A 57,671-nucleotide genomic window follows, 5' to 3' on the forward strand; every position below is an offset into this window, starting at 1 on the left:
CATTCGTCAAAATGACGGTGGATAAGGAGATTAAAATCCGTCCGAAAAAAGTAGACCATCCACAAAAACACCGGTTTATGATGCATAAAAAGAAAAAAAGTACTGTGAAATAGCGAGAATTATCCACAACTGTATTTTTATGACTGCATTCATAAAATGAGAATTCAGATATCCACAGATGCCGTATGAAAAGTCAGCTGAAATTTCGGCATCTTTTTTTGCAGAGGGTGGGGGTCAAAGAATTAAGCCTAATGAAATCGTTGATGGGGTGGGCAAAAAAAGTGCCGACCAAGGAATTTATAATCCAGGGTCGGCTGAACTGTTACCCACACCAAGCGTCATCCAGGTCCACACCAAACGCCCTTCAGGTTTCATTATCTTCTGGCCAGTGCCAGCAAAACTTCTTTTTCATTTCTCGACGGCACCTTCAGCACCTCGTCCAGGAGCATGTTGAGGATCATGCCAACCTCAGGTCCCTTGGGGATTCCCATTTCCATGAGGTCTGTGCCTGTGACCTTCAGATCCGAGAGGCTAATGCAGTCGCCCGCATCTCTGACGGCTTCCACGTGGTTTCTCGTAACCCTGATCCTTTCGAGACGCTTTGCCGACTCTTCTCCTGTTATCTGGAGGTTCAGACACTCGTCTGCATCCAAAAAGGCGAGATAAGTTTCAAAGCCTATAACCGACAAAGTCTTCCTCACTTCGTAAATGCTTTCCGGAAGATCCTCATCGAAAAGTCCTGCTATGATACGGGCTTTGTCAATGGTGTCATTGTCCATCTTCAGTTCCTTAAGGATGATCTTTGCCTCCTCCGGAACCGCTCTCAGGAAGGTGCCCCATCTCACATACTTTTCGGTAGGGATACCGTCGGGGATCCACTGGCGGATGTCGGGATAAGGCGCACCCTGCTCATTGGTAACATCAAAAGCATCATCAAAATGATCGGAAATATATCCGGAAAGTCCGCTCTCCGACACAAGAGCTATATGGTTCGGATGATCTGACATGAGAAGCTTTGTGAGCTCAACATTAATCCTCTCCTTTGACACGTTAATGAGGTTCGGGGCCAGCTCCTTTATGGCCTCGTAGGTCTCCGGATCTATCTCAAACCCGAGCTGGGCCGAAAATCTCAGGGCTCTCAGCATCCTGAGGGCATCCTCTGTGAATCTCTGCTTCGCATCACCAACGGCTCTTATAACGTGCGCCTCCATGTCCTTCATACCGCCGAAGTCATCAACCAGGCCGGAGTCAGCATTAACCGCCATGGCATTGATGGTGAAATCTCTTCTTGCGAGATCCTCGTGGAGTGAGGGTGTAAATGTCACTGTGCTGGGGTGGCGGCCATCCAGATACTCGCCGTCGATGCGGTAGGTGGTTACCTCATAGCCGATGAAGCCCTTGCCTGTACGAACGCTGGACTGCATATCGGCAGCGCCGGGAGCATAATCCACTCCCTCCTGAGCCTCCGCTTCCTTTGACTCATCCTCTCCTTTGTGAGCCTTCAGGAGAACCGTGACCGTACCGTGCTGAATGCCTGTGTCGATGGTTCTTTTGAAGACCTTCTTGATCTCCTCAGGCTTTGCGCTGGTGGTTATATCCCAGTCCTCCGGGAGACGCCCCAGAAGGCAGTCTCTCACGCAGCCCCCCACCGCATAGGCCTCGTACCCTGCGTCCTCAAGCTTCTTTATTATATGTTTTACGTTTTCCGGTAATGTTATCTTTTCCATCTGTCGTCCTTCCGGTTCATACAAATCTCATGTTTAGCAATATACTAACTTATTATAACACAAATTCTAAGGGGTTCATTCCCCTTTGCGATAATCTTACAGAGGTGTGGACCAGGGGGACGGGGTTCGTGGGCCATTTTGAAAAAATGGCCCACGAACCCCGTCCCCCTGGTCCACATGCCCCCCTTCAACACACAGGAGCTGTCTCTTCTGTTATGATAAAACCTGCTTTTATATGTCTGTTATTATTGTAACAAACACTTGATATGTGTTAGAATATGGAGAAGTTTAAACATTATTCCAAAGGAGAGTCACGCCCGGAGAGTTCGGACGTTGTGAGAGGCAGATCATGAAAGACAAATACATGGCGTACATCGGTTCATACAGCTATACCGGAAACGCAAAGGGAATCACCATATGCGACGTTGATGTGGAGAAAGGTGTCCTCATCAAGAGAACAGAGATCGAGGTCAACAATTCTTCATATCTTGTAGCGTCAAGAAACCAGAAAACCTTATATTCCATTTCTGACGAGGGTATCGTTTCCTTCCGTATCATGGAGAACGGATCCCTCAGCAAGCTCAATACAAGAAACATCCGTGGTATGCGTGGATGCCACCTTGCCGTTGACCAGTATGATGAGTACATCATGGTTTCAGGCTATCATGACGGAAAGGCAACACTTCTTAAGCTTGAGAAGGACGGCTCTGTAGGACCTATCGTCGACGGTGTTTATGACAAAGGCATCGGCTCCGTTGCGGAAAGAACCTTCCGCCCGCATGTATCCTGCGCGAGAATGACAGACGACCAGAAGTACATCATGGTTGCCGATCTCGGAATCGATCAGGTGCGTGTTTTCAGATTTGACAAGGAAGACGGAAAGATGCGTCAGATCGATACCATTAGATGTGAGCTTAAGTCAGCCCCACGTCATTTCCGTTTCTCTCCTGACAGAAAATACCTTTATCTTATGTATGAGATCAAGAATGTTATCGGCGTTTACCGCATGGAAGAGGGCGCGGGCTATAACGACGTTAATTTCGAAAAGATCCAGGAAATTCCGACTCATACCGAAAAGGGCGACACCAATCTTATTGCGGCGGCACAGATGAGATTCTCTCCTGACAAGGAAGCAAAGCATGTTTTCTGTTCCAATGCAGGAAACGATACAGTTTCCATATACGATCGTGACGTGGAGACCGGTCTCCTTACCATGAAGGGAAGCCTTCCTATCGCAGGCGTTTATCCTAAGGATTTCTGCATCTTCCCTGATGAGAAGCATATCGCAGTGGCTAACCACGAGTCAGGTACAGTGACATTCTTCAGCATTGACTATGACAACGGCCTGCTGGTAATGAGCGCAAGAGAAATCAGAGTGGATGAGCCGAACTGCATCTGCATGGTGAAGCTTCCGCAGAAGAATAAGTGATTAATAAGCCAAGTTTTCAAGTTAATGTTCAAAGGAGAACTTATCGTAAAATAACTGATGATATAAACTAAGTCTCAGTAATTATTTGGAATATCAGATATTACAGGTCGAGTAGAAGGGGATGCCTTTCTACTCGATTTTATGTTATTATCACAACGAAGAGGGGTAGGGATTTCAGGGCTAATGTCTAACCCCCGGGCAGAGAGGCATCTCTGCTGTATATTGAAAAAATGTTTGCTTGAAAGGATATAGATATATATGGCCGGTAATACTTTTGGAAAACTTTTCAGGATAACAACTTTCGGCGAGTCCCACGGACCTGCACTTGGTGTAGTCATTGACGGATGTCCCGCGGGGCTGGAGCTATCGGAAGATGACATTCAGCCATACATGGACAGGAGGAAGCCGGGTCAGAACCTGAAGACCACTGCCAGAAAGGAAGACGACAAGATCGAGATTCTGTCGGGAGTTTTTGAGGGTGTGACCACCGGAACTCCTATCGCGATCATTGTGAGAAATACCAATCAGCACAGTAAGGATTACTCGGATATCGCCCATGTTTTCCGCCCGGGACATGCGGATTACGGCTTCTTCCAGAAGTACGGGATCAGGGACTATCGCGGAGGCGGAAGGTCCAGCGGCCGTGAGACTCTGGCGCGGGTTGCCGGCGGCGCGGTGGCAGCCAAGGTCCTTGCTGATATCGGAATCACGGTGGATGCCGAGGTTACAGAGCTTGCGGGAATTGATGTGACAACACCTCAGGGCAGAGAAGCGGCGGACGCAAAAATCCTGGAGCTTAAGAGCGAGATGGATAGCGCCGGCGGAGTGGTAACCTGCTTTGTCAACAACATGCCCACCGGAATCGGAGAGCCTGTTTTCGACAAGCTGGACGCAAACCTCGCCAAGGCCATCATGTCCATAGGCGCCGTCAAGGCCGTGGAGATCGGCGACGGCACAAAGGTTGCCCGCATGCGGGGCTCTGAAAACAATGACGGTTTTGAGGCGGTTTCCGTCCCCATCGCCCCCCTAGAGGATATGGAGGACAATGACGACATCGAGCACGAGCCTTCACTTGATGAGATAAACCACTTCCGTATGTCTCACGGTCAGGAGCCTCTTTCTTCTGAAGAATATGAGGAGATGGTGGAGAACGGCGAGTTCAGCGGGATGGAGGAGATCTTCCAGGTCACCAGCAACCACGCAGGAGGCATTCTCGGAGGCATGTCAGACGGTGCCGAGATCGTCATCAGGGCCTACTTCAAGCCCACCCCTTCCATCGGTCAGCCTCAGCACACCGCCAACGAAGATGGCGAGAACGTCACCATCGAGATCAAGGGCCGTCATGACCCCACCGTTGTCGAGCGTGCCAATGTTGTCGTCGAGTGCATGGTGGCTGCCACCATACTTGACCTGCTCCTTGAAAACATGGGGTGCAAGATGGATAACCTAAGAGATATTTACCCGGAAGATTGAGCCTCATATTCATATTCTTCATGATGAGTCAATAATCCATAAGTGCCTATATGACTCATATTGATTATTATTCAGAATTGAGTCAATTATTGCAGGATGCTTCTATGACTTAAAATCTATTATCTTGAAATTGGGTCATGTATATAGATGTAATATATTGACTTCAAATCCGTTATTGTTCCATTTGAGTCATTTCTCAAGCTCGGTATTGTTGACTTCAATTCCAGAAATACCTGATTTGAGTCATTTCCCAGGCTTGCTACTGTTGACTTCAATCCCAGTAATACATGATTTAAGTCACTCCACAGGCTTGCTACTGTTGACTTCATATCTAATTTAAGTCATTTCACGGGCTGTTATTGACTATCCATCATGTAAAGGAGCAGAGCTCTTGCAAAAGCTCCCCCTCGTTGTTACAATTAACGGGCAAACACCCTCGCGGCTTCAATCGTCGCGGGAAAACCTGCAGCGGCAAGGCACAACGGAAGTGCGCTGATGCCCCTGCAAATATATTTTAAGAAAGGCTATTATCATGGCAGACAAGAAACTTGTTGAGCAGATAACTCCTATGGAGGAGGATTTTGCCCAGTGGTACACAGACGTTGTTAAGAAGGCAGAGCTTTGCGATTACAGCTCAGTAAAGGGCTTCATGGTCATCCGCCCGGCGGGCTACGCTCTTTGGGAGAACTACATGAACGTTCTCGATAAGATGTTCAAGGACACAGGCGTTCAGAACGTGGCTATGCCGATGCTTATCCCGGAGTCACTTCTTCAGAAGGAAAAGGATCACGTCGAAGGATTTGCTCCCGAGGTTGCATGGGTTACAGAAGGCGGACAGAAGAAGCTTGAAGAAAGGATGTGTGTACGTCCTACGTCAGAGACACTATTCTGCGACTACTTTGCAAAGGTAGTTAAGTCCTACAGAGACCTTCCACAGGTTCTTAACCAGTGGGTATCTGTTGTACGTTGGGAGAAGACCACCAGACCGTTCCTGAGAACCAGAGAGTTCTTATGGCAGGAGGGTCACACTGTTCACGCTACCGCTGAAGAGGCTGAGGAGCGTACAGTACAGATGCTTAACATTTACGCCGACTTCACCGAGCAGTATCTCGCTATCCCGGTTGTTAAGGGAAAGAAGACTGACAAGGAGAAGTTCGCAGGTGCCGTAGCTACATATACAATCGAGGCTCTCATGCATGACGGCCAGGCACTTCAATGCGGAACTTCACACAATTTCGGCTCAGATTTTGCCAAGGCATATAATGTTCAGTTCCTCGACAAGGACAACCAGCTTAAGCCTGTTCACGAGACCTCATGGGGTTATACAACACGTATGATCGGAGCTCTCATCATGGTTCACGGTGATGACTCCGGACTTAAGATCCCGCCTCGTATCGCTCCTATCCAGATCTGCGTGGTTCCTATCCAGCAGAAAAAGGAAGGCGTTCTTGACAAGGCTTACGCTCTCAAGGATCAGCTTATCAATGCCGGCTTCAGAGTAAAGGTTGATGACAGTGACAAGTCTCCGGGATTCAAGTTCGCCGATTGCGAAGTAAGAGGAATTCCGTTAAGAGTTGAGATCGGACCTAAGGATATCGAGGCAGGACATGCTGTTCTCGTTCGCCGTGACACCCGTGAGAAAATCCAGGTGGCATTCGAGAATCTTGAGGAAGAGGTTGCAAAGGTTCTTGAGCAGATCCAGAAGGATATGTTCGAGGCTGCAAAGAAGTTCCTTGAGGATCACACCTCCAGTGCGACCAACATGGATGAGCTTGTTGAAATCGTTAACACAAAGAAGGGCTTTGTAAAGGCTATGTGGTGCGGATGCCGTGAGTGTGAGGACAAACTCAAGGATATGTCCGGTATCACTTCAAGATGTATTCCATTCGAGCAGGAGAAGATCAGCGACAACTGCGTTGTCTGTGGAAAGCCTGCAACAAAGATGCTTTACTGGGGCAGAGCATATTAATTAATAAGAAAAAAATCAGGAGCATCACCGTCCTTTCAGAGGTGATGCTCCTTTTTTCCTTTCTTTCCTTTCTCTGTGGTTGATGATTGTGAGAGTTACAGAAGTTGCTTCTCCGTCTGCCTTGATGTTCTGAGTTGCCCCGGAAGCATCCTTAAGCTGGAATTCCTGATTAGCGTTTGCGCCTGTACCTGCCTTAGGTCTGATAGAGATCTTGAATGTAAATTCCTTTGCAAGTTCTCCGGCATTTCCGGTAACTGACTTTGTGATTGTAAGATCGTGTGTTGAATCAATGTTTCTATCTGCGCCAAAGTCATTAGTAATGTCAGCTATCTTTGTGCCGTCGTCCTTTGCAAGAACTACATTGTCAACCTTTACTCCGCCTTCCTTGTTTATAACACTTACATACATGTAGTAGGTTGTGTCATCATAGGTGATTCCGCTGTAGCCGTCGTTCTTCTCGTTTACTGTGTAGGAGTAAACTCCGGGAACTGAATAAATGCTGTCGGGAACCGTGATTCTGAAGTTTGCCTGATATACTCCATCTGCCGGATATTCGGTGATGTCTGCGAATGCTGCACCGGTGATGGTCATCTGGGCGATCTGCGCTGCTGTACCGGGTGTAAGTTGGTAAGTATGAGTCTCATCATAACTTGCCGGAGCGGTTGTACCATCATCATTCACCTTATAAAGATACAATTCAAATGCTGTTGTATGTGGTTCAGCCATGTTACCGGTATGATTGTGCCATATTCGTTGTAGGTTTCGTAATTATTATTCAGAATTACAGGATTTCCACTCTCATCCACATAATGAACTCTGACATTTGCCTTTAATTAGGTGTAATTACTTTTTGTCCAGGTTATTGCGAAAAGTGAAAAGCTCTCAACCTCAAACTCAGCAACTGCGCTTGCGACTTCGACTTCAGCATCCATGCCTGATGCTATTGCTTCTGCATGAGCCTCAAGATCCGAATCACTGATCTGTACGTCGTTTCCGTCAAGTATCTTTACCTCTTCCTTTTCTGCTACCTTTTCTGTTGTTAATGTGCTGTTTTTGTCTTTGATGTGATGAACCTCCAGTGAAGATGCATTTATCTTCTTCATAAGCTCTTCGTCATTTAAGGTTATTCTTACATTTACGTTTCCGTTTGGTTCCACTTCCTCACCGATGTCATTCTTAAAGCTGATGTCAAGTAAGAGTGAGTTGTCGTAAATTCCGTTAGCCTTAAGCTCTGCGATCTGTGCGTCTGTAGGAGCTTCTCCATTTCCTTCAGCCTCTTCCGGCTTGTAAAGTCTCTTAACTTCAAGTGTCGGTTTGAAACCTCCGAATGCGTCCTGTGCTGCGAAAACTTCTACTGTATATCCATCTATCTCTGTTAAGTAATGTATCTTTCCGAGTGAACCGATGGAGTGCTGTACTATCTTCGCTACTTTAATCTGTTCCTTTGCTGCATCCTTATCTTCCAGAACGGCCTGCTTAACTTCCTCTATGAGGCTCTTAGCAAATTCATCATACTCACCATTTGTCTCCTCGACCTCAGATGGTGAAGCAACCGGCATTTTAACTGTTGTTTCCGGTTTCTGAATCTCTGCCGCTGCTGTGGTTTCAGGTTCAGCCATCATTCCTGTAAGATCCTGTCCTTCAGGAATCGTTCCCTCGATGGCTGTTTCCGGTACATCCCCTGTGGATATTTCTGTTGAAGTAGTATCGTTCTGAACCCCTTCTTGCTGATCATCTTCCGTTGAAATATTTACTATGGATACTTCTGATGGAAGTCCGGTTCCGCCTTCATTCTGACCGGTTATTTCCGCTCCGGTTCCCGCTTCACCCTGTCCTGCTATCTCCGCTCCGGTTCCCGCTTCACCCTGTCCTGCTATCTCCGCTCCGGTTCCCGCTTCATCCTGTCCTGCTATCTCCGCTCCGGTTCCCGCTTCATCCTGTCCTGCTGATGTTGATTCAAATCCGTCTTCCTGCTGGCCTTCTTCCTGTCCGTATTCCTGTCCGCCCTGCTGTCCTCCTTCCGCTGCTCCATTGTTGTCGTCTAAGTCAGCCTGTATTTCCTGTTTGTCTGCTGCATCGTTGTCATTTCCTTCTGTGTTTCCCGCTTCTGCAGCTATATCTTCATTTTTTTCCTCTTCTTCTGTTTCGGGATCCTGCTTCTCATCTTCGAAAACGTAACCCTCGCCTGTGATCTCATCCGCGTAAGCAACCATTCTTCCGAGTATTGCATCGCCTGCATTTTCGATTGCTTCCTGAACTGCTTCTGCTATCTGGTCTCCGATGGAAGCATTATCTTCTGTGTCATCCTTCTCTGCCGGTGCTCCATCTTCATTTCCGATGTTGGCATTATCTTCTGTATCGTTGTTCCCTGCTGTATCGTTATCTGTCAGCTCTGCTGCGTTATCGTTTGCTTGTTCACCTGCGTCTTTGTTTGTCTGCTCTGCTGTGCCGTTATCTGTCACCAATGCTGCGTCATCGTTTGTCTGCACTGTTGTATCGTTATCTGTCAGCCCCTGCTGTGATGTGTTTGTGTCGCCTGCAATGTAACCCTGGTTGTTGTCTCCTGTATCAGCACCGCTCTCTATTTCTGCAGCTCCCTGTTCAGCTGTAACAGGATTTGCCACTTCAGTGCTGTCATTTTCATTATCTGCCGGTGCCATAGGTTCGGGCTCTGCAGCTTCCTGACCTTCCGGTACCATCGTTCCGATCATTTCTGAAGGATCATTAGCTGTGCCTTCAGGGATAATGTTTTCGCCGTTCTGTATTACTTCCTCTGTTCCTAATGCTGCTCCTATGTTTGTTAACTGCGCCGGTACTGTAGCTTCAACCGGTGCTGCTGTAGTTTCAACTGCCGCTGCTGTGGTCTCTTCTGTCTTCTTGATGCCTGCCTGTGAAAGTACATGCTTGAGAGCTGCTGTCCTTCCGCAAACCTCTACAGAATCATACTTGACACCGTCAACCTTCAGTGTGTATCTGACCGCTCCGTCGCAAGCATTGACAAACATGAAGGTGATCTTTTCTTTTCCGGTAAGCTGGTAATCGGAATTGTCTGCTGTGTCCTGTTCCGGATCCCTGTAGTAAGCATCCTCTCCGCCGTTTACCAGAGTGTCGATCTGAGATGAGGGCTCGTAAAGGATGATGTCATCTTCTGTTCCGTAACGGAAGGTTACGTTTCTTGAAAAAACCGATTCATCATTTACTGCTTCTTCCAGATCAACCTTGGCTTTCTTTTCGTCCTTCTGTACGAAAATCCTAAACTCTGAATCTGCTTCGCTTGAAAGGATATCTCTGATGGAATCTGGAACCTCTACTACGTACAGTCCCGGATTCCTGTTGAAGAATGCCTCATATTCTTTTATTGCCTTAGCGCTGTCTGAAGTCGCCCCCAGATAGTACTCTGCCTCAAACAGCCGGTTCTCACGGATTGCTGTGAGTGCTGCTTCCCTCAGATCGTCACTTAAAAGATCAAGTACAACCTTTTTATTAACGAGACCTGATACTGTTGCAGTGGACTCTGTCGGGATTGAGGCTTCTGCTGCATATACAGGTGTCTGTACTCCTGATACTATGAGACATACCGATAAGAGTGTTGATAACCCCTTTTTTATTAAATTCTTGATGGAATATTTAACTCGTTTCATAATCTCTATCCTCTGTAAAATCCAACCGCTAACCTAACTGCTTTGTAGCCTTAACATAGCAAGGTGAGTGTTACAAAAAAGATTAATTTTTAAGTATTTTTTGCACGATACTTCTTTTTTATCATATTTTTAGAAAGTAATTTCTTTTCTTTATAAAGTTATACAGAAAATTTAGAAACCAAAGATGATTGATAAATTTAAGCCAATGGTTTGCTTTTTATTATAGAAGAAATAAGTTTTGGGAGGGGCTGTTGAGAAAGGGTGAGAGAGAGGGTATGAATAATTATTCATGCAGTGTAGAAAGATAAAATGAGGCTTTGTAAGACAAAAAACAGTTATGTTTGCATGTCCAAAAGTTGTGTGATAAACTCAAATTAAATAGAGTATATATTGTCGGAGGAAAGGAGTTGGATATTAATGACTACACGAAATAAGGTATTAGTTGATTCTTTTGTTCAGTCAATGACAGAAAGTATTCGTTTATATTCCAACGGAAATCTTTCTGAATCAGAGATAAAATTTCTTGCAGAATATGAAGTTAATCGACTAGATTTTGAAAACGAATGGCAAATGCATAAAGGTTTAGGGTATTTTGCTAAAAAAGCTGTTGAAAGCTATTTACAAAAACAAAGTGCTTGATATACATCATATCCAATATCAAAAAATCTCCGGAAGGTACCGGAGATTTTTTATATTTATGCATCATTTTGTCAGTCGTCCGATGACCAGGGCGCGGCCGTTGGTGGCGGCGTCGACGCAGGTCGACAGAGCGATGAGGAAAAAGCGTATAAAGAAACAAATCCTTGAAGATATAATTCCATTTTCAATAGCAAAAGAGATTAAAGATTTCTAGAGTTTAATTAACTTGTAGCAAACCACGGGGTGCCTTGCCGGCGATGAACAGCCCACCGTGGATATTAATTACCACAACTCCTGCTCTTCCACATCGTTTTCATAATATCCCGGATAATCATTGTTGCTGGTGATCAATGCTTCCATCTCCTTCCAAGCATCATACCAGGCATCCGGAACTGCATCATCAAGTCTGATCTCGCCTACAGATTCACAGATTACCCCTTCATTCTTGAAATATTGTTTAAGCAAAATATTGGCTTTCTGCTTCTTGCCATCCTTAAGCAGATTCAATATCTCATCTGCCTCATCTGCCGTCAGGGCAGACTTATACAAGGAATACCATTCATCATACTCTTCATCAGGATCGTCTTCCCATTCCCGAAGAAATACCAACGGATAACTTTCTGTACCTAACCTGGCAATAATAAATCGGCAATGCTTATTGTTTGTCACAATTATTCCATAGCGAACAGTATTTTTTTCTTTTTTGCGATTCTTCTTCATTGATTTTTCTCCACCTCCTTTGTGGCTAAATTATAATCCAAATACATACAAATGATAATATCTTTTATCATTCATTAATTTATTGTTGACTTTTGCTTTTTTGCCCAGTATTATAAGCAAGTCGATAAAGTACATGTATAATATTTCGATATTTCTATTCAGATAGAATCCTCCTTCTCCGGTTCCGGAGATATGAAATCCAATATTTTATCAAATTCATTGTCGATCATTAGCAACGGGCAAGCTGTCTTTAATTTTCTCTTTTTTTAGTAATTCATTACCGGCTTCGATGTTATAATGAGATTGACAGCAAAGGAAAGACTAATCTATGAGTAAAGAATTTAAAAAGAAACCTTTTGACGAGTTATCCATAACAGACAAATCCATTTGAAACTTTATGCAGTTGGGATGGTAGCATCCGGATGAATGACTCAGCAAAAAGAATTGTTTTAAATACCAAGGGATTCCTTGATAAAAAAGGAAATGAAGTAAACGAAGATCTAAAAGAAATGCTGTCCTATATGGATGGCAAACCTCCTAAATCCGAGTATTCCAGGATGATAGATGAAGCAGTTAAAAAGGTAAAACAAAATGAGGAAAGGAGAACTGAGTACATGAGTATAAACACATTTGAAATGGATGCGCAAGAGATAGGCGAATATAAGAAAACTGTAAACTTGATTCGTATAAATGACGGAAAATTTACAGATACTGACATTTTATCAATTTTTAACATCACACCTACTGTACTTTACTGTGTCCGCAAAGCCCTAAGCGAACATCCTGATTGGGACGATGAAGACATCGCCGAGGAAGTTCTCGCCATGCCTGAGATGGATGATAACTGACATCTAATCCATCGGGGACGGTTCTCGCCGGCGAGAACCGTCCCCGGTGGATTTCTTTTGCGCATCAAAAAATCTCCGGAAGGTTCCGGAGATTTTTCATATTTATGCATCATTTTGTCAGTCGTCCGATGATCAGAGCGCGGCCGTTGGTGGCGGCGTCGACGCAGGTCGACAAAGCGATGAGCTTGTCGGAGGGCTGGATGTTCAGGTCGTCACGGATGTTGGTGGCGTTCTTCTCGACGTAGCTTATGAAGTGAGCCATGTCGTCTTCTGTTTTCTTGGTGAGGACGTTGTAGACTTCGTCATCGTAGGCGTCAGTCTCGATGCAGGCCCATATCTCGATACTACAAGTGACATGGTCTGAAAACAGACAATATGAAACTCGATTGCTATATGATATGATGCTGATGTCTATTAGACATGTAACGATTATAATCTTTAAAATTCATTCAGAATCGTGAAGGCGGTAACAGTTCAACCGATGGACCACTAACCCCGTCCCCATGGTCCACCGGCTGAACTGTCACTGAAAGTGCTAAGCTCAAAACGATTCTATATCGACTTTTACACCCACATCATAATACAAATTTCATTATTGGTTTTGCGCAGAACTGATATATAATCAAAGCGGGAGGTTCATATCTTTCTCGCTTTAATTTAGGAGCAGATATGGAACAATTAACTGGATTGGGGAAAGCCATAGTGGCCGCAGACCCCGATAAGATCCGGCTGGATATGACTGTGAAAAACATCCTTGCGTATAAGCCTTTGCTTGCAAGGATTTTCAAAGAGGTTGTATCAGAGTGCCGGGAAATGAATTATGACGAGATCGAAGCCTGTATAGAAGGTGATGTTCTTGTCAGTAAGGTTTACGTAGACAGCGGACTTACAAATGCAGGTGAACGGATTGACGGACTAAACACCGAATCTTATTTGAACGAAGAAGGTCTGGACAGATACGATATTCGTACGTATCTCAGATTGCCTGGCAAAGGTGATTCGGAGTATATTAAACTTATCATAAATCTTGAGGCTCAAAATGAAGATAAGCCGGGTTATGATTTACCGCTGAGGGCATTATTCTATTGTTGCCGCATGATATCGGCACAACAGGGAGTTGAATTTACGACGGACAGTGTTGACCCTGTGAAGTATGGAAACATCAAGAAGGTTTACTCTATCTGGCTTTGCACCGAAGCGGCGCAGACCAGAGCAAATTCAATCGAGATTTACGACATAGACAGAAAATTCCTACACGGAAGTAATGCGGATGATCCGAGATATGACATCCTGAATGCTATCATCATCTATATCAGTGAAAAGCATGATACAGAGAATACCGAAAGCAAAATGATCCGGATGCTTACAGATCTGTTTGATGAACGGATCAACGGAGCAGAAAAAATCAAAAAATTAAAATCCGAATATGAACTTAATATTACAAGAGAAGTTGAAATGGAGGTGACAAGTTTGTGTACATATGCAGATGCTATTGAGAATAAGGGGATAGCGAAAGGCATTGAGAAAGGCGTAACCACAGAAAAAGAACGTGGGCTTGAGGCACTGGTTAAGAGTTTAAAAATCTATATTCATGACTTTGAAGAGCTCTATAAAGCAGTTATTAAAAATGAAACTTATGAAAAGGTTTCAAAAGACGATGTCATGAAGTATTTTCACGAGCCTCTACAATCAAATTAACAAACGGCCAATCATCATTCTCCAAAAAAATCTCCGGTAAATCCGGAGATTTTTATATTTATGCATCATTTTGTCAGTCGTCCGATGACCAGGGCGCGACCGTTGGTGGCGGCGTCGACGCAGGTCGACAAAGCGATGAGCTTGTCGGAGGGCTGGATGTTCAGGTCGTCACGGATGTTGGTGGCGTTCTTCTCGACGTAGCTTATGAAGTGAGCCATGTCGTCTTCTGTTTTCTTGGTGAGGACGTTGTAGACTTCGTCATCATAGGCGTCAGTCTCGATGCAGGCCCAGATCTCGATGTTGTAGGTGGTGTCCGGAGTATAAAGTATTCCGGTCTTTCGTTTATCGAAGTATTTCTTGTCGATAAACTCCATAACATCACCGAACATACCGCCGTTGTCCATGTGATGACCGTACATCAGGTTGTATCTGTCGCTCAGATCGTGGGCATTGGCCATGGTGAGGAAGATGGCACCGGACAGGGAGAAGTTCCCGTAGATGTCCTTGTTGACATACTCCATATCATCCTTACCCACCACGAACGGATAGTCAATGTGGGTGTCATCCACCTGGATCCACCCAAGCACATCCTTATTGATGAGCATCAGCTCTTCCAATGTCGGGTTACTTTCTCCTACTCCTCCCGAGGGCTTGTACTTCAGAAGGTCGTCATTCAGGAACGCGCCCCTGTATACATTATAGGTGTCCCACAGTGCATAGCTGCTGTAGCTGATGGCCACCACAACAAACATCGACACGAGTAAGTTCAATATTCTGTTTCCTATTCTCGCTGCAAATGAAATTGTATCCAAATATCTCTCTCCCCGTGTTTTGTAAAAAGGGGCATCGACATTCTACCCGAATGACAACGCCCCCTATTTAATCTGATTTAATATTTTATCTTGATCTCTTGATGAATGTTGTGATCCATCCTACGAGAACTGCCATTGCTGCAAGGAAGCAAAGACCTGAAATCATCATGAAACTGTTGTCTCCGGTTCTGGTAGCTCCTCTTACTGCGCCGAGAACCTGACCTACAGGGCTGTCCTCAACAAGATCACGGGCTGCTCCAAGTACCTGACCTACAGGACCATCCTCAATAGCATCTCTTACTGCACCGAGTACACTGCCTGCCGGATCATTGTACTCTTCACTGTCATTCCAGTCTGATCTGTGTACACCATCGCTGCTTGTTGAGCTGCTTGAACTGCTTGAATTACTTGCGCTGCTGCCACTGTTATAGTGGTTTGTAAATGTAGCTATATCAGCAACTAAATCACCATAAGTAATGGTTCTGTTAGCAACAAGCTTTCCATCTGCGTTCTTCTCAACTACTACCTTTACGGAATACATTGTTCCATCATAGGTAAAGTGGGGAGTTCCATCATTTTCCTCGACAACCTTGTATGTATATGTACCTTCCTTCTTATAGTACATATTGCCGAACTCATATTCACCAACACCTGTTGTGATGGTCTTAACTCCATCTACACTTCCTTCCGGCATCGGATATGACTTATCATCTGCTTTCATTGAAAAACGAAACTTCACATCATCAGGTGCTTTTCCGTTATCATTAACTACAACCTTCTTTACAGGAGGGTCTGAATAACAGGTGTAATTAACAAATTCAATTTTGTCCTGCTTAGGTGCATTTTCTGCATAAAAATCTTCAACATCTGTAATATCTTCCTCTTTACAAGCAACAACTGAAGATACAAGGTCATTATACTGATTATAACGTACAGATACTAAAACACGATATACCGTCTCATCAATTAAATATTCATCTAATCCATCACCGGTTACTTTAGTCTGTATGATTTCATATTCATAATCTCCGACATCTGTAAATCCGCTTACATACCCTGATGCTTGTGACGGATCAATTGAAGAATCACTTTTTTTAGTAAACGTAACCGTTTCTGTTTTGCCTTCCTCGACTTCTTTTGTGAGTTCATCCTGATAAAATGCAGGTGCTCCGTCAAGTGGATTTATTCTTACGGTGGCAGTCATCTTTTTAACAGAATCCTTTTCACCGTCTTCTTCCATTTTTATACTTACAGGAATCTTTGCGTCTACCTCATATTTTCCTGTTTCTGCAAACGCACTAATGTTAAGGAGCAACGCAAACAGCATTACCATGAATGCTCCTATATAGTTTTTTCTTAATACTCTACTCATCCTTTGCGAGCCTCCTCTAACCAGTTTGCTCAGTCGGTACCATTCGTCCCAATACTACTGCTCTTCCATTAGTCTGAGCATCAACACATGTCGACAAGCTGATGATCTGATCATCAGCCGTGACATTTATATCCCTATAATGTGTAGCTGTTTCCTTTACATAAGCCTGGAACCCTTCCATATCTTCTATCGCATTTTCTACATGATAGATGTACTTATCATATGCATCACATTCTATCAATGCATATAACTCTAAATCATAAGTCCTGTCAGGCAGGAAAAGCTTACCTGTTCGGTGTCTGTTGAAGTAACCTTCATCTATGAACTCCATGACGTCACCAAACATACCGCCATTGTCCATGTGATGTCCGTACAAAAGATTGTAGGGATCACTGAAATCTTCTTTGTTTCGAACTGATATAAATATCGCCCCGGAAAGTGAAAACTCCCCGTATACATCTTTGTTTACATACTCCATATCATCGATACCCTGAAGTACAGGATAGTCGATATGGGTATCATCAACGGTTAACCAGGCTTTAACGTCCTTATTGATTCTTCTTAACTCTTCAAATGTAGGAGCATTACTGCCCTGAGTACCCGGCTTTAACTTCATAAGGTCACTGGACATGAATGCACCGCTGTAGGTTACGTACACATCCCAAAGAGAATAACCACCGTAGGCAAGCATCGTGATGATCATGACCGTAGCCATAAATCCAAGTATCTGATTACCGATTCTTGCAAGACTTGCCACTCTCTCCATCGGACCTCCATTTAAACTTACCATTCAGAAATTTTTATATCGGTGAAGCACCAAATATGTATTATAAGGTGCTTCACCAAATTTATCTAATTAAATTTCTGTAAAAGGGTTAATTACAGATTAGTCCTCGAAAGACTCTTTCTTGCGAAGGAATGTAGCAGCTGCGCCACCTGCAAGAGCTACCATAAGAGCGTAAGGAGCAACATCCATAGCTACGCCTGTAGGAATTGTGTTCTCACGTGTATTAGTGATTCCAAGTGTTGCTTCATCAGCAGAAACTGTTACTACTACATTATCATCAGTAGTTGCTTCATTTGTCTTATCAAGACTTCCTGTTACAGAGGTAGCATTTTTACCATTTTTATAATCATAGTCTGTTTTATATCCGTCTTTACCTGCCTCTACCTCATATACTGTAACTTCATAAGCATCTGTAAGACCATTGATCTTGGCAAACTCACCATTCTTAATAGTGATCTCATGAGTTCCTCCATTTGCCTTAATTTTTTCTGATGTTACAGTTGTTTCATCAACAGTTTTTGGCTCAGCATATGTAAGAGTAAATTCCTGATTTTCACTAGCTACAGTTTTATCTACATCCGTACCATCTACTGTAATACCAGTCTTAGGCTTTACAGAAACAACGAATGTGAACTTGTCACTTAAGTTAGCTGTATTACCAGCAACTTTCTTACCGATAGTAATATCATGTGTTGTATCACCATCTGGAATAGGATCCTCTTCAGTTCCTTCATAACCAAAGTTATTTTTGATTCCTGTTGCTGTATCATTTGTTAATTTTCCACCACCTATTTTAACTCCATCAGAATTTGCTACTATTACACTTGCAATCTGAAGGTGATCCAGTGTGCCATCCTGTTTGAACACATTTTCAACAAATACAAACATGTCATAGGTTGATTCATCATAAATCACACCAGAATAGCTACCTTTAACTTCCTTCAATGTAAATGCATATACACCGGCATTCTTAAACTCTGTTATAGGAACTGATACGGTGAAATGATCTTTATAAATACCATTTGCAAAAGAATCATATCCATTTCTAAAATCAGCAGCACTAACTCTAATTGTGGCAAGCTGCTCATCTGTTCCAGCATATACCTCAAAAGCATCTCCATCTTTTGTTACTTTATCAGTCTTCAAAATCTGCTTAGCCTTAGCGACTGATCCTTTACCAACTGTAAGGTTAAATGCTGTATATGGAGCTGAAGTTGGATTATTTATATCTGTTGTAACAGATTTCGGAATCTGAATCTCTTTTCCATATTCACCTACTGAATAATCCTGTGTAGTCTCCTGTGCTGGCTGACCTTCAGTTGATTCACCAGTAGCACCAGTAGCGGGTACTTCCACAGCGAAAGCTCCGAAGCTCATTGATGCAGCAAGTGCGCTTGTCATTACGAGTGTTGCAAGTTTGTTAATGTTCTTTCTCATGATAATTAACCCTCTCTTAAATAAAATTATAATCCTACGTTTTTTATTCAAATAAGTACCGCCGTACTTGTTTGATCGTTTAATATTTTGGGTAAGCCGTTACAGGTTGGATCTTCTTTTAACTTTGATCACCTTACCCAAGATTTTGTTTTTCTTCACAGCTACGAGGTAACGGCTATTTTAAGCTGCGATTTTTTATACCATATTCAGTTTTTCTTTTAATTTCTTTATCTCGAGATCCCGTTCCTCGAGGAGTGTCCGGTATTTTGTTTCCTGTTCATCGAATACTGATTTGTATTCATTGTTCAGGTCCTCAATTTTTTTCCAGACACTCTGCTCATCCACCCCTCCGATGAGGGATTTCCGGAACTTCATCTTATCGATAAACTCTGCAATATCTTCAAGTGATCTTGATGCCATTTGCTTTTGCCTTATTAACTGTGTGATCAGTCTTCAAACAGACGACGTTTCTGGAAGTCGTATGCAAGGAATACCATTGATGCTAAACCTGTAAGTGCAAGTGCTACAAACGGGATAGTATTATCGCCGATACCGGTTGGTGCTACATAATTCTTTGTATTTACAAAATCAACCTTATTGACTTCGCTGAGCTTAAGTGGATCTTCACCGGTTGTATCTGTACCCTCTCCACTAAAAGGTGTCACTACTTCAGCACCATTCTCTCCGGAATTTGTAGTTCTCTTACCGGTCCAAGATGATGTTGGTATATAGTCTGCATAACTTGTGCCAGTCCTTACTTCATTAATGATGTAAGACACATCACCAGGTAACATGATATCTACCGGCTGTTCAGAGCCTAAGGCTGATGGAGTAATTGTAAATCTGTAAGCTCCATCATTCTGCTTTTCCATAAGAAGACCTGTCTTGTTTTTTGAATCATAGTTCAGATCTTCAATATACTTCTCTTCTTCATAGGTAGCAGGAGTTCCGTCAGCCTTGTAAAGATACAAGTCAAATGTCGTTGGCTGACATTTAGCCATGGTTCCAACATATTTCTTTGTGACTGTAAGTTTTGCAAGGTTGATAATGTTTACAGCTGTGATTGTTTCAAGTCTAACATCAGGTATATCAGTATCTGTGGTTGTGGTTGTGGTTGAATTTGTATCATCACCTTCAGTTGTGTCTGCATCAGCTGTTGTAGTAGCTTCAGTAACAATTTCAAATTCTGTCATGTCACTATTGAACTCAACATCCTGAAGATGTCCATCTACAACCATCGGATGATATACTTTGTTTTCAAGCTCGAATCCAACTACACCTTTTGTCTCTTTGAACGTGTAATTATGTCCTTTTTCAACCAGGTAAAACTCCTCATTGGTTCCCTTTTTCTTGATCAGTGGACGTTCATTAGTAGGTTTGAATCCACGAGCATCACCTTTAGCTTTTGAAACAAGTATTCCCGGTGCAATGTGTTTCTGCTGATTTGCACCAGCTCTCCAAATAACCTCTATCTTGCCATCACCGGTTGGTATATAATCGTCATCTCCTTCAGGAGAAGTGAGAGACAAACCTTCTATGTATTTATCGTCTCCTTTATATAGGTCAAGTGTGATAGTTTTATCTTCGATAAACTTTCTCTGATCTTCGCTATCCATGATCCACTTCTTTTGGTATGAAAGCTTGGTATCATTCATCTCCATATAAGGGTAAACATCGATCGAACCTCCATCTTTAAAATCATCATCATATACAGGTTCATTATCAACGAAGTCGACATTCTTATATTTTACCGTTGCACCATCATTTGTCTGATATACATACTTACCTGTTCCATCACCATTGGCATCTAATAACTCAACAAATCCTTTAGGAATTTCATCCTCTCTACCTTCATACTTTCCGTTTTCTATATCAGCAAGTATGTCATAGGCTTCCTGTTTCGGCCATACTACAAAACTTACTTTATATGTTTTTCCGCTTTCAAGTATAAAAGCACCATTCTCTTGAGTACAATCACCTAACTGCCAGGTTACTTTTCCATTATTGAAACTTGCCGTCCTGATTTTACTCAGATTATCATCTTTTAATATGTCCTCATCAGTGTAAACAGTTTCTTCTACTGTTACGTCTTTCTCTTCTCCGTCTACAATTTCCTTTCTCGATACCATCTGGGTAACTTCATATGTATACTTATCTGTATCTACTGCACCCAATACATCCATTGTTGCTGTGTAATGAGAAATAGTATCCACGATGTTTACATCTGTATACCTAAGATCATGCTGGATTTCTTTTAAGATTGTACTAAGTGCTGAATTCAGTTCTTTTTGACTTATTGCATTAAAAGTGTATTTATCCGCAAGTGCAGTATCTGTTCCATACAAAGCTCTCATGTTTGCCTGTGCACTATTTGCTGTACTTCCACTAAATGCATTTACTGCATAAAGCTTTTTATTTGAATTTAAAATAGCACCAGAAACTAATTTTGCTGCCTCTAAACATCTTGAAATATTTCCAGGAGTTTCTTCATATCCATCACCATAAAGGCGGTCTCCTTCTTTATGATCATTATAACTATTTTGACTTACTCTGTAAGTGGGATTTCCATCTGAAACAAATATGATATATACTGGGTCTTCATCATCGAATCCAAATGAATATCCATTCGCATCAGCTAATCCACCTTCCCAGTTTGTACCTCCCTCAGCACTTAATCCGTCAATAATAGAATTGAATTCATCCGCATTTGTTTTAGCTTTATATACTTTTGTTCGATCAGCGAACGTGACTAATCCCAACTCAACTACGTCCGAATCAGCCGCTGTATTATTTGCAAGTAATGTACTTGAAAGAGACTGAATTGCGGATTTTGCTATCTCCAAACGAGTACCGGCTTTAAAATATGCATACCTTGTACCATCGTACGGTTGTCCATCCGGCAAATATACTGTGTCATAAGTATTTACATCAGGAACATCTACAAGTTCAGAGTGGTATATCTTACGATAGTCAAGTTTAACGTAACGACGCCCCCACCTATCATACTCATAATGCCATCCGATAACTTCGTCGGAATATGTGTACCACTCACGTTTATACTTCAACTTTGCATTAGCATTTTGCTCATAATAGCTTCCATATTCATCAGGTTCATATGAACCTTCTGCGCTAGCCACTTCCAACATACTTCCGGATAAATCAAGTACAACAACAACATTAGCATGAGTCTTTGATGTCTGGGCCTGTGAGGCTCCTGTAACACTTAGCGTCAATGTATATGTTCCATCTTTATTATCACTAACGCTCTTACTTGTTGTCGGTGCACCCAAATCTTTAACCTGTGTTTTGGGCGGAACTACGGTTCCATTAGGTGTATAGTCATATATTAAATATATGTCATGCTCTAAAGAATCAGTTTCAGAAGTGTATTCATATCTTGTACCGGTGTACAGAATATAATCATCATCTAATTCACCATTTCCCTTATCATATATAACTCTAGAGTATACTGATCCATAATAATATGAAGATGTTATTACATTCTTACGCCAATCGTATAACCTATTTCCATAACTATCATAACGACCATATGTACTGGGTTCTAATTTATTCTTAATAGTATTGCTTGCAACAAGTATTTTTTTATTTTGAGCATTGGTATAGAAATAATCAATGTTATAGTCTATATCGTTTGTTCTATCAACGTTGGTTCTTTCCGCTTTCTTTAAAGATGTAATTATCTGACCATCCTTACTTCCTAATCTTGCCTCCTTAAATGTATGTTGACTTACTGTTCCTGCAAATTGAGCATCAAGTTTAATTTCTGTTGTAGTCTCTAGTTCCTTATTTGACTCATGTCTATTGTCAAATATCTCTTTTCCTGTTGTATCAATATAATGAACTATTACTTTAGCTATTTTTTTACTGTAATTATTTTGAGTCCAAACAATTGCATAAACCGAGAAGTCGTCAACCTCAAACTCTGCAACTGCACTTGCAACTTCTACCTCAACTTCTTCGCCTGCTGCAGCTGCTTCTGCATTAGCCTCAAAATCGGAATCCTTAATCTCCTCGTCGTTCTTGTCGAGAAGCTTTACATCCTCTGTTGCAGCAACCTTTTCAGTTTTGAAAGTATCATCTGTTTCTTTTATGTGGTGCACTTCAAGTGAAGATGCATCGATAGAGTTAAGCAGGTTTTCATCACTTATTGTGATCTTTACCTTAACTGCCTTTGTTGGCTCTACTTCTTTATCTCCATCAAGGAAATGGATATCTAAAGGAAGTGAATTGTCATAGATTCCGTTATCCTTAAGCTCTTCAACCTGATCGTCTGAAAGTGTATCTTCGGATGCTTCAGCTTCTTCAGGCTTAGCAAGCTTCTTAGCTTCAAGTGTCGGTGTGATGTCTCCGAAAGCATCCTTTGCTGCGAAGACTTCTACATTAAATCCATCGACCTCTGTCTCGTAGTGGATCTTTCCGAGCTCATTGATGGTGTACTGAGCGATTCTTGCAACCTTGATGTTTTCCTTGGCTGCTGCCTTGTCCTGAAGAACTTCTTCCTTAACCTCTGCGATGAGCTCAAGTGCGACGTCGTCATACTCAGCTATCTCAGATGCAGTTGCTACCTTAGCGGCCTTGGTCTCATCATCCTTTGCGATGGTTTCCTTTACAGCCTGTGTTTCTGCAACTGTCTCAGGCTCAGTTTCTACCACTGTAACTTCCTGAGCCACAGTCTCTTCAACCTGGTTCTCAGCTTTGTCCTCTGAAAGACCTTCTGAAACTTCAATCTGAAGTGCTGTTGTGTCAGCTGCTAATGCTGCGTTATCGTCTGCTGCTGCCTCAACTGCTGCGGTTGTTTCTTCATTAACCTCATCAGCTTCAGTAGCTGTATCTTCTCCGGCTGCTGCTTCAACTGCCTGAGCAGCAACTTCGTTTGTATCCTTATCTTCTTCCTCTTCGGAATCTTCTGCTGCAGGAGCGTTCTCTTCAACTTCGAACTGAGCTCCCTCGCCTACGATTGTGTCAGCGTATACTGTCATTCTTCCGAGAACCGCATCGCTTGCTCCGCCGAATACTTCGCTTATTGCTTCAGCGATCTTCTCAGGAATGGTTGCCTCTGTTTCAGGCTCTTCGGTAACCTCTGTAGGTGCTTCTTCCTTTACTTCAGCATCTGTATCAGCTGCGGGAGCTTCTGTCTCAGCGGCTGTCTCTTCAACAGCGGCTGTAGTTTCCTCAGTTTCAGCAGAAACGTTATCGTCGTCTGCATTGGCAATCTCTGTACCTTCAGCAGTTGTCTCTTCTGCAGGAGCTTCTGTCTCAACCTCCTGAACCTCTGCTGCGGTTGTCTCATCAGCTACTGTTGTTTCTTCTGTAACTGCTGTAACGGCTGCTGTGGTTTCTGCTGCGGTTGTTTCTTCTGTAGACTTCTTGGTGCCTGCCTCAGCAATGATCTTCTTGAGAGCGGCTTCTCTTCCGCCAACCTCTACCTTGTCGTAGGTTACGCCGTCAACCTTCAGGGTGAACCTTACGGTACCTTCGGAAGAATTCACAAACATGAATGTGATCTTCTCGTTTCCTGTAAGCTCGTAATCTGAGTTGTCGCCGATTTCCTGCTCAGGCTCGATGTAGTAAGCATCCTCGCCACCGTTTACAAGTGTGTCAACATTGGATGCCGGCTCGTAAAGGATGATGTCCTTATCTGTACCATAGCGGAACTCTACATTCTTTGACTCTGTGGAATCTTCTCTTGTGATCTCACTTGGAGATGCTGTAAGGTCTACCTTTGCCATCTTGGCATCTTTCTGAACGAAGATGCGGAGCTCGGCGTCCTCACCGGAAAGTGTGTCCACAACTGACTCAGGAACGTCTACTACGTAAAGGCCCGGATTCTCGTTGAAGAATGCCTCATATTCTCTTAATGCTTTCTGATTGTCTCCGGTTGCTGCCAGATAATCCTCAGCGTCGAAAAGACGGTTCTCGCGGATCGCTGTAAGAGCAGCTTCCTTCAGCTCATCACTCACAAGCTCAAGAGTGATCTTTTTATGTACAAGTCCGGTAACGGAAGCACTTGATTCTGTAACTTCCTCATCGACATTGTCAGCAAAGGCCGGAGCCTGTACTGCTGTGACTACCATGCTGGCAGTAAGCAATGTCGCGATTCCCCTCTTGAATAATTTTTTTATTGAGTAATTGGTTTTCTTCATAAATACACCCTCTATGTTTAAGCCAAACTTGGTTTAATCATTTCATGGTGTGAGTTTAGCAAATCGCATATTAACATTTCACTTAAAAATGAAGCGATTTTTTCGTAAAAAGTTATTTTTTATTAATAATTGGTGGCTAGGATTTAATTTTTAATAGCTTAAAAACGTGTATTTTTTGCTGATTTTTAATAAATTCTGATAAATAGTGAAGTAATTGAGGGATAAAACTGGTTTACTTTTGGTTTACTATGTAAGGAAAGTGTAGATTAGGATGATAAAAAGAATATAAATTTTATGAATTTGGATTTTATGAAAATTATATTTAATATTTGGATTTGGGGGTGGATTTAAGAATCTGGAAGGGATGGACTGGAACGAAACTTAAAAATTGATGGTTTTCTTCTTATAATAATAAAGTGCCACCGGGGACGGTTCTCGCCGGCGAGAACCGTCCCCGATGGTTATATTCCGTATACGTTTGATTGCTATTGTAATACGATAGTGATATAATCGAAAATGATTAAAGGAGGTATAATTATGGCACTGTCTACTCTGACCGCTCGTGTCGATGAACGCGATAAAGCTGATTTTGATTCCTTTTGTTCTTCTGTTGGTCTTACTTCGTCAGCAGCTATTAATATCTATGTAAAAGCCGTTTTAAGGGAAAAGCGTATTCCCTTTGACATTAAACAAGGTGACCCCTTCTATGACCCGGTTAATCAGGCATACATTTTAAAGTCTGTAAAGGAGTTACGTGAAGGCAAAGGTACTGTACATGAACTGATTGAGGATGACAATGAGTGAAAAGATATGGTCTGATGATGCGTGGAATGACTACCTTTATTGGCAGACACAAGATAAGAAGACCTTAAAACGTATCAATCAACTTATTAAAGATATAGAACGAAACGGAGCTATGCATGGCATAGGAGATCCGGAACCGTTAAAGGGCGATTTACAGGGTGAGTTTAGCAGACGAATAAACGAAAAAGATCGTCTGGTTTATCATCTCGAGGATGGACGCATATATATTTCCCATTGTAAGGGGCATTACGGAGATAAATAAGGTATTTTCGACTTCCTGCCAAATTGACAGGAAGTTTTTTTGACACCATATCCACTGGGGACGGTTCTCGCCGGCGATAACCGTCCCCGATGGTCATGTTAGATAGCGACCATATCTTATAGATTTGATCTTCTTATGATCGTGATAACCTTACCCATTATTTCATTTTTCTTCACTGCGCCAAAATACCGGCTGTCCTTTGCTCCGTTTCTGTAGTCGCATAAGATGAAGTACTCATCCTCCGCAAGTTGGAGTGGATACTGAACGTATTCCTCATACTTTGGTGTGCTGTAGAATATATCGCTTTCGATCATCGTACTGTCGTTGATCTTAAGTGTTGAATCGTCAGTAACTTCAACCTTATCTCCGCCCTTTGCCACGATCCTTCCCGTGTAGGTCTTTCCGTCTTTATGGATAACCACCACATCATCGGAATTGATTCGTGTCTCAAGCCGGTAGAAAAGCATCAGGTCTCCGGCACTTATTCTTGGTTTCATATCATCATTTGCCATAGGCTGCAATCCGAAGATGATCCAGAACATGATATATATCATGATGATCATCACGAGAAGTCTTGAGAAAAATGACTTTATATCACTTATCTGGCTAAGCCTTCTCCGCCTCTTTCTTATCGCCTGATCCACTGGACCTCCTTTGGCTTGTGAACTTTTTCCCGGAGAACCTTTTTTCTGGCTCATATTGTTCCTCCTCTATAAACGTATATTTTTGCCGTTAATCTCTGACATACAGATGCAGATCTGATCGGCTTCCTCTTAGATTTGTATTTAATATATATGATAACAATTAATGCTCAGATTGTATATCATCTAAAAACGCAGTGTCAATGACACTATCTTAGCACAAACTGTGTAACAGTTCAGCCGGTGGACCAAGGGGACGGAGTTAGTGGTCCATTATAAAATCCCCCGGAGGAGCATCACTGATGCCCCGTCGGGGGATTTTACTTTTTTAGTTCGATCTTTACTGATTATCTTATCTTCTCGATCTTGCTGTTTTTCTTCTTAGCTGAATTATATTTTCTCAGCTTGATTTTACGATTTTCCAACGGTTGTTATAAAGTGAATCGCCTGCAGGTCCCAGGTAGTGGTAGAACTCGGAGGTTTTCAGGAGTTCTGAGGTGTCGGGGAAGACTGCTTCGTTTTCCAGGTACTCTTCGTCAAGGAGGTCCATGGCGCCGACATTGGGAGTTGAGTAGGTGATGTACTCAAAGTTCTGAGCTGCCACGTCAGGTCTGCAGAGGAAGTCTATCCACTTTTCGGCATACTCTTTGTTGCGGGCATTCTTTGGGATAACCCAGGCGTCGATCCAGAGGTTGGTTCCCTCCTCAGGGATACAGTACTCAACATCGATTCCGGAGCCGTCAAGCTCGTCCTGAATGTAGAGAATCTCTCCGGAGTAGATAACTCCGACGGCCGCTTCTTCGCCGATCATCTTGTCTCTGACCTGATCGATTACATAGGCCTGCACGATGGGCTTCTGCTCAATGAGGTCCTGCATTGCCTTGTCAAGCTCCTCGGAATTCTCGGTATTGCAGCTGTAGCCGTTCTTCTTGAGGGCTACCATAAAAGCATCCCGGACTGAATCCTGCATGAGAATCTCGTTCTTAAGGGCCGGGTTCCAGAGATCCGACCACTTTGTGGGGTAAGGAACTCCAAGCTCGTCAAGCATTCTTGTGTTATAAAGGATTCCGACGGTTCCCCAGGTGTAGGGCACCGCATATTTGTTTCCCGGGTCGAACTGGGAAGCCATCTTCATGTAGTCTTCGCCGATGTACTGAAGGTTCGGTATCTTTTCAGGATCAAACTCCTGAAGAAGGTTGTTCTCGATCATCTTCTCGATCATGTAATCCGAAGGGCAGACACAATCGTAGATAACTCCGCCTGCCTCGATGACCGGATACATTTCCTCCAGGGTCTCGAACACATCGTAGACAACATTGATACCGGTCTCTGCCTCGAACTGATCGATGAGCTCGGGATCGATATACTCTCCGGCATTATAAACATATAAGGTTTTTGATGCCGGTGTCGGTATCTCTTCTATATCTTTTTCGGTGCTGCCGCAGCCTGCAGTAACAGCGGAAATCCCCGCAGACATAAGAAGAACTGCTGCACCTGCGGCAAAACGCCGCCTGTACTGTTTTAAAACTTTTTTCATTTAGCTTTTCTCCCTGAATTCCCGGAAGTCACTCTCCTGTGTTTCGATTTTCAAAATGCAGCACTGCATCTCTTTATGAAGCGCTCTGAAAGCTTTTTTCTTATTTAAACCGGTCACGTGACTTAAATTCATCCGGGATCCCCTTAAATCCATCAAGGATCTCAATTTTCCTTGCTCTTTTTCTTCTCCAGCCACTCCGGCGCATAATTTCCCATGATGAGGATGATGAACACCGTCACAAAGATGACCGTGGACAGCGCATACATGGTGGGGCTGATGCCCTTTCGTACCTGGCTGTAAACCAGCGTCGAGATGGTGTCGATTCCCGCACCTCTCGTGAAGTGGGTAATGATAAAGTCATCAAGACTCATGGTGAAGGCCAGCATAAATCCGGAGGTGACACCCGGCATAAGCTCCGGCAGCACCACCTTGAAAAAGGCCTGCGTGGGTGTTGCACCGAGGTCAAGCGCCGCCTCATAGGTATCCTTGCTGGACTGTCTGACCTTAGGCATTACACTGAGAATTACGTAAGGCAGGTTGAAGGTAATGTGGGCGATCAGTATGGTGTGGAAGCCCAGGGATATCCTGAAGGCTATGAAGCACAGCATCAGAGAGATACCCGTAACGATGTCGGCATTGAGCATAGGGATATTGGTAATGCTCATGATTGTGTTCCTGGACCAGGACTTCATGTTGTTAATGCCTATGGCCGCGATGGTGCCAAGCACTGTTGCGATAAGTGCCGACAGGAACGCAATGATGATAGTGTTTCTGAGGGCAGCCATAATGGTCTCGTCCGACCACATTTCCATGTACCAGTCGGTGGTGAAGCCGGACCACTTGGCGCGTGAACGACCGCTGTTAAAGGAAAGAACAATCAGGGTCGCGATGGGGGCGTACATAAAAAGCACGATGATTGCGAGGTAGCAGTCAGAGGCAAATTTCTTTAACTTGTCCATCACATGATACCTCCTCTTTCCGAATCTTTATGGTCATCGAAGTGGTTAACGATAAGCATTGACACGATGACGAATATCATGAGCACGAGACTCAGTCCCGAGCCCTGATGCCAGTCGGAGTCCTGCATGAACTCCTGCTCGATGACATTACCGATGAGGTAAATCTTGCCGCCGCCAAGCATGTTGGAGATGGCGAAGGTTGTGAGAGCCGGTACAAATACCATGGTGACTCCGGAAACAATGCCCGGGACAGACAGCGGAAGTATGATTTTCGTGAGGGTCTGCCAGAAGCTTGCTCCAAGGTCATAGGCCGCGTTGATGGTATTGTCATCGATTTTCATGAGTGCGTTGTAAAGCGGCAATATCATGAAAGGAAGGAAGTCGTAAACCATTCCGATCATGACTGCTGCTGTTGTGTTGATGAGGTGCTGCTCCGGGAGGTGAAGGGTTGTCAGTATTCCGTTGATAACGCCTTTTCTCTCGAGGAGCGTCTGCCATGCCAGGATTCTGAGAAGTGAGTTCATCCACATGGGGAGGATGAATATGAACACAATGAAGGAGCCCCGGCTGAACTTGTTTTCACGAAGGATCATGGCCAGGGGGAATGCTATCAGGAAGCAAACTATCGTGCTGGCTGCAGAAAGCATCAGCGCCCTGTACAGTGGCCTGTAGTTTTCCCAGCGGCAGATCTCCATGAGATTGCTCAGGGTGAAAACATTAACATCATTTGTAAAACCGTAATACAGGATGGTGAGCAGCGGGATCACGATGAATCCGACGATCCACACTACATAGGGTCCCGCAAGATATCTGGAGGCTTTGTTATTCAATGTCCATCGCCTCCTCATCCTCAGATTCCGGCTTGTTCATGATCTGAATGTTTGAGGGCTTCACGTAGAGGCCGACTTTGGTGCCGGGCTCGCGAAGCTCGGTGGAGTGGATGAGCCACTCGTAGCCGTCAGGTGTGGTGCACTCCATCTCGTACATTTCGCCCTTGAAGATGACGTGGGTCATTTCGCCGTGAAGGATCGCCTTAGGATCATCATCGTCCAGAAGCTCCACATCCTCAGGTCGGATAACAACGTCGACCGGCTTGTTGGTTCCGAAGCCGGCGTCGATACATTTGAAAACTGCCCCGAGGATACGAACGGAATAATCTTCGATCATTATTCCGGGAAGGATGTTGGAATCACCGATGAAGTCGGCAACAAAGGCATTCTCAGGCTCATTGTAGATCTGCTCCGGGCTGCCGGCCTGCTGGATGTAGCCCTGGTTCATGACTACCACGTAGTCTGACATGGTAAGGGCTTCTTCCTGGTCGTGAGTTACATATATGAAGGTGATTCCCAGCTCGTTCTTGAGTCTTATGAGCTCGTACTGCATTTCCTGGCGGAGCTTTAAGTCAAGGGCGCCCAGGGGCTCGTCCAGAAGGAGGAGTCGCGGCTCATTTACGATGGCGCGGGCGATGGCGATTCGCTGCTGCTGTCCGCCGGAAAGGGAGTCGATGCGGCGCTTCTCGAAGCCGTCAAGGTTTACGAGCTTCAGGGCATATTTGATCTTGTCTTTTATATAGGAATCGGATTTTTTCTTTATACGGAGTCCGAAGGCAATGTTTTCTTCGATGCTCATGTGCGGGAAGAGGGCATACTTCTGGAAAACCGTGTTGAGCTGACGCTGGTTGGCGGGAAGGTTTGTGATGTCCTGACCATCGAAAAGGACGCTGCCCTTGTCGGGCTTCTCGAATCCTCCGATGATACGGAGTGTTGTGGTCTTTCCGCAGCCTGAGGGGCCCAGCAGCGTTACGAAGCTGTTCTCATGTATGTCCAAGGACAGGTCATCCAGGATGATCGTTCCGTCGTAGGCTTTAGTAATGTTTTTTAATTCCAAAAGATTTCTGCTCAATTTTCCCCTCCTTATCAATAAGCGCATGTTTTTTCCGTTTATATCTGCCATACAGATGCAGACTATCTGGCTCCGCTGACACCGAACCTGTGCATCAAAAAAGGCCGGAGTCCGAAAAGACTCCAGCCTGTATTACGATCGATTCCGAAAATGATCACCTGCACCCCACAGGTTCTTTTGTGTAGAAGAGTCTCATCAAACCACTATTCTTATAGGTTTAATATCGTTTCAAATGCAAAAATGTATAATATGCATTTTCACTTCTCTTCAGTATTTTGTTTCCGTTTCGTCTACTCAGAGTGCTTACAAAGGCAACCCTATTGATCGTTTCACAAGATGGAGCATTTACTCCGTTCAGCAGTTAATCTCAACACCCGCACTCTCGTCATATTAAGTGCCGGGCATCCTGATTATCGGCAACGCCTTATAAGATACCGCTAAATACTTATAAAATTTGAGTCCTCCTGACCTTTCTAATCAGGGCCCATCTTTCATGTATCCAGTCCCCCCGGGAACCTTTGCATGCCACAGGCTACTCAATCAATAAAATCATTTGTAAAACATCTCTGTTTCACGCATTTTCAATCAGATACTATCAGCAAAAAGATATATCGTCAACGGGATTTTTAATCATCCCGGAATATAGTATATCTTACTTGTAAAAGTCCCCTTGGTCCACCGGCTGAACTGTTACTCTTACTTCACGACTTATAGTCGAAATTCAGACTATAGGATAATTCTGCATCCTATGCTACAATCCCAATCAGTGCTTGCCAAAGCGGTAGGCGGTTAGCCCTTTCATCACGAAGGGCATTTTGTAAGTCCCTTCAGAAAGGAGGGCTCCATGATAAGTTATTCTGATTTATTCCAATTTGGAATTTTGATCGTTGCTATCATCGGTCTCGTATATGAGATAACAAAAAAATAACCGCCCACAAGCCTAGAAAACTTGGGCGGTTATTTTTTAACAACCTAGTAAAGGGCTAACCGTCTATCGGCAAGCACTTTTTACATCTTTATAGTAAATCAATATTCAGTATATTTCAACAGGCATTTTCAGCAACAGTTCACCGTCTGAACTATTACCATTTTCATTTCTTATTATTCCTTGCATGCTTCGCCAATATGGCTTTCTGGACTTCATTGAGCTTCAATTTATCAAGCTCTGCCCGTCTTTCGTCAAGCTCCTTATGTCCTACGTGATCGCAGTGACCAAGCTGGGCTTCGGCACAGCCGGCACAGGTTCCGAATTTCCTGTAGTCTTTATAGAGCTTCCGGACAACAAAGAATGTTATGAGAACTAATATTGATATTACGACTAAATCTGCCATATATGACCTTTCTGTTTCAATTCTTTGTTGTAAGTCCAAGTATGCGGTATCCCTCAGGGTCTATGGTTTCATGCAGAACCCTCATGAGCTCACCCATACTTTCTGATCTGCTCAATGTGAAGTTTGCATTGCCGGATTCGTGAAATGCAGTCACATTCTTTGCATCCGGAATGGCTTTTCTGATGGCATCCTTTATGTGTATCTCACACATTCCGCACATCATGCCATCTATCGTAATGGTGATCCTGTCACCGGACTGACATATGCTGTCCATGTCCAGAACATCCTTCGGAGCTTCCTGCTTTTTGAAAAAGCTGATCAGTATCCTTACTCCTATTATAAACAAAATCCCCAATATTAAAAGGACGATCATATCTGTTTGATTCACAGGAACGTCTGCTGACATCTGTTTTCCTCCTCTATAAACACATGTTTTTATCCGTTTACCTCACATGTATATCCTGTTCCCATCTGTCAAAAGCAGGCCGAAGCCTACGCTCCGACCTGTTTTAATGTAGAAAAATCGCTTTTTACTGGACTAACTTAATACCGGGCATCTCCGACCTACGCTGCTGCTGCCGGTGATACACCTAAAGGCACCTTTCTGGCATTTGGATCCGGTCTGAAGAGCAGATACAGATAACCTGCAAGAACTACAACTGCTGCAATTGTGAATACGCTGAAAGGAACCTGTCCAACCACGAATCCGATGAGCTGGTAGATCATGAGTGATATAAGGTAAGCATTAACATTCTGGAAGGCGATGGCGAACCAGAACCACTTTTTGCTGTTCATTTCCTTTGCCATGGAAGCGATGGCTGCAAGGCAGGGTGAATCAAACAGGTTGAAGATAAGGAATGAAACTGCTGCCATGCTTGTTGGGAAGAATGCCTGGAATGCAGTGTTCATTGCCGCATCATACTCCTCAAGCTCCTCACCGAGACTTGATACAACTGAAAGTGTTGTTACCAGACCTTCCTTTGCAACGAAGCCTGAAAGTGATGCCGCAACTGCCTGCCAGCTGCCGAAACCTACAGGAACAAACAGCCATGCGAAGACATTACCGATGGAAGCAAGGAATGAACTCTCAACATCCTCTACAAGCATAAATGTGCCATCTACGATACCGAAGGCTCCGAGGAACCACATAACTGCACAGCAGAGGAAAAGGATGGTTCCGGCCTTCTTTAAGAATGCCCATACTCTCTCCCAGACATGAAGGAATACATTCTTTGCGGAAGGGATATGGTAAGCGGGAAGTTCCATTACAAATGGTGCCGGGTCGCCTGCGAACATGCTGGTCTTCTTCATGATGATGCACATGATGATGACCATTGCGATGCCGCCGAAGTAAACTGCAGGAGCGAACCACCATGCGCCGCCCATAAGGTAACCTGCGATTACTGCGATTACCGGAAGCTTGGCTCCGCAGGGGATGGAGGTTGTTGTGATCATAGTCATCCGGCGATCCTTCTCTTCCTCAATAGTACGGGTTGCCATGATTCCCGGAACGCCGCAGCCTGAAGAGATAAGGAACGGGATGAAGGACTTGCCTGAAAGACCGAATCTTCTGAAAAGTCTGTCCATGATGAATGCCACTCTCGCCATGTATCCGCAATCCTCAAGGATGGTGAGGAAGAAGAATACTATAGCCATCTGAGGCGCAAATCCGAGAGGAGCACCAAGTCCGCCGATGATTCCGTCAACCACAAGTGAGATAACCCAGTCAGAGGCACCGGCATTGGTAAGGATATTCTCAAAGAAGGGCTGAATCCATTCTCCCACCAGCACATCATTGGTCCAGTCAGTAACGATGGTTCCCAATGTTGTTACGGAAACATAGTAAACCAGGAACATAACAACCACGAAGATGGGAAGTGCCAGAATCCGGTTTGTAACGATCTGGTCAATCTTGTCTGAAACCGAAAGCTCTCCCGGCTTTCTCTTCTTGACCACTGCGTTGTCAACCAGCTTCTTGATGTAGGTATATCTCTGGTTTGTGATGATGGACTCAGCATCGTCATCAAGCTCCTTCTCGCAGTCTGCAATGTGTGCCTCGATGTCCTTCTTTGTATTATCATCAAGACTGAGCTGCTCAAGTGCCACAGAATCGCGCTCAAATACCTTTACCGCGAACCAGCGCAGGTTCTTCTCGTCAACCTTTCCCTCAAGGTGCTCCTCAATGTGAGCAAGAGTATGCTCAATGGAACCCTCAAATACCGAAGGAAGCGGCATCTTCTTTCCTTCCTTTGCCGCCTCAATGCAGAGCTTTGCGGCTTCATCTATGCCTTCGCCTCTCAGGGCAGAAATCTCGATGAACTTGCAGCCAAGCTCCTTGGAAAGCTTCTCGATATCTACCCTGTCACCGTTCTTACGGACAACATCCATCATATTTACAGCGATGACCATGGGAAGTCCGATTTCTGCAAGCTGAGTTGTGAGATAAAGATTTCTCTCGATATTTGTTCCATCAATGATATTGAGGATCACGTCCGGCTTGTCCTTGACCAGATAGTTACGTGATACAACCTCCTCGAGTGTATATGGTGAAAGGGAATAGATTCCCGGAAGGTCCTGGATGATGACCTCACGATTTCCCTTCAATCTTCCTTCCTTCTTTTCTACAGTAACTCCCGGCCAGTTTCCTACGTACTGATTGCTTCCTGTTAAAGCATTGAACAGTGTGGTCTTGCCGCAGTTAGGGTTACCGGCTAATGCAACCTTGATTTCCATATTTTTTCTCCTTTATGTCTGTCTCTTTCCGATGCTAATGTCTCGGTCCGACTTACGCCATCAGCGATACATAAAACATGATTAGCTGTGTCATCACCTACCGATTCCAATATCTCTATCCGAATCAAGCCATTTCGAGAATATCGGCGTCGTCCTTTCTGATCGAGAGCTCGTAGCCCCTCACAGTAATCTCGATAGGATCACCCAGCGGTGCAACCTTACGAACCTGGATCTCGGTCCCCTTTGTGATGCCCATGTCCATGATCCTTCTCTTGAGAGCTCCCTCTCCGTGGATCTTCAGGACTGTTGATGACTGTCCAACAGGAATGTCTCTTAGTGTTTTCATTAAACTTCCCCCTTTTGATTCTATGATAAAGTTAGTCGTGATTACCTTTTGTTAGTATCCGCTAACCTATATCGCTTAAAAAAAACGGTTGTCCAACCGCTTGATAAACCAAAGTCCTTGCTCATGACATCCTCACCGTGAGGACATCAGCTCTGCAGATCAATCAACCATGATTTTTGATGCCATCTGGCTTGTTATGCCGAGCCTGGTCTCTTTGATGTTGACGATAATGTTGCCGTCCCCGGTGTCCGAAATGACCTGAACCTCTTCCCCCGGTACAAATCCTAGATCCGCAAGATGCTGTTTCATGTCTTCCTTCCCCGTTACGCGTGAAATCAAATGTTTACCGCCTGCTCCGACCATAGATAATGGCAACATATAAACCTCCATTACACTTTACTTTGATAAAATACATGTTAAAATTAGCATTAACTAACTTCAAAGTCAATAGTTATGACTAACTAAAGTTAGTAAATACTAATTGTGAAATTTATGTATTTTATAAAATTTTTATAAATTGAAAGGTGGTAACTATGAAAGCTTATGAAACCCACGAATCTTCTGAGAATTATCTGGAGAGTATCCTGATGCTTTCCATGGATCATCAGGTGGTTCGTTCCATCGATATTGCTAACATGCTGAGCTTTTCAAAGCCTTCTGTATCTGTAGCTATGAAGCGTCTTCGCGAAGAGGGGATGATTGTTGTTGATGATAACGGCTACATTACCCTTACAGATGCCGGCATGACCATCGCCAAGGGAACCTACGAGAAGCATGTTGTCATTACAAATCTTCTTGTGGACATTGGTGTGAATGCCTACACCGCAGGTCAGGATGCCTGCCGGATAGAGCATGTCCTTAGCCCTGAGACCTTTGCCCGTGTCAAGGAATTTTATCTCAAATCTCACCCGGAAGGGGTTCCTGAGCTTGACACCATCATGGAGTATCAGCAGAGAAAACCGTTATTCAATAAATAAATAAAAGAGCCGGTGGCCATCCATTTATAACCGGGACGCTTCGAATGCCTCCGCTTAACGGTTATAAATGGATGCCCACCGGCTCTATGATTTATGTTTTCTGTCTTTTAAGTAATCTCATGGAGTTCAAAATGCAAATCACGGAAACTCCCACGTCTCCGAAGACAGCGGCCCACATGTTGGCGATGCCGAGGGCGCCGAGGATCAGAACCACCAGCTTTACGATGAGGGCAAAGGTGATATTCTGCATTGCGATGCTTACTGTGCGGCGTGCGATGCGGATGGTAACAGGTATCTTTCTCAGGTCATCATCCATGATGACAACGTCTGCAGCATCTATGGCTGCGTCGGAACCGATGGAACCCATGGCGATTCCGATGTCGGCTCTTGCAAGAACAGGAGCGTCATTGATCCCATCTCCTATAAAGGCAAGTTCCGCCTTTCCGTCCTTGTGTCCCTTCATGTCCAAAGCTCCGATGAGTTCTTCAACTTTCGAAACCTTATCCTGGGGAAGCAGCTCCGCAAAGATCCTGTCAACGCCCAGCTCTTTTCCGACGGCTTCTCCCACTTCTTTTCTGTCGCCGGTGAGCATGACAATGCTCTCAACTCCGGCATTTTTCATTTCGCGGATAGCTTCTTTTGCCTCCGGTTTTATTTCGTCTTTGATCAGAATGGCACCGAGATATCTGACTCCTTCGCCTTCCGATACAGCAACATAGGAAACGGTAGCTGACGGGTCGTTGACCCCGGCATAAGTGACCCCAATGGAGTCCATGAGCTTATCGTTTCCGATGTAGATCTTTTTCCCCTCGGCGGTGGTCACCAGACCCCGGCCGGTGACATTATCAACATCTGTCACGAGATTGGTGTTTAATGTTAACTCCGGCAATTCCTCGCTGAGCTCTTCACGAATGGACTTCGCGATGGGATGGTTGCTCATGCCTTCGGCAAGGGCTGCTGCCTTCAGAACCTCGGCGCGGTCAACACCTGCTGCCGTCTCGACGCCGGTAACCTTGAAGTTTCCTTTTGTGAGGGTTCCGGTTTTGTCGGAAACCACGGTGTTGAGCTTTGCGAGAAGCTCAAGGTAGTTGGAGCCCTTTATGAGGACTCCGCTTGCACTGGCGGCTCCGATTCCCCCGAAGAAGGAAAGCGGAATGGAGATCACGAGAGCGCAGGGACAGGACACAACCAGGAAGGTGCAGGCGCGGTAGAACCAGGTTGCGGGATCATGGGTAATCAGCGACGGCACTAGCGCAAGGGCGATGGCGGAATACACAACGATAGGGGTGTAAACCCGCGCGAATCTGGTGATGAAATTCTCGGTTTTTGACTTCTTTTCGGAAGCATTCTCAACCAGCTCCAGAATCTTCGTAACCGTAGAATCCTCGAAGGCTTTTGTCGCCTTTACCTTCAAAAGACCGTCACCGTTGATGCATCCGGAAATGATCTGGTCGCCCTTTCTGACGCTTCGTGGCACGGACTCTCCCGTCAAAGCCGCGGTATTCACAAGTGACTCTCCGCTCAGCACTTCGCCGTCCACCGGTATCTTGTCGCCGGCCCGGATGATGAGAACATCCCCGACTTCCACCTCGTCCGGGTCGATGGTCTCAACGGTTCCGTCCTCCCGTTCCACGTGAGCCTCCTCCGGAACTATCTCCATAAGATGGGAAATGCTTCTTCTGGACTTTCCGACTGCATACTTCTGGAACCACTCACCCACCTGATAGAAAACCATTACTGCTACGGCTTCGGAATTTTCCCCTGTGACAAATGCTCCCGCCGTGGCGATAGTCATAAGCAGGGACTCATCCATTGGCTGCCGGTTTTTGATTCCGAGGAGCGCTTTCTTCACAACCGGATATCCGCTCATGAGATATGGGATGAGGTAAAGAATAAAGCTGTACAGCTTATTCTCAAAAATAACCGGGCAAATGCCGGTCTTATCAACTATCAGCATCAGGAAAAACACCGCGATGCCCGCGAGGATTTTATTCAGTTCCTTTTTCAGTTTCTTTTCCATAGGTCAGTAATTCCTCTATACAACTACCGGAGACGGTTCTGAAAGAATCGTCTCCGGTGCTTTAGTAGTATTTTCTCAAATCTCAACAGAAAAATCCGGCTCGATCTTCTTTCCTGTCTCGATGGCAAGCTTCAGAATATCATCGAACTTCTCATCATCGGCATCGAGAGTGAACTTCTGCATGACGAAGTTAACCTTTGCATCATTAACACCCTCAAGCTTCTTTACAGCTTCCTCAACCTTTGCTGCACAGTTTGCACAATCGATTTCACACTTGAATTTCTTCTTCATATCTTTACTCCTCTTCTATATGCTCTTTACCCATGGCTATGATCACCTTCACGTGGTCATCCGCCAGGCTGTAATACATCGCTTTTCCGTCTCGTCTCGACTTTATAAGCTTACTGGTCTTCAGAATCTTCAGCTGATGAGATATGGCAGACTGATTCATTTCCAGATCATCGCAGATTTCCGTAACATTCTTCTCTCCCTGAAAAAGTTCGTAAAGAATCTTGATGCGGGTGGAATCCCCGAAGATCTTGAAAAGCTCCGCAAGGTCACTAAGCTCGTCTTCCGAAACATTCTGTATAAAATGATTTATATTGTCACAACTGTAATCCCCGGACATTTACACCTCTTTCTTTTACACGCTGCCTCAGTTACAAATGAGCAATCCTCAAATGAATTGTTATTCATATGAATATATTATCATATGTTTTGCTTTTGTCAATATATCTTTCGGCAACAAAAAAACTGCCACCGGATTTAATGATCTGATGGCAGTGACGTATTATTTATTTGTCTACTTAACGGGAAATAACTCCTAATTAACGAGGCACCTTCTGGCCGGATTAATTTGCTATCCAGCAATCCTCCTCCGCGTCATACCGGAGACTGCCGTATGAGACATTTTCACACGTGGTGCCGTCGGTGCCAATGCTGTATTCCGCGTGCTCATACTCTATACGGTTCTTGTTCGGAACCGAGAAGTTGTACCCCTCCTCCTCGAACAACATAACCTCGCCATCATCCTTTGAGAACCTGAAAATGATACCCGTGCTTTCGGTGCCGGTGGTGCGGCCTGTGGTGCCGAAGGCATCTATCATATACGGCGTGCGGCCATTGTTGACAACGGAACCCATCTGGTAGTCCGGCATAATGGTATCCCGCCAGTACATTGTGGCAGCCAGCTGGATGCCCCTGTCCGTTTCGATACGATAGAGCCTGAGCCCCGTCATGACCGGTGCCGAAAAATCATAAAACTTATAAGTCTCGTAGCCATCCGTGAACCACCACTCCGCGTGATAGTTGTAACCGTTATCAAAGAAAGCATCTGCTCCCTCCTCCTTATAGTCGGGAGCACTGGTCTTCCCTTCTTCCGCCTCAAAATGATCATATGACACGGTCATGACTACCATATCCTTGGAACCATCGCCATTGAAATCATCGTAAATGTAATCCATGACCGGATCAGAAGTGAATTCCTGTACGGCCTCCATCAGATCCCGGGGTGTGTACTCCTTCGCCTTATCGGGATAGTCCTGGGGATTCCTCTCAATGACATCATTCCGCTTGCCCGAATTGTTAGCCTCAAGCCTCATAGACTTTCTGGTCTCGTAAATCTCCCCGATCCTTCCATAGTAGTCCGTAAGCACCGTCATGGGATAGACGGTCTCGCCGTAGGAAATCCAGGCATCCGTGACTCTGGCAACCTCGGAATCATTGGCCGTCTTTCCGTCAATCTCCCGAAGTCCGATGTCCTTTAGCTTTCTGAATTCTCCATCGGCATCAAACCCGTAAACCCGGTGTTTGCTAATGCCATCGTGCACTACAACATACTCTTCGCCCCCATTCAGACTCTCCGTGGAAACTGAATAAATCATGGGGTTTCCGTTGCCGCCCATAAGGTCGTCAACATACTTGACTAATTTCTCGTTCCTGTAGCCGTACACCCTGAAGTGGTACTTGTCATCCTTAGTATCAAGATATCCCAACAGCATTTCATCCAGTCCGTCACGGTTAAAATCAATGAGCCTGATCAGTCCTATTCCCGTTATGTCATGATACTTGTCAGCGTCCTGAGCATTGACATCGGAACTCTTCACTCCGATCTTTCCCACTTTTTTCTCCAGCTTCAGGATCTCGTTGTAGTATGCGCCGTAGGCCTGACCGGTCATGCTGATGACTTCGCCGTTTTTGTCTACCCGTCTGCCGTCGGGAGTGACCGTATCCCTAAGCATTTTTCCGTTTTCGTCTACGTAGTAAATGTCATCGATCCACTGTTCTGTCAGCGGTTCATGATCCTCGTCAAGATAATACCATTCGCCTTCTCTCTGTACCCACCCGGTATCCTTTTCGGGATCGGTAGTTTCCTCCTGCTGCTCCGTTTCTTCTTCGATAAGCTGCTCAATGGAAGCCGGCAGCTTCAGCTCTTCCAATGGTTCTACGTCCTTCTGCTTTCGAAGATATTTTGTCAGCAACCGGGAATCATTCAGGTAGAAACCGGCGCCCACGATGATCAAAAGAAAAAAGACAATACCTGCAAGGACCTTGCCGCTCTTTCTCTTCTTCCGTGGATTTCCTTCTTTTGATTGTCTGTCGGTTTTTTTCCCGTACAGGTTTTGCTGCATCCCCTCATACTCCTCGTCTGTTAACGCTGAATTTTAAGCCTCAATATCTTACATACAGATCCTTATCTGATAGGCTCATAATACAGTCTGAAATCATTCTGCCGTTCCTTAAAATCAAACGGATTTATTCTGTCCCCAAAACAAGAAAAAAATGTTTCAGACTCTTATAACTGATTATCTCACAGCTTGCGGCTTTTTCCTAGAAAAACACTCGTCTTATATATGTTTCTGAAAAAATGAACTAAACAGTTTATCCGGTGGACCGGGGGGGACGGGGTTCATGGCCCATTTTGATAAAATGGGTCATGACCCCCGTCCCCCCGGTCCACCGGATAATGCGACTTATTTACCAGTGCAGGTGGTGGAGCTCCCCTTCTCTCTTCAGGTCCATGAAATTATTCTGCCTGTAGGCTTCATATAGTAGTATCGCCACAGAATTGCTGAGGTTCAGTGACCTCATCTCTCCCCACATGGGGATGCGAATGCAGGCCTTAGGATGCTTCACCAGAATCTCCTCCGGAATCCCCGCAGACTCCTTTCCGAACATAATGTAGTCATTGGGCCCGATCTTCGCATCGCTGTAGACAGTTCTGCCTTTGGTTGTTGCAAACCAAAGCTTCGGGGTTTCGATGACCTCTCTGCTCCAGCTGCTGTACTCGCAGGAGGCATTATCCTTTTCACAGCTGATGCACTCGCCGGAAGCATTACCCTCTTCACAGCTGATGCGCCAGCCGGAAGCATTACCCTTTTCACGGCAAAAATCATCGGCAAAACGAATCTCCGGATGCTTCTCCAGAAAATCTTCATAATCCAGATACTCCGAAAGCTTCAGCTTCTCCCAGTAGTCCATCCCGGCTCTCTTGATGTACTTGTCATTAAGTACAAATCCATAGGGTCTGATGAGATGGAGAGGCGTATTCGTCGCAACGCAAGTTCTCCCGATTGCTCCGGTATTAAACGGTATTTCGGGTTCATGTAAAACTATATTCAGCATATATTATTCCTTATCTAATATTTTATACTTATTTCTCAATAAGAGTTCAGTTACGTGAAGAAAGCCTGAGCCGGTGGCTCAGGCTTCGCCGTCTGAAAGTTCATCGTGAAGGTCATCTACGAAACGCCCGTCATCACTGTAACCGGGCAGATGACCGATGGACTGATGTTTAACAGTTCTGTACTCGTCATTGGTATGCCAGTAAGGACAATGCCTGTTCCTGCTGCCCCAGATGCGAGCCATGTCATCCTCATCCATATCCACATCGCAGACCCACTCATCATATTCATCATCATAAGTGTAGTTTGAACACATCTCACATTCTGACATAATAACTCAATCCTTCTTCTTTTTCTTTCCGCTTGTGACTCCCGCTCTGGTGGCCTCAAGGATATCCTTGTTTCCACAGCTGGGGCAAAGCTCTCTCGCGATGCAACCCTCACAGTCGGGGGATGCGGACCTACAGTAGTTTCTTCCAAGAGAGATGATGTGGGTGTTCCACCTTATCCAGTACTCCTCCGGAACGATTTCATTAAGCTGGTACTCCGTCTGTTCCGGATCCTTTGAATCCGCAAATCCCAGCCTGTTGGAAACTCTCTTCACATGAGTGTCCACAACGATGGCGGGCTTGTTATAAATGTGTCCGAGAATCAGATTCCCGGTCTTTCTTCCAACCCCCGGAAGGGTGATAAGGTCGTCAATGTTATCGGGCACCACTCCTCCGAAACGGCTCAGGAGTTCTCCCGCACAGGCCTTTATATTCTTTGCCTTGTTCTTGTAGAACCCCGTGGACTTTACATCCTGCTCCAGTTCCGAAAGGTCTGCTGCCGCAAATGCTTCCAGGTTCCGGTACTTCTTAAAAAGCTGCTCCGTCACCATATTGACTCTTTCATCGGTGCATTGGGCGCTGAGGATCGTGGCAAACAAAAGCTGCCAGGCATTATCACTCTTCAGAAATGCCGGCGGGTCGGAACCATAGGTGCTGTCCAGAATCTCCATCAGCTTCCGGACTCTCAAAACCCTCTCTTCGCTTTTTTCTCCCTTAACGAACATATTACCTCACTTAGCTCTAGACCACAGAATTGCATTAACTAATCGCATTTTTTCAGATTCTTCTGAACCGGCGCAAAATCACAGATCCAATGTCACCTTTCTTCCGGTTGGCTGATACTGATAATATCTCACTCCTGCTGCATCAAGCATTCTCTTGCTTGCTCTTGTGGCGTCAGTATCCGCATATTTGTCTGAATAGTAAATAAGAGTCCTTATGCCGGCCTGGATAAGAGCCTTGGCACACTCATTACAGGGGAATAATGTAACGTACATCTTAGTTCCATCCAGTGAGCCGCCGCGGTAGTTGAGGATAGCATTGAGCTCTGCATGTGTTGAGTAGAAATATTTTGCATTGTACGGATCATCCACCGCATGGATCTTGGTCCAGGGGAAATCGTCATCTGAACATCCCTTTGGGAAACCGTTGTAACCCATGGAAAGAATCTTGTTATCCTGACTTACTATGCAGGCTCCAACCTGGGTGTTGGGATCCTTTGAACGGCGGGCAGACATCTCTGCCACTCCCATAAAATATTCGTCCCAGGTGATGTAGTCTCTTCTCTTGCCGCTGTCTTCCATTTCTTTATTTCTCCTCCGCTAAAATCTCTGTCATCCCCGCCGCCTTCCGCATGCGGTTCATAAGTGCAAAGCCAACGCCTCTGTCGCTGTAGCTTTCCGCATAGATCCTTTCTGCCTTGTCGTCGTCAAACTCCCTCAGCACTCTGAAAAGCTCATGTGTCATGGTCAAAGGCTCGCTCCGGTGTCCCAGCACCTTGATATCAGCATTATCCCCGGAAACCTTCTCGTAGTATGCCAATGTCTCCTCACAGCATATTATCCCGACCTTAAGTCCCGCTTCCACGTCCTTTTTCACAAGCTCATTGATACAGCCCGACACCTGCCGGTCAGCGAGAGTTCGCTCCTCCTCTCTTACCTCATAGTCCTTTTCCTTCAAAAGACCTGTGGTAACCAGCGCCATCTTTGCATTGGGAGCATAATGTCTGTACTTCATGCCCGGAGCCTTCGGGTGAATGCCCTCCTGCACTCCGCCGGCCACAATTGCGGGATCCACCTCAACGGTTTTTCCCAGAACCTCGCTGAGATCCTCCACCGTAATTGCACCGGGTCTCAGAAGTGTGGGAACCTCTCCCGTGAGATCCACTATGGTTGACTCAACTCCGATACCCACCGGTCCGTCATCAAGGATCATATCTATGCGCCCATTCAGATCGTGGAGAACGTGCTCCGCTTCAGTAGGACTTGGTTTTCCGGAAGTATTGGCACTGGGTCCCGCTATGGGAAGTCCCGCAGCCTTTATAAAGGAAAGGGTCAGCTTGTTTTCGGGGCACCTGATAGCCACAGTGTTAAGCCCACCGGTTGTCTCCAGGGGCACGATGTCCGCCTTCGGCATGATGATGGTGAGGGGTCCCGGCCAGAAGCTGTCCATAAGCTTTCTTGCATCCTCCGGAAATGCCGACACCAGGGGCTCCACCTCTTCTATGCATGACACATGCACGATGAGGGGGTTGTCAGAAGGCCGCCCCTTCGCTTCATATATCTTACGGCTTGCCTCCGGATCCAGAGCATTACCCCCGAGTCCATATACGGTTTCCGTTGGGAATGCCACAAGCCCGCCTCGTTTTATGATGTCCGCGGCCTGCTGAACACCCTCCATTCCTTTGACTATTGTTTCCATTGTTTTCCTCTATTGATTTATATTTACGATCTCCCAGATATCGTTCGGCTCCTGGCCAAGCTTCCAGGCACCGACTCCGCCGCAGCCGGCTTCCTTTATGGCATCGATCTTCAGCTGCATTGACTGCCGATCCTCAAGCCATACCTTCTTGGTGATACCGTCCTCAACCACTTCTCCGTAATTCTGACCGATGTCATCCCCTATCCAGCTAAGCTGTACGCCATGGTTCTGAACCCAGTCGAGAGCATCCGACATTCCGAGAGCATCGGAACTTGTCTCGCCTGCTTCATTGGTCATCCATATTCTCGTATAGAACGGAACAGCAATGATCACTCTGTCAGCCGGAACCATCTTTGTAGTCTCGGAAATACCATGATTAAGGTAGCCTATGGAGGAAACACTTCCCTCCTCGCTTCCGGCATAGTGCTCATCATAGCACATGATGAGCACGTAATCGATATGTTTTCCCAGCTCCTCAAGGTCATAGTAGCTGTTGTAGTCATAAGGAACATAGCAGTCGGCAGAGAGAATGATTCCTGCCTTCCTGCATTCAACCGCAAGCTCCCTCATGAACTGAACATAATCCCTGCCCAGTCTCTCCGGGATAAGCTCGAAGTCAATGTTTAGTCCGTCAATGCCTCCGGCCACCGCAGCATTCACAAGGTTTGATATAAGCTTTGCCCTTAACTCTGTGCTCTTCAGGAATACGGATTCATCGATGTCGCCGCCGTCGAAGTTATTGACGGTAGCCCAGACCTGATAGCCACGGGCGTGAGCATTATCAACATATTCCTGAGTCCAGTAGTTATTGAAGTCACCCTCATCGGAAGTAAGGATAAACCAGGTGGGGGCAATGACATTCATGCCTGTGACACCCTTAACCATGTCGTCGATGTAGGCATTGGCCGCAGTGGAAGTGATCTGATGGAAACCAAGCACTACCTTTGAGCCGTCAATTCTTGTGATATGGGTGTAATCCGGAGCCTTGAACTCGGATTCCGGTGTCACCTCGGTTTTGTCTGAAAGATGTTTGTTCCTGAGCCAGCCGATGTAACCGTCTCCCGTCTGGACCTTGCTCCAGTTCTCCATAGCTTCAAGGAGCTTAACATTATCCCCTGACTTAAGGGTGGTGAGAACCTCGGACTTGATTCCGCCGAGAAGTCTCACGGATTCCTTGCCCTTTACCTTACAGGTTTCGTAGGGGCTCCAGTCATTGAAAATGAAGGCTCTCTTCGACTCGTCCTCGAGATGGGTACTGTAGCGGATATCCGTGTATTTCTGAACAAATTTAATGTTCAGGAACAGATCTTCGGTGGTGTCCCCTATACGGACAAAGGCCGTTGAGCCATCCTCCAGGGTGTCCCCGAGACCGTATCTCTCAGTCGTTTTGGGTAATGTATAAAGGATTTCATTAACATCCTTTGCCCAGTAGAAGCCTCTGTTGAGTTCAGACATGACCCACTCATAGGGCAGGAAAAGTCCGCCGTTAATGACTCTGCCGGTTACAGGCTTGTCCTCCTCCGTAAATAGCTGTTCGTCATTCAGGAACAATGCCACCTCATCGCCGCTGACCCCGAAGTACTCCGCCTTATCCGCAAGAACCTTTGTGGGCGCGAACTTTTTCTCGTAAAAATAGTAGCCAACCAGTCCGACGGCCAAAAGGATCAGTATAAGCACAACCATAAAGGGAGTGCCCTTTTTACTGCCCGTTTTTCTCTTTCTGGTCTCACGACGTTCCCTGAAACTTTTTAATTCTCTAGCCAAAATGCTGTTCTCCCATGTAAAAGATCATTTCTCCGATCCCCTGTCCGGAGTCATCCCCAAAAGTAAATTTACACTCGAAAATCCGTTTTCTGCTTTTATACCGGTCTCCGGCTTCAGATAACCTCATTATTCAGTTCCTGAAGCTTCGCTGCCTGATCCGCGGAAATGATAGGATCCAGAAGCTCATCCAGGTCTCCGTTAAGCACCTTATCAATTGAATAGAGTGTGAGACCTATACGATGATCCGTAACTCTTCCCTGAGGGAAATTGTAGGTTCTGATCTTCTCGGAGCGGTCTCCGGTACCGACCTGTGACCTCTTGGCCTCAGCCGCTTCGCTCTGCTTCTTATTATACTCTATTTCATATAATCTGGCTCTCAGAAGGCGCATTGCCTTTTCACGGTTCTGAACCTGTGAACGCTCCTCCTGACACTCTGCCACTATACCTGTGGGTTCATGAATGAGACGTACTGCGGATGAAGTTTTGTTGATGTGCTGTCCGCCCGCACCGGAGGATCTGAATACCTCCATCCTTACATCAGCAGGATTGATCTCAACATCCACATCCTCTGCCTCAGGCATAACGGAAACTGTGGCGGTGGAGGTGTGGATACGTCCGCCGGACTCAGTCACGGGAACACGCTGCACTCTGTGAACCCCGGCCTCATACTTGAGTCTTGAGTAAGCACCCTTTCCGGTGACGATAAATACAACCTCCTTCATACCGCCGATGCCGGTTTCATTGGCAGAAACAAGCTCTGTGCGGTAGCCTCTCCGCTCCGAGTAATTAAGGTACATGCGGTAAAGCTCATAGGCAAAAAGAGCAGCCTCATCGCCGCCGGCACCGCCGCGTATTTCCATAATTATATTTTTATCATCATTTTCATCCTTCGGAAGGAGCAGTATCTGTAGCTCCTTGATAAGCTCCGGCTGGTCTGCCTTGGCCTGGGCAAGCTCCTCCTTCGCCATATCCAGAAGATCCGGATCCTTCTCTGAAGAAAGCATCTCAAGAGCATCCTTCTCCGACTGCACCGCATCGCAGTACTTATGATAGGTTTTTACCAATGTCTCAAGATCTGAGCTCTCCTTCATAAGCTTTAAGTATTTCTCAGTATCATTTACTATGTCAGGCTCTGTCATAAAGCGCTGAATCTCTTCATAATGTCTCGATATGGACTCGAGACGGTCAAACATATCCATATTTTTTCCTCTTCTATTTCTAAGCTGCTGCCGGGGTTTTTAACCCTCATATATTCATCACCGCTGTCAAACTGCTTTGTACAGCTGTTAATCTGAGTTTCCGGGGATAGTCTCCGGATTTTCAGAGGTGACCTGTCACCACTCTGTCGTTTCCGCCGTAATCCTTTATGACTATAACATCGCGGAATCCGGCGTTTTTCAGAAGCTCTGCCACAGCTTCCCCCTGGTCATAGCCGATTTCAAATGCCACATGCCCGCCCGGGTTCAGGTACTTCGGCGATTCCTCTGTCAGTATCCGGTAGAACCTGAGTCCGTCCTCTGTACCGTCCAGGGCAATACGCGGCTCATATTCCTTTACCTCAGGTTCCAGAGTATCCACTACCTTCGACGGAATGTAAGGCGGATTTGAAACGATCACATCAAACCTGCCATATACCTCGCTGAACATATCCGACCTGTACAGTCTGAACCTGTTTTTTTCCTCTTCAGTCAGAAGGCTTTCTTTGTTATATGTTGCGATTTTTAATGCTTCTTCCGAGATATCCACAGCCTCGACCCTGCTGAAATGCCCCGTTTTACTTAGGGTTATGGCAATGCATCCCGTTCCGGTGCAGAGATCCAGCAGCGCAGCGTCCTCTTTTTCCACAATCTGACGCCCCGTTGTCAACCTGTCCACAAGGTCTTTTTTTCCCCGGAGTTCATGCCCGGTTGTCACTCCGTCCTCAAGATCTTTTTCATCCCGGAGTCCAACTCTGTCCACAAGATCTTTTCTTTTCCGGAGTTCTTCCGGAAGGTTGTCATATAATAGGTTTCCAAGCACCGTGTCTATCAGGGTTTCCGTATCGGCTCTCGGACAAAGCACATCCTTCGTGACCTTAAACTCAAAACCATAAAACCAGGCGAATCCAAGTATCTGCTGAAGCGGTTCCCTTCCCTCTCTTCTCGAGAGATTTTTCTCAAAGGTCTCTGCCGCCTTCCGAAGAGTTTCTTCATCCTCAAAATACCTTGGAATGAGATCCGAAGGCTTATCCTCAGAAACTGTCAGATAGTGTGATCCTTCCAGCTTAAAGGCATCCATAACAAGAGCCCGCGCATCAAAACGCGGGTCCGGAACATTTGCAGCCTTAAGTCTCTTTTCTGCCTCTGACAATATTTCTTTGAAAGTTTTATCAATCATATTTTTCTTCCTTATAACCTTGTATCCAACAGTTACAGGAAGAACTGCTAATTTTCAGTACCGGTAGCCGGAAGAGGCTCTGAGATCATCAGGTCGTCTGCATTTGCATTAACATTATCCGGCTCATCCGCCTTGATTTCCCTTGCACTCGTCACATTGTCATCTGAATTTACAGCATTCTCTGCATTATCCTCGGAAATTTCCGGTTCGAGGGTATCATTTGCAGAATCAGCTGCTTTATTTTCAGGAAATTCCAGTCCGAAGGTTTTCTTCTCGAATTCACGCCAGTCAAAAACCTTTTCAACTGCCGCAATGGCAACCTCGATCTCGCTGTTATCCGGCTCGAAGGTTGTGAGGCCCTGCATCCACATGCCGGGAATGAAAAGAATCCGGGTCAAAGCATTATCATGAGTTCCCACTATGCGAAGTACCTCATAGCTGATGCCGGCGATCACCGGGATAAGCACGAGACGGCTCGCAAGCTTTAACATGATATTGTCAAATCTTATGACCATGAAAAGCATGATGGAAATGAGCATTACATAAACAATAAAGCTGGTGCCGCATCTTTTATGCTCCTTGCTGGAGGCCGCAACATTTTCCACAGTCAGCGGAAGCCCGTGCTCCACACAGTTGATGCACTTGTGCTCTGCTCCATGATACTGGAAGGTTCTTCTGATATCCGGCATACGGGAAACCAGCTTAATGTATATAACGAACAATCCTACCCTTATGATACCTTCAATAAGCCCGAGAAGTGCTTCGCTGGGAAGCATTGGCTTAAGAAAGCTTGCTATAAAAGCAGGAAAAACCACGAAGAGACCTATGGCTACTACAAAAGAAAATACCATAACTATTCCGGAAAGCACCGGTTCCAGCTTCTCGCCGAAGGTGTCATCCAGCCACTTCTCAAATTTAGTTGGCTCCTGCTCTGCGTCTTCCGGATCATCCTCTATAAATGTAGCGCTGTAATTAAGGCACTTGGTTCCCAGCACCATTGAGTCGATAAAGGAAAAGATTCCTCTTATAAAAGGGGCTTTGCAGATTGCAAACCTGTCAGTCATGGAGATATATGTATCTTCCATAACCTCGATGCTTCCATCCGGCTTGCGCACTCCCACCGAGTACCTCTTTCCGTTTCTCATCATCATGCCTTCAAGAACAGCCTGACCGCCTATTCCGCTGTAAACCTGTCCCCGGGCTTTAGTCACAGCCTCGCAAGGTGTAGCTTCTGCAGTTTCTGTATGTGTAGAAAAAAATGTCATAATAGTAACCTTTATAAAAATATGTGTATCTTTAAGTGTATACGAAGTGAGCTATTTATTCAATGGTATCCACCAGGGACGATTCTCTCCGGTAGGGACGGTTCTCTCCGGAGAGAACCGTCCCCGGTGGAAAACTTCTTGAAAAAAAGAAAAGAGAACGCATGCCGTAGCAAGCGTCCTCTTGAATCCCGTTTCTGTCGACTTATTAAGAAAGACCGAACTTCTTGTTGAACTTATCGATCTGACCAGCAGCCATAGCTGACTTCTCCTTGCCTGTATAGAATGAATGGCAAGCAGAGCAAACTTCTACGTGGATTTCAGGCTTTGTTGAACCTGTTACGAATGTGTTACCGCAGTTGCAGGTAACTGTAGCCTGATAATACTTAGGATGAATTCCTTCTCTCATTTTGTACCTCTTTCTACATGGTTTCCAACCATATAAATTCGCACATGATGTAGAATCACGCGCTTAGTTAATTGTAAAGCTTTACCAAGATAACACAAATCATTTTTTATTGCAATAGATTTTCAATAATCCGCATCCTGAAATATGGTCGAAATTCAGACTATATGATAATTCTGCTCCTTATGCTACAATCCAGCCAGTGCTTGCCAATGCGGTAGGCGGTTAGCCCTTTCAATACGAAGGGCATTTTGTAAGTCCCTTCAGAAAGGAGGGCTCCATGGTTAGTTATTCTGATTTATTCCAGTTTGGAATTTTGATAGTTGCTATCATTGGTCTTGTTTATAAGATAACAAAAAAATAACCGCCCTCAGCCTGACAACTTGGACGATTATTTTAATCAAACCATAAAGGGCTAACCGTCTATCGGCAAGCACTTTTCACATCTTTATAGTAAATCAATCTTTAGTATATTTCAACATACATTTTCATCAGGAAATCACTTTATATCACTGTTGTCTGTTGATCTTTATTGCCAGTCTCGAATTCGGATTTGCTGCCGAGTTGGCAGTTGCATTGGAATTACGCATCACAGGCTTACCGTTCACGATAAACTGACATACCTCATCATTGTTAAAGGTCTTGTCGAAAAGACTGATAACCTCTTCAGCGGCACCGGCCTTCTCGTCATAGGTTCTCTTATGGATGATATCCACAGTCTTTCGCTCAAGCTCCGAAAGCAGAAGATCATCACGGCGTGTACCCGACTTAACGATATCGATAGCCGGGAATATTCTCCTCTCCTGAAGCTCTCTGTTAAGCACCAGCTCCATGTTACCGGTACCCTTGAACTCCTCGTAGATAACGTCATCCATACGTGAGCCGGTATCCACAAGCGCTGTTGCAAGAATGGTAAGGGAACCTCCCTCACGCATATTTCTTGCGGCACCGAAAAATCTCTTTGGCATATGAAGAGCCGCAGGATCAAGACCACCGGAAAGAGTTCTTCCCGAAGCGGGAACCACCAAATTGTAGGCTCTCGCAAGTCTTGTGATGGAGTCAAGAAGTATTGTAACATCCTCTCCCTGCTCAACAAGACGCTTTGCTCTCTCTATAGTCATTTCCGCAACCCTCTTATGGTGCTCCGGAAGCTCATCGAAAGTTGAGTAAATAACTGTAACCAGTCCGCCCTCTACCTCTTCCTTCATATCCGTAACTTCCTCGGGACGCTCATCGATAAGAAGGATAAGCAGATGCATCTTAGGCTCATTCTTAACTATAGCCTTGGCTACCTGCTTAAGAAGTGTGGTCTTACCTGCCTTAGGCGGTGATACGATCATTCCTCTCTGTCCCTTACCTATAGGAGCAAGGAGGTCAAGAATACGTAATGATGTAGGAGCCTTCTCCCCATCAACCTCAAGCTTTATACGCTGATTCGGAAATACCGGTGTTAGCTGGTCAAAGCTCTTTCTCTGGGAAATAGCACTGAGTGGCTTACCGTTAACTGTCTCTATATAGGAAAGAGCACCGAAACGCTCATTAGGATTCTTACTTCTGTAAAGACCCTTGATGACATCACCGGTCTTAAGTCTGTATCTCTTAATGATAGCCGGATTTACATAAACATCACTTTCACCCGGAAGGAAATTCTCGGATCTTGTAAATCCAAAGCCATCCGGCATTACCTCAAGGATTCCGCCGCAGGGATTACCTGTAGGAGTCTTCTGAGTCTCGTTATCAAGCTCATCGGTCTTTTCATTCTCGGCAGCTTTAGCGATAGCGGCATCTCGTGTTGCCATATCTTCTTCTGTACGATCGGCAGCATCCTTCTCGTTAAATTCAGATTCCTTGTAAGGATTTTCCTGCTTTGGAACACTTCCCGCATCTCTCACAGGCTCCGGCCTGTTAACATTATCGGTTCTCTGGGTATAATGTTCATTCCTCGAGTCCCGTCCCTGACTTCTGACAGGTTTGACACCGTGAATGCCCTTTCTGTTGACAACTATGGTCTTGTGATGAGCATTTGTCCTGTTCTCCTGAACCTTTGCGTCAGCATCATCGGAAGCCTCTGCTGCCAATGCTTTCGCCGGAGCTTCGTCATTACTGCTTTCTGCCGGAGCTGCGGATATATCGGACTGATTCTCCGTTACGCTGCCGCTGTCTGCAGAAACAGACTCAGAACTCTCAGCCTGAGCCTTTTCCTCATCACTCTTTTTAGACGCAGTTTTTCTGGTTGTGGTTCTCTTACGGACTGTCTTCTTCTCCTCTGCTGCAGCATCAGTAGCGCCTTCCGGCTCCTCAGCTTTTTTCGCAGTACGTCTGGTCACGCGCTTTTTCGGCTTTTCTTCACCTGAATCAGCCGCAGCTTCCCCTGCTGCCGTAACTTCCTTCTCAACAGCTTCCTGAGGTTCTGCCTTAGCCCTTGTCTTACGGACTGTTCGGGGTTTTTTCTCAGCAGTATCCTCGTTTTCTTCCTTAACAGCCTTGGTTCTGGTTCTTCTTGTAACCGGCTTGGACTCCGATGTCTTCTTCTCATCTTTTTCGTCTGCCATGTATCCTCCTTGATCGGTTGGCGCAAGATTTATATCACTGATTGATGGTTCTTGAGCATATATAGATTAAAAATTAATTCTGAAAAATTAAATGACTGTACTTAGACATTCACACTTATGATAAAAGTATCTTTTAACGAATAATTCCTGTCGATATATTAAATATCTTTAATTTGTTTTAGTTTTATAAGTTATTAAGGGAAAAATTATCGATATAAAGATTTAATTTTCTGAAAATTACAATTAAGTGTTGATTTAGTATAACAATAACTGTCTTGTAACGCAAGATTGATTTTGCTATACTAGACGCGACTTATTCACAGTTATCAATGTAAGAAAGGTTACTATGACAAGAACAAATACAGACAGACGCCCTTCCCGCTATGAGGCTCAGGGACGTCGTATAAAAGACGATTCTGCCAAGTCCGGAATCCTGAGATTTTTCCTCGGATTCCTTCTGCCGTATCTGGTTATAAACGGTCTCATCCTGTTTTTCGTTATACAGACACCGACCATAACCACAAATGAACCAGATACCAAGGACTATAAAAGTGCTGATGTTTCTTTCAAGGTTTCATCACTGATTCCGCTTAAATCAGTTACGGCTTCCATTGAGGGACAGGAAGTTCCTCTTGAGAAGGATGGCTCAACCTACAAGTGTACACTCACAAACAACGGTAATATGACAGTAAAGGCCGTAGCCATTAACCAGATGACAAAATCAACCTATATACAGGTAAATCTCCTGGATGAGGCCAATCCTGTCATAGATGAGGATTCCATCGTACTTGGTGCGGGTTACCTCGAGTTCGATGTTTCCGATACTCAGTCAGGAGTTAACTGGGATTCCATCTACGGTATCGACAATCTGGGCAACAATGTTAAGCCCACAGACGTCAACCAGACCACCGGAAGAGTTACCTTCTCCATGGCAGGCGATGCCATCACAGTCTACGTAAAGGATCTCGCCGGAAACGAAGCCCAGGCAAGCTTCTCAGTCAACTAAATAAAGACATCTGCGAAAAGCCCCGGTTCACAACAAACCGGGGCTTTTTTTCGTGAATCCATCGGGGACGGTTCTCTCCGGCGAGAACCGTCCCCGATGGATTATTTTTGATTAAAAACTTTCTTCTTCCAAAAGGCTTTCATCCTCCGGAGCAGTTTCTTCTTCCGGAGCTGCCTCTTCCTTTGCCTGATAATACCGTCCGTAAACTCCGACGATCTCAGACATCTTACGCTTTATCTCATCGGTAAAGGCACCCTTACTCATTCTCCACTGCCAGTTACCTCCGCTGGTTCCGGGGGTGTTTATCCTTCCCTCAGCTCCCAGACCGAGATAATCCGCCGCAGGTACTATGACCGTATCCGCCACGGTACCCATGGAAAGCCTGATAAGAAGCTCCGGCATGGCATTCCAGTCATTGTGGGACCTGCTCATGTACACATACATATAGTTCCTTATCCAATCCGGTAAAGCCTCGAACCAGTTTTTAAGGGTATCATTGTCATGTGTGCCGGTGTAGTAAATACAGTTAGGCGTTGTGAGACTGTGGGGCAGGTAAGCATTATCCGGACCGGAATCCCAGGCAAACTGAAGAATCTTCATACCCGGGAAGCCTGTTTTCTCCATAAGCTCCTTCACCTCATCTGTTATGATACCGAGATCCTCTGCGATGATGGGAAGATCCTTCCTGCCGTAATGCCCGGTCATGGCATCGAAAAGGTCCATTCCAGGTCCCGGCACCCACTCTCCGTTTTCAGCGGTTTCGTCGCCGTAAGGTATAGCGTAATATGCTTCAAAACCTCTGAAGTGGTCAACTCTCAGAGTGTCATACATATCCAGGCAGTAATCCATACGTGAAAGCCACCACTTATATCCTGCCTTTTTATGTACATCCCAGCTGTAAAGAGGATTTCCCCAAAGCTGCCCCGTTGCCGAAAATGCATCAGGGGGAACTCCCGCCACCTTCTTGGGTTCGCCCTCTACCGTGTACTGGAAAAGCTCGCGATGAGCCCAGACATCTGCGGAATCGGGAGCACAGTAGATAGGTATGTCGCCGATTATCTCGATACCCTTCTGCTTTGCATACTCATGAAGCTTATCCCATTGCTTATTGAAAAGATACTGTACAAAGGCGTAGAAATCTACCTCATCCTTATGACCGGCTTTAAATTCTTCAACTGCTGCTTTTTCGTAATCTCTCAGCTCTTCGGGCCATACATCCCAGCTTGCACCGAAGTAGCTGTTCTTTATCGCCATGAAAACGCAGTACTCTACGGTCTCCGGTCTCAGCTCCTTATAGATCTTATCGATCTTTCCTCCCTGCTTCCTGTAGTTATCAAAAGCAAGCTTCAGAGCTTTGAATTTACTTACATAGATTTTGCCGTAATTCACCTTGAAGGGGCTGTCTTCTTCCTCGTACTTATCATCACCCTGGTTCAGGGTGGACAGCAGATTCCTTGCCTTCTCGTCGCCCTCCCAGGCTTTTTTCTGCCAGAGAGTTTTAAGAAGCGCCATGGCTTCGCCGTCACCGAAGTCGAACTCCTCCGGATCCTCCAGATCTTCTTCAGTGAGAAGACCTTCCTCTATAAGAGCCTCCAGATCCACAAAGTAAGGATTTCCTGCGAATGCTGAGAACGACTGGTAGGGTGAATCCCCGAAACCGGTTGGTCCCATGGGAAGCACCTGCCAGATCTTATTTCCGGTATCCCTCAAAACATCGATAAAACTGTACGCTTCTTTCCCCAATGTTCCTATGCCGTATTTTCCGGGAAAGGAAAATACCGGCATCAACACGCCTGCTTTTTTCATTGACCATTCTCCTATTATCGAGTAAGTGCTTCTCTCCTGCCGTTATGACAGACCTTAGCCCGGTGAAACCGGGATATCTCCATACACAGGTATATTCTTCAAAGGCCCATAGGCTCCGGCTTTCCGGTGCCCATGGGTCTTTTATTCACAAGCTGTAAAACTTAGCTCACGCTTCCATACCCTTAAAGTATATTTCGGCACAAGTCCAAATCTTTATAAAGTGTTAATTATTACTTATCCCTTACGGCGTCTTGCTGCACCTGAGGCCTGCTTTGAAGCTTTGCTGGCCTCCGGCTTTTTTGCTGTCAGCTTGCTGTCAGTTTTTGCTTTGCCTGCTGTGGTTTTTGTCGTGCTTTTACTTTTTCCGGCAGTAGTTCTTTTTGCAGCCGGCTTCTTTGCGTCCGTAAGATTTACAACCTCAACATCGGCAGCTGCTGTCTTCTTTGCAGCCATCTTTTCTTCGGTATCCTCTTTCTTTGAAGACTTCTTTGAGGTGCTCTTCTTTTCTGCAGCCTTCTTTGCAGGAGCCTTTTCAGCTGCTTCCGCACAAGGAGTGAGCTGATAAATGGTTGTAGACATGGACGGGATGTCAATGTCTATGGCAAAGTCTCTGTCATCCCAGAGAATTCTCTTTGCCTTTATCTGTGTATGCTTAACCATACCGAAGCCGCCGTACTTCTCATCATCTGTTGAGATCAGGGCCTTGGCATTACACATAAAGGGCACACCCACTCTGAACTTCGGATGGGCAACATTATCAAAGTTGGTAACTACAAGGATGGTCTCCTCCGGCTTGTCAGTCTTTCTGATGAACATCACCATTGAAAGATCGCTGTAGCTGCAGTTGATCCACTCAAAACCATCCGGATAGTAGTCAAGCTGCCATAATGCAGGCTGTGTCTTGTAGATGGCATTGAGGTCCTTAACAAAGTCCTGGGTCTCCTTATGAACCGGATACTCAAGAAGGTTCCACTCCAGCTCCTGATTCTCGGACCACTCATCATACTGGCCGAAATCCTGTCCCATGAAGAGAAGCTTCTTTCCGGGATGTGTCCAGAAGTAGCCGTAAGCGGTACGGAGGTTTCTTGCCTTCTCTTCAAAGGTCTGTCCCGGCATCTTTCCGAGAAGTGAACGCTTTCCGTGAACAACCTCATCATGTGAGAACACAAGCATGAAGTCCTCTGAGTAGTTATAAAGCATTGAGAAGGTAAGCTGATTGTAGCTTCCCTTACGGAAGAACGGGTCTGTCTCCATGTATCCAAGGAAGTCATTCATCCAGCCCATATTCCACTTGAGGTCGAAGCCCAAACCTTCATCCTTAACAGAGCTTGTGATGTTAGGCCATGCAGTTGACTCCTCGGCGATGAGAAGTGTTCCCGGGAATCTCTTATGGAACTGAGAGTTCAGGTGCTTAAGGAACTCTACGGAATCAAGGTTCTCGTTTCCGCCGTAGATATTTCTCGGAGCTCCCTGTCCCTGACGTCCGTAATCAAGATAAAGCATTGACGCAACGGCATCCATACGAAGTCCGTCCACGTGATACTTGTCAGCCCAGTACATGGCACTTCCGATAAGGAAGTTTGAAACCTCATTCTTACGATAGTTAAATGTCAAAGTTCCCCAGTGAGGGTGGCTTGCAAGTACAGGATCCGGATTCTCATAGAGTCCTGTTCCGTCAAACTGGGCAAGTCCCCAGGTGTCTCTCAGGAAGTGAGCCGGAACCCAGTCCAGGATGACACCGATTCCCTCATTGTGAAGGTGGTTCACGAAGAACATGAAGTCTTCAGGTGTTCCGTAACGGCTTGTAGGTGCATAGTAGCCTGATACCTGATAGCCCCAGCTTGCATCCAGAGGATGCTCCATGATAGGCATCAGCTCCACATGTGTGTAGCCCTGCT

The 57,671-nt window shown here is 45.2% G+C and carries 51 protein-coding genes (1 of these 51 running past the window's edge); 12 read left to right on the forward strand and 39 right to left on the reverse strand.

Translation table 11 applies throughout. The features are described 5' to 3' along the window. Window positions 1-374 precede the first annotated feature (374 nt). Window positions 375-1,727: a CCA tRNA nucleotidyltransferase gene (locus tag G625_RS0107925; protein ID WP_029200700.1), complete on the reverse strand. Its 1,353-nt coding sequence runs from the start codon at window positions 1,725-1,727 to the stop codon at window positions 375-377. Window positions 1,728-2,076: 349 nt separating this feature from the next. Here G625_RS0107925 and G625_RS0107930 point away from each other — a divergent pair, with 349 nt between their 5' ends. From G625_RS0107930 to proS, 3 genes are all read left to right on the forward strand, one after another. Next, window positions 2,077-3,156, forward strand: coding sequence for a lactonase family protein (locus G625_RS0107930; RefSeq protein WP_029200701.1), 1,080 nt, complete (start codon window positions 2,077-2,079; stop codon window positions 3,154-3,156). Window positions 3,157-3,414: 258 nt separating this feature from the next. Continuing rightward, a complete protein-coding gene (aroC, locus tag G625_RS0107935; RefSeq protein ID WP_029200702.1) occupies window positions 3,415-4,629 on the forward strand; it encodes a chorismate synthase in 1,215 nt (404 codons plus the stop codon). A gap of 532 nt (window positions 4,630-5,161) precedes the next feature. Beyond that, window positions 5,162-6,598, forward strand: a complete 1,437-nt coding sequence (gene proS, locus G625_RS0107940; RefSeq protein WP_029200703.1) for a proline--tRNA ligase — start codon at window positions 5,162-5,164, stop codon at window positions 6,596-6,598. Window positions 6,599-6,622: 24 nt separating this feature from the next. Here proS and G625_RS0107945 read toward each other — a convergent pair whose 3' ends face one another. Then, on the reverse strand, window positions 6,623-7,324 hold the full coding sequence (locus G625_RS0107945) for a DUF7601 domain-containing protein (RefSeq protein WP_029200704.1): 702 nt from the start codon (window positions 7,322-7,324) through the stop codon (window positions 6,623-6,625). A gap of 107 nt (window positions 7,325-7,431) precedes the next feature. Then, complete coding sequence (locus G625_RS0107950) at window positions 7,432-10,239, reverse strand: hypothetical protein (RefSeq protein ID WP_029200705.1); 2,808 nt, start codon at window positions 10,237-10,239, stop codon at window positions 7,432-7,434. A 417-nt stretch (window positions 10,240-10,656) separates the two neighbouring features. On the opposite strand from G625_RS0107950, the gene G625_RS0107955 reads away from it, so the two are divergent. Next, complete coding sequence (locus G625_RS0107955; RefSeq protein ID WP_029200706.1) at window positions 10,657-10,878, forward strand: hypothetical protein; 222 nt, start codon at window positions 10,657-10,659, stop codon at window positions 10,876-10,878. A gap of 282 nt (window positions 10,879-11,160) precedes the next feature. On the opposite strand, the gene G625_RS0107965 is transcribed toward G625_RS0107955, so the two are convergent. Beyond that, window positions 11,161-11,598 carry a hypothetical protein gene (locus tag G625_RS0107965; RefSeq protein ID WP_029200707.1) on the reverse strand — a complete coding sequence of 146 codons (438 nt, stop codon included), beginning with the start codon at window positions 11,596-11,598 and terminating at the stop codon, window positions 11,161-11,163. A gap of 422 nt (window positions 11,599-12,020) precedes the next feature. Here G625_RS0107965 and G625_RS21175 point away from each other — a divergent pair, with 422 nt between their 5' ends. Continuing rightward, entirely contained in the window at window positions 12,021-12,446 is a 426-nt protein-coding gene (locus G625_RS21175) for a hypothetical protein (protein WP_029200708.1), read from the forward strand. Window positions 12,447-12,555: 109 nt separating this feature from the next. On the opposite strand, the gene G625_RS22355 is transcribed toward G625_RS21175, so the two are convergent. Then, on the reverse strand, window positions 12,556-12,708 hold the full coding sequence (locus G625_RS22355) for a hypothetical protein (RefSeq protein WP_156885068.1): 153 nt from the start codon (window positions 12,706-12,708) through the stop codon (window positions 12,556-12,558). Between the two features lie 407 nt (window positions 12,709-13,115). Here G625_RS22355 and G625_RS0107985 point away from each other — a divergent pair, with 407 nt between their 5' ends. Further along, window positions 13,116-14,144 (forward strand): hypothetical protein, encoded by a 1,029-nt coding sequence (locus G625_RS0107985; RefSeq protein WP_029200710.1) that lies wholly within the window; start codon window positions 13,116-13,118, stop codon window positions 14,142-14,144. Between the two features lie 65 nt (window positions 14,145-14,209). On the opposite strand, the gene srtB (G625_RS0107990) is transcribed toward G625_RS0107985, so the two are convergent. From srtB (G625_RS0107990) to G625_RS0108015, 6 genes are all read right to left on the reverse strand, one after another. Beyond that, window positions 14,210-14,914, reverse strand: a complete 705-nt coding sequence (srtB, locus tag G625_RS0107990) for a class B sortase (protein WP_242826617.1) — start codon at window positions 14,912-14,914, stop codon at window positions 14,210-14,212. Between the two features lie 127 nt (window positions 14,915-15,041). Then, a complete protein-coding gene (locus G625_RS21180; RefSeq protein WP_049895801.1) occupies window positions 15,042-16,328 on the reverse strand; it encodes a Spy0128 family protein in 1,287 nt (428 codons plus the stop codon). A 16-nt stretch (window positions 16,329-16,344) separates the two neighbouring features. Continuing rightward, window positions 16,345-17,094, reverse strand: coding sequence for a class B sortase (gene srtB / locus G625_RS0108000; RefSeq protein WP_029200712.1), 750 nt, complete (start codon window positions 17,092-17,094; stop codon window positions 16,345-16,347). A gap of 120 nt (window positions 17,095-17,214) precedes the next feature. Beyond that, window positions 17,215-18,603: a DUF7601 domain-containing protein gene (locus G625_RS0108005; RefSeq protein WP_156885069.1), complete on the reverse strand. Its 1,389-nt coding sequence runs from the start codon at window positions 18,601-18,603 to the stop codon at window positions 17,215-17,217. A 144-nt stretch (window positions 18,604-18,747) separates the two neighbouring features. After that, window positions 18,748-18,972 carry a hypothetical protein gene (locus G625_RS0108010; protein ID WP_029200714.1) on the reverse strand — a complete coding sequence of 75 codons (225 nt, stop codon included), beginning with the start codon at window positions 18,970-18,972 and terminating at the stop codon, window positions 18,748-18,750. 26 nt (window positions 18,973-18,998) lie between these two features. After that, a complete protein-coding gene (locus tag G625_RS0108015; protein WP_029200715.1) occupies window positions 18,999-24,716 on the reverse strand; it encodes a vWA domain-containing protein in 5,718 nt (1,905 codons plus the stop codon). A 537-nt stretch (window positions 24,717-25,253) separates the two neighbouring features. Between G625_RS0108015 and G625_RS0108020 the strand changes: the two genes are divergently transcribed. Together G625_RS0108020 and G625_RS0108025 are read left to right on the forward strand one after the other, a co-directional pair. Then, a complete protein-coding gene (locus G625_RS0108020; RefSeq protein ID WP_029200716.1) occupies window positions 25,254-25,520 on the forward strand; it encodes a type II toxin-antitoxin system RelB/DinJ family antitoxin in 267 nt (88 codons plus the stop codon). Next, window positions 25,513-25,782 carry a Txe/YoeB family addiction module toxin gene (locus tag G625_RS0108025; protein WP_029200717.1) on the forward strand — a complete coding sequence of 90 codons (270 nt, stop codon included), beginning with the start codon at window positions 25,513-25,515 and terminating at the stop codon, window positions 25,780-25,782. The genes G625_RS0108020 and G625_RS0108025 overlap by 8 nt, the downstream gene beginning before the upstream one ends. Before the next feature lie 116 nt (window positions 25,783-25,898). Here the strand turns inward: G625_RS0108025 and lepB are convergent, their stop codons facing one another. The 6 genes from lepB to G625_RS0108055 all read right to left on the reverse strand — a co-directional run bounded on the left by lepB (window position 25,899) and on the right by G625_RS0108055 (window position 30,821). After that, window positions 25,899-26,480 carry a signal peptidase I gene (gene lepB / locus G625_RS0108030; protein WP_044932033.1) on the reverse strand — a complete coding sequence of 194 codons (582 nt, stop codon included), beginning with the start codon at window positions 26,478-26,480 and terminating at the stop codon, window positions 25,899-25,901. A 343-nt stretch (window positions 26,481-26,823) separates the two neighbouring features. Next, entirely contained in the window at window positions 26,824-27,960 is a 1,137-nt protein-coding gene (locus G625_RS18945) for an ABC transporter substrate-binding protein (RefSeq protein ID WP_044932035.1), read from the reverse strand. Then, window positions 27,961-28,092, reverse strand: coding sequence for a hypothetical protein (locus G625_RS23155; protein ID WP_256377637.1), 132 nt, complete (start codon window positions 28,090-28,092; stop codon window positions 27,961-27,963). It abuts the gene before it with no gap. A gap of 29 nt (window positions 28,093-28,121) precedes the next feature. After that, window positions 28,122-28,919, reverse strand: a complete 798-nt coding sequence (locus G625_RS0108045) for an ABC transporter permease (RefSeq protein WP_029200719.1) — start codon at window positions 28,917-28,919, stop codon at window positions 28,122-28,124. Beyond that, on the reverse strand, window positions 28,919-29,749 hold the full coding sequence (locus G625_RS0108050) for an ABC transporter permease (protein ID WP_029200720.1): 831 nt from the start codon (window positions 29,747-29,749) through the stop codon (window positions 28,919-28,921). The genes G625_RS0108045 and G625_RS0108050 overlap by 1 nt, the downstream gene beginning before the upstream one ends. Further along, on the reverse strand, window positions 29,742-30,821 hold the full coding sequence (locus tag G625_RS0108055; RefSeq protein ID WP_029200721.1) for an ABC transporter ATP-binding protein: 1,080 nt from the start codon (window positions 30,819-30,821) through the stop codon (window positions 29,742-29,744). Before G625_RS0108055 ends, G625_RS0108050 begins: the two co-directional genes overlap by 8 nt. An 844-nt stretch (window positions 30,822-31,665) precedes the next feature. On the opposite strand from G625_RS0108055, the gene G625_RS23485 reads away from it, so the two are divergent. Continuing rightward, the gene (locus G625_RS23485; RefSeq protein WP_334290750.1) at window positions 31,666-31,749 is read left to right on the forward strand and encodes a putative holin-like toxin; all 84 of its coding nucleotides are present in this window, start codon (window positions 31,666-31,668) and stop codon (window positions 31,747-31,749) included. 163 nt (window positions 31,750-31,912) lie between these two features. Here the strand turns inward: G625_RS23485 and G625_RS0108065 are convergent, their stop codons facing one another. From G625_RS0108065 to G625_RS0108085, 5 genes are all read right to left on the reverse strand, one after another. After that, a complete protein-coding gene (locus G625_RS0108065) occupies window positions 31,913-32,152 on the reverse strand; it encodes a FeoB-associated Cys-rich membrane protein (RefSeq protein ID WP_029200722.1) in 240 nt (79 codons plus the stop codon). Between the two features lie 16 nt (window positions 32,153-32,168). Then, window positions 32,169-32,558, reverse strand: coding sequence for a heavy-metal-associated domain-containing protein (locus G625_RS18950; RefSeq protein ID WP_044932036.1), 390 nt, complete (start codon window positions 32,556-32,558; stop codon window positions 32,169-32,171). 158 nt (window positions 32,559-32,716) lie between these two features. Beyond that, window positions 32,717-34,885, reverse strand: coding sequence for a ferrous iron transport protein B (feoB, locus tag G625_RS0108075; protein ID WP_029200723.1), 2,169 nt, complete (start codon window positions 34,883-34,885; stop codon window positions 32,717-32,719). Between the two features lie 124 nt (window positions 34,886-35,009). Then, window positions 35,010-35,231 carry a FeoA family protein gene (locus G625_RS0108080; protein ID WP_029200724.1) on the reverse strand — a complete coding sequence of 74 codons (222 nt, stop codon included), beginning with the start codon at window positions 35,229-35,231 and terminating at the stop codon, window positions 35,010-35,012. 159 nt (window positions 35,232-35,390) lie between these two features. After that, window positions 35,391-35,609: a FeoA family protein gene (locus tag G625_RS0108085; protein ID WP_330365016.1), complete on the reverse strand. Its 219-nt coding sequence runs from the start codon at window positions 35,607-35,609 to the stop codon at window positions 35,391-35,393. Window positions 35,610-35,764: 155 nt separating this feature from the next. Here G625_RS0108085 and G625_RS18955 point away from each other — a divergent pair, with 155 nt between their 5' ends. Further along, a complete protein-coding gene (locus G625_RS18955) occupies window positions 35,765-36,208 on the forward strand; it encodes a metal-dependent transcriptional regulator (RefSeq protein ID WP_044932037.1) in 444 nt (147 codons plus the stop codon). Between the two features lie 91 nt (window positions 36,209-36,299). Here G625_RS18955 and G625_RS0108095 read toward each other — a convergent pair whose 3' ends face one another. From G625_RS0108095 to rpmE, 14 genes are all read right to left on the reverse strand, one after another. Next, window positions 36,300-38,228, reverse strand: a complete 1,929-nt coding sequence (locus tag G625_RS0108095; protein ID WP_029200726.1) for a heavy metal translocating P-type ATPase — start codon at window positions 38,226-38,228, stop codon at window positions 36,300-36,302. Window positions 38,229-38,303: 75 nt separating this feature from the next. Then, complete coding sequence (locus G625_RS0108100) at window positions 38,304-38,519, reverse strand: cation transporter (RefSeq protein WP_029200727.1); 216 nt, start codon at window positions 38,517-38,519, stop codon at window positions 38,304-38,306. 4 nt (window positions 38,520-38,523) lie between these two features. Further along, window positions 38,524-38,856, reverse strand: coding sequence for an ArsR/SmtB family transcription factor (locus G625_RS0108105; protein WP_044932038.1), 333 nt, complete (start codon window positions 38,854-38,856; stop codon window positions 38,524-38,526). A gap of 223 nt (window positions 38,857-39,079) precedes the next feature. Next, window positions 39,080-40,858, reverse strand: coding sequence for a hypothetical protein (locus G625_RS0108110; protein ID WP_029200729.1), 1,779 nt, complete (start codon window positions 40,856-40,858; stop codon window positions 39,080-39,082). A gap of 346 nt (window positions 40,859-41,204) precedes the next feature. After that, a complete protein-coding gene (locus G625_RS0108115) occupies window positions 41,205-41,852 on the reverse strand; it encodes a tRNA (cytidine(34)-2'-O)-methyltransferase (RefSeq protein ID WP_029200730.1) in 648 nt (215 codons plus the stop codon). A 78-nt stretch (window positions 41,853-41,930) separates the two neighbouring features. Further along, window positions 41,931-42,182 (reverse strand): DUF6472 family protein, encoded by a 252-nt coding sequence (locus G625_RS18960; protein ID WP_044916593.1) that lies wholly within the window; start codon window positions 42,180-42,182, stop codon window positions 41,931-41,933. Window positions 42,183-42,188: 6 nt separating this feature from the next. Then, window positions 42,189-42,905: an endonuclease III gene (nth, locus tag G625_RS0108125; RefSeq protein WP_029200731.1), complete on the reverse strand. Its 717-nt coding sequence runs from the start codon at window positions 42,903-42,905 to the stop codon at window positions 42,189-42,191. Between the two features lie 78 nt (window positions 42,906-42,983). After that, the gene (locus G625_RS0108130) at window positions 42,984-43,484 is read right to left on the reverse strand and encodes a deoxycytidylate deaminase (RefSeq protein ID WP_029200732.1); all 501 of its coding nucleotides are present in this window, start codon (window positions 43,482-43,484) and stop codon (window positions 42,984-42,986) included. A gap of 4 nt (window positions 43,485-43,488) precedes the next feature. Beyond that, the gene (locus G625_RS0108135) at window positions 43,489-44,601 is read right to left on the reverse strand and encodes an L-threonylcarbamoyladenylate synthase (RefSeq protein WP_029200733.1); all 1,113 of its coding nucleotides are present in this window, start codon (window positions 44,599-44,601) and stop codon (window positions 43,489-43,491) included. A 9-nt stretch (window positions 44,602-44,610) separates the two neighbouring features. Beyond that, on the reverse strand, window positions 44,611-46,365 hold the full coding sequence (locus G625_RS0108140; protein WP_049895802.1) for a glycosyl hydrolase family 18 protein: 1,755 nt from the start codon (window positions 46,363-46,365) through the stop codon (window positions 44,611-44,613). A gap of 113 nt (window positions 46,366-46,478) precedes the next feature. Further along, window positions 46,479-47,558 (reverse strand): peptide chain release factor 1, encoded by a 1,080-nt coding sequence (gene prfA / locus G625_RS0108150; protein WP_029200735.1) that lies wholly within the window; start codon window positions 47,556-47,558, stop codon window positions 46,479-46,481. A gap of 127 nt (window positions 47,559-47,685) precedes the next feature. Next, window positions 47,686-48,741, reverse strand: a complete 1,056-nt coding sequence (locus tag G625_RS0108155; RefSeq protein ID WP_044932040.1) for a N5-glutamine methyltransferase family protein — start codon at window positions 48,739-48,741, stop codon at window positions 47,686-47,688. A gap of 47 nt (window positions 48,742-48,788) precedes the next feature. Further along, window positions 48,789-50,006 (reverse strand): DUF1385 domain-containing protein, encoded by a 1,218-nt coding sequence (locus tag G625_RS0108160; protein ID WP_084152816.1) that lies wholly within the window; start codon window positions 50,004-50,006, stop codon window positions 48,789-48,791. Between the two features lie 205 nt (window positions 50,007-50,211). Further along, window positions 50,212-50,412 (reverse strand): 50S ribosomal protein L31, encoded by a 201-nt coding sequence (rpmE, locus tag G625_RS0108165; protein WP_029200738.1) that lies wholly within the window; start codon window positions 50,410-50,412, stop codon window positions 50,212-50,214. Window positions 50,413-50,689: 277 nt separating this feature from the next. Between rpmE and G625_RS23490 the strand changes: the two genes are divergently transcribed. After that, the gene (locus tag G625_RS23490; RefSeq protein ID WP_242826618.1) at window positions 50,690-50,773 is read left to right on the forward strand and encodes a putative holin-like toxin; all 84 of its coding nucleotides are present in this window, start codon (window positions 50,690-50,692) and stop codon (window positions 50,771-50,773) included. Between the two features lie 145 nt (window positions 50,774-50,918). Here G625_RS23490 and rho read toward each other — a convergent pair whose 3' ends face one another. After that, window positions 50,919-52,961: a transcription termination factor Rho gene (gene rho / locus G625_RS23040; protein ID WP_084152817.1), complete on the reverse strand. Its 2,043-nt coding sequence runs from the start codon at window positions 52,959-52,961 to the stop codon at window positions 50,919-50,921. 346 nt (window positions 52,962-53,307) lie between these two features. Between rho and G625_RS18970 the strand changes: the two genes are divergently transcribed. Next, a complete protein-coding gene (locus G625_RS18970) occupies window positions 53,308-53,967 on the forward strand; it encodes a hypothetical protein (RefSeq protein ID WP_049895803.1) in 660 nt (219 codons plus the stop codon). A gap of 111 nt (window positions 53,968-54,078) precedes the next feature. Here G625_RS18970 and malQ read toward each other — a convergent pair whose 3' ends face one another. Together malQ and glgB are read right to left on the reverse strand one after the other, a co-directional pair. Then, window positions 54,079-55,773, reverse strand: coding sequence for a 4-alpha-glucanotransferase (gene malQ, locus G625_RS0108185; RefSeq protein WP_029200739.1), 1,695 nt, complete (start codon window positions 55,771-55,773; stop codon window positions 54,079-54,081). A gap of 234 nt (window positions 55,774-56,007) precedes the next feature. After that, window positions 56,008-57,671: the 3' portion of a 1,4-alpha-glucan branching protein GlgB gene (gene glgB, locus G625_RS18975; RefSeq protein ID WP_049895804.1), read on the reverse strand. Its footprint extends 904 nt past the window's final position; the window shows 1,664 of its 2,568 coding nt (coding positions 905-2,568); its start codon lies off the right edge, out of view; its stop codon occupies window positions 56,008-56,010.

This window comes from Oribacterium sp. NK2B42 (assembly GCF_000424445.1).
Classification (GTDB): domain Bacteria; phylum Bacillota; class Clostridia; order Lachnospirales; family Lachnospiraceae; genus Oribacterium.

Bases quoted from the DNA above. Each gene is read 5' to 3' on its own strand.
- G625_RS0107925 (WP_029200700.1), bottom strand. From the start codon at position 1,727: ATGGAAAAGATAACATTACCGGAAAACGTAAAACATATAATAAAGAAG.
- G625_RS0107930 (WP_029200701.1), top strand. From the start codon at position 2,077: ATGAAAGACAAATACATGGCGTACATCGGTTCATACAGCTATACCGGA.
- aroC (WP_029200702.1), top strand. From the start codon at position 3,415: ATGGCCGGTAATACTTTTGGAAAACTTTTCAGGATAACAACTTTCGGC.
- proS (WP_029200703.1), top strand. From the start codon at position 5,162: ATGGCAGACAAGAAACTTGTTGAGCAGATAACTCCTATGGAGGAGGAT.
- G625_RS0107945 (WP_029200704.1), bottom strand. From the start codon at position 7,324: ATGGCTGAACCACATACAACAGCATTTGAATTGTATCTTTATAAGGTG.
- G625_RS0107950 (WP_029200705.1), bottom strand. From the start codon at position 10,239: ATGAAACGAGTTAAATATTCCATCAAGAATTTAATAAAAAAGGGGTTA.
- G625_RS0107955 (WP_029200706.1), top strand. From the start codon at position 10,657: ATGACTACACGAAATAAGGTATTAGTTGATTCTTTTGTTCAGTCAATG.
- G625_RS0107965 (WP_029200707.1), bottom strand. From the start codon at position 11,598: ATGAAGAAGAATCGCAAAAAAGAAAAAAATACTGTTCGCTATGGAATA.
- G625_RS21175 (WP_029200708.1), top strand. From the start codon at position 12,021: ATGAATGACTCAGCAAAAAGAATTGTTTTAAATACCAAGGGATTCCTT.
- G625_RS22355 (WP_156885068.1), bottom strand. From the start codon at position 12,708: ATGGCTCACTTCATAAGCTACGTCGAGAAGAACGCCACCAACATCCGT.
- G625_RS0107985 (WP_029200710.1), top strand. From the start codon at position 13,116: ATGGAACAATTAACTGGATTGGGGAAAGCCATAGTGGCCGCAGACCCC.
- G625_RS21180 (WP_049895801.1), bottom strand. From the start codon at position 16,328: ATGAGTAGAGTATTAAGAAAAAACTATATAGGAGCATTCATGGTAATG.
- srtB (WP_029200712.1), bottom strand. From the start codon at position 17,094: ATGGAGAGAGTGGCAAGTCTTGCAAGAATCGGTAATCAGATACTTGGA.
- G625_RS0108010 (WP_029200714.1), bottom strand. From the start codon at position 18,972: ATGGCATCAAGATCACTTGAAGATATTGCAGAGTTTATCGATAAGATG.
- G625_RS0108015 (WP_029200715.1), bottom strand. From the start codon at position 24,716: ATGAAGAAAACCAATTACTCAATAAAAAAATTATTCAAGAGGGGAATC.
- G625_RS0108020 (WP_029200716.1), top strand. From the start codon at position 25,254: ATGGCACTGTCTACTCTGACCGCTCGTGTCGATGAACGCGATAAAGCT.
- G625_RS0108025 (WP_029200717.1), top strand. From the start codon at position 25,513: ATGAGTGAAAAGATATGGTCTGATGATGCGTGGAATGACTACCTTTAT.
- lepB (WP_044932033.1), bottom strand. From the start codon at position 26,480: ATGAGCCAGAAAAAAGGTTCTCCGGGAAAAAGTTCACAAGCCAAAGGA.
- G625_RS18945 (WP_044932035.1), bottom strand. From the start codon at position 27,960: ATGAAAAAAGTTTTAAAACAGTACAGGCGGCGTTTTGCCGCAGGTGCA.
- G625_RS23155 (WP_256377637.1), bottom strand. From the start codon at position 28,092: ATGAATTTAAGTCACGTGACCGGTTTAAATAAGAAAAAAGCTTTCAGA.
- G625_RS0108045 (WP_029200719.1), bottom strand. From the start codon at position 28,919: ATGGACAAGTTAAAGAAATTTGCCTCTGACTGCTACCTCGCAATCATC.
- G625_RS23485 (WP_334290750.1), top strand. From the start codon at position 31,666: ATGATAAGTTATTCTGATTTATTCCAATTTGGAATTTTGATCGTTGCT.
- G625_RS0108065 (WP_029200722.1), bottom strand. From the start codon at position 32,152: ATGGCAGATTTAGTCGTAATATCAATATTAGTTCTCATAACATTCTTT.
- G625_RS18950 (WP_044932036.1), bottom strand. From the start codon at position 32,558: ATGTCAGCAGACGTTCCTGTGAATCAAACAGATATGATCGTCCTTTTA.
- feoB (WP_029200723.1), bottom strand. From the start codon at position 34,885: ATGGAAATCAAGGTTGCATTAGCCGGTAACCCTAACTGCGGCAAGACC.
- G625_RS0108080 (WP_029200724.1), bottom strand. From the start codon at position 35,231: ATGAAAACACTAAGAGACATTCCTGTTGGACAGTCATCAACAGTCCTG.
- G625_RS0108085 (WP_330365016.1), bottom strand. From the start codon at position 35,609: ATGTTGCCATTATCTATGGTCGGAGCAGGCGGTAAACATTTGATTTCA.
- G625_RS18955 (WP_044932037.1), top strand. From the start codon at position 35,765: ATGAAAGCTTATGAAACCCACGAATCTTCTGAGAATTATCTGGAGAGT.
- G625_RS0108095 (WP_029200726.1), bottom strand. From the start codon at position 38,228: ATGGAAAAGAAACTGAAAAAGGAACTGAATAAAATCCTCGCGGGCATC.
- G625_RS0108100 (WP_029200727.1), bottom strand. From the start codon at position 38,519: ATGAAGAAGAAATTCAAGTGTGAAATCGATTGTGCAAACTGTGCAGCA.
- G625_RS0108105 (WP_044932038.1), bottom strand. From the start codon at position 38,856: ATGTCCGGGGATTACAGTTGTGACAATATAAATCATTTTATACAGAAT.
- G625_RS0108110 (WP_029200729.1), bottom strand. From the start codon at position 40,858: ATGCAGCAAAACCTGTACGGGAAAAAAACCGACAGACAATCAAAAGAA.
- G625_RS0108115 (WP_029200730.1), bottom strand. From the start codon at position 41,852: ATGCTGAATATAGTTTTACATGAACCCGAAATACCGTTTAATACCGGA.
- G625_RS18960 (WP_044916593.1), bottom strand. From the start codon at position 42,182: ATGTCAGAATGTGAGATGTGTTCAAACTACACTTATGATGATGAATAT.
- nth (WP_029200731.1), bottom strand. From the start codon at position 42,905: ATGTTCGTTAAGGGAGAAAAAAGCGAAGAGAGGGTTTTGAGAGTCCGG.
- G625_RS0108130 (WP_029200732.1), bottom strand. From the start codon at position 43,484: ATGGAAGACAGCGGCAAGAGAAGAGACTACATCACCTGGGACGAATAT.
- G625_RS0108135 (WP_029200733.1), bottom strand. From the start codon at position 44,601: ATGGAAACAATAGTCAAAGGAATGGAGGGTGTTCAGCAGGCCGCGGAC.
- prfA (WP_029200735.1), bottom strand. From the start codon at position 47,558: ATGTTTGACCGTCTCGAGTCCATATCGAGACATTATGAAGAGATTCAG.
- G625_RS0108155 (WP_044932040.1), bottom strand. From the start codon at position 48,741: ATGATTGATAAAACTTTCAAAGAAATATTGTCAGAGGCAGAAAAGAGA.
- G625_RS0108160 (WP_084152816.1), bottom strand. From the start codon at position 50,006: ATGACATTTTTTTCTACACATACAGAAACTGCAGAAGCTACACCTTGC.
- rpmE (WP_029200738.1), bottom strand. From the start codon at position 50,412: ATGAGAGAAGGAATTCATCCTAAGTATTATCAGGCTACAGTTACCTGC.
- G625_RS23490 (WP_242826618.1), top strand. From the start codon at position 50,690: ATGGTTAGTTATTCTGATTTATTCCAGTTTGGAATTTTGATAGTTGCT.
- rho (WP_084152817.1), bottom strand. From the start codon at position 52,961: ATGGCAGACGAAAAAGATGAGAAGAAGACATCGGAGTCCAAGCCGGTT.
- G625_RS18970 (WP_049895803.1), top strand. From the start codon at position 53,308: ATGACAAGAACAAATACAGACAGACGCCCTTCCCGCTATGAGGCTCAG.
- malQ (WP_029200739.1), bottom strand. From the start codon at position 55,773: ATGAAAAAAGCAGGCGTGTTGATGCCGGTATTTTCCTTTCCCGGAAAA.